The sequence below is a fragment of the Streptomyces sp. NPDC001492 genome, assembly GCF_053597275.1.
Window position 1 is genome coordinate 1 of record NZ_JBSFHW010000051.1, and the last position, 57,671, is coordinate 57,671.

The 57,671-nt window shown below is 70.6% G+C and carries 47 protein-coding genes (1 of these 47 running past the window's edge); 18 read left to right on the plus strand and 29 right to left on the minus strand.

The features are described 5' to 3' along the window. Positions 1–105: 105 nt before the first annotated feature. Genes ACWC1K_RS41925 through ACWC1K_RS41960 form a run of 8 tightly spaced genes read right to left on the minus strand, consistent with a single transcriptional unit; the run spans position 106 to position 8,544 of the window. On the minus strand, positions 106–705 hold the full coding sequence (locus ACWC1K_RS41925) for a DUF4913 domain-containing protein (protein ID WP_450838536.1): 600 nt from the start codon (positions 703–705) through the stop codon (positions 106–108). Beyond that, entirely contained in the window at positions 695–2,437 is a 1,743-nt protein-coding gene (locus ACWC1K_RS41930; RefSeq protein WP_450838538.1) for a type IV secretory system conjugative DNA transfer family protein, read from the minus strand. The genes ACWC1K_RS41925 and ACWC1K_RS41930 overlap by 11 nt, the downstream gene beginning before the upstream one ends. After that, positions 2,434–4,023 (minus strand): ATP-binding protein, encoded by a 1,590-nt coding sequence (locus ACWC1K_RS41935; RefSeq protein ID WP_450838540.1) that lies wholly within the window; start codon positions 4,021–4,023, stop codon positions 2,434–2,436. Before ACWC1K_RS41935 ends, ACWC1K_RS41930 begins: the two co-directional genes overlap by 4 nt. Continuing rightward, positions 4,023–5,474, minus strand: a complete 1,452-nt coding sequence (locus ACWC1K_RS41940; protein WP_450838542.1) for an SCO6880 family protein — start codon at positions 5,472–5,474, stop codon at positions 4,023–4,025. Before ACWC1K_RS41940 ends, ACWC1K_RS41935 begins: the two co-directional genes overlap by 1 nt. Beyond that, complete coding sequence (locus ACWC1K_RS41945; RefSeq protein ID WP_450838544.1) at positions 5,471–6,997, minus strand: hypothetical protein; 1,527 nt, start codon at positions 6,995–6,997, stop codon at positions 5,471–5,473. The genes ACWC1K_RS41940 and ACWC1K_RS41945 overlap by 4 nt, the downstream gene beginning before the upstream one ends. Further along, positions 6,970–7,767, minus strand: a complete 798-nt coding sequence (locus ACWC1K_RS41950; protein WP_450838546.1) for a hypothetical protein — start codon at positions 7,765–7,767, stop codon at positions 6,970–6,972. Before ACWC1K_RS41950 ends, ACWC1K_RS41945 begins: the two co-directional genes overlap by 28 nt. Positions 7,768–7,777: 10 nt before the next feature. Further along, on the minus strand, positions 7,778–8,074 hold the full coding sequence (locus ACWC1K_RS41955; RefSeq protein ID WP_450838548.1) for a hypothetical protein: 297 nt from the start codon (positions 8,072–8,074) through the stop codon (positions 7,778–7,780). Continuing rightward, positions 8,071–8,544 carry a hypothetical protein gene (locus ACWC1K_RS41960; RefSeq protein ID WP_450838550.1) on the minus strand — a complete coding sequence of 158 codons (474 nt, stop codon included), beginning with the start codon at positions 8,542–8,544 and terminating at the stop codon, positions 8,071–8,073. The genes ACWC1K_RS41955 and ACWC1K_RS41960 overlap by 4 nt, the downstream gene beginning before the upstream one ends. A 406-nt stretch (positions 8,545–8,950) precedes the next feature. On the opposite strand from ACWC1K_RS41960, the gene ACWC1K_RS41965 reads away from it, so the two are divergent. Continuing rightward, a complete protein-coding gene (locus tag ACWC1K_RS41965) occupies positions 8,951–10,009 on the plus strand; it encodes a C40 family peptidase (protein ID WP_450838552.1) in 1,059 nt (352 codons plus the stop codon). Between the two features lie 150 nt (positions 10,010–10,159). After that, positions 10,160–10,597, plus strand: coding sequence for a hypothetical protein (locus ACWC1K_RS41970; protein ID WP_450838554.1), 438 nt, complete (start codon positions 10,160–10,162; stop codon positions 10,595–10,597). Between the two features lie 227 nt (positions 10,598–10,824). On the opposite strand, the gene ACWC1K_RS41975 is transcribed toward ACWC1K_RS41970, so the two are convergent. The 3 genes from ACWC1K_RS41975 to mobC are packed head-to-tail and all read right to left on the minus strand — an operon-like array spanning position 10,825 to position 14,186. Then, positions 10,825–11,967 (minus strand): hypothetical protein, encoded by a 1,143-nt coding sequence (locus tag ACWC1K_RS41975; protein ID WP_450838556.1) that lies wholly within the window; start codon positions 11,965–11,967, stop codon positions 10,825–10,827. Positions 11,968–11,988: 21 nt separating this feature from the next. Next, complete coding sequence (locus tag ACWC1K_RS41980; RefSeq protein WP_450838558.1) at positions 11,989–13,755, minus strand: relaxase/mobilization nuclease domain-containing protein; 1,767 nt, start codon at positions 13,753–13,755, stop codon at positions 11,989–11,991. Continuing rightward, the gene (mobC, locus tag ACWC1K_RS41985; protein WP_450838560.1) at positions 13,752–14,186 is read right to left on the minus strand and encodes a plasmid mobilization relaxosome protein MobC; all 435 of its coding nucleotides are present in this window, start codon (positions 14,184–14,186) and stop codon (positions 13,752–13,754) included. The genes ACWC1K_RS41980 and mobC overlap by 4 nt, the downstream gene beginning before the upstream one ends. A 245-nt stretch (positions 14,187–14,431) precedes the next feature. On the opposite strand from mobC, the gene ACWC1K_RS41990 reads away from it, so the two are divergent. Next, positions 14,432–14,857 (plus strand): hypothetical protein, encoded by a 426-nt coding sequence (locus ACWC1K_RS41990; RefSeq protein WP_450838562.1) that lies wholly within the window; start codon positions 14,432–14,434, stop codon positions 14,855–14,857. Between the two features lie 322 nt (positions 14,858–15,179). Here the strand turns inward: ACWC1K_RS41990 and ACWC1K_RS41995 are convergent, their stop codons facing one another. Beyond that, complete coding sequence (locus ACWC1K_RS41995; protein WP_450838564.1) at positions 15,180–15,725, minus strand: flavoprotein; 546 nt, start codon at positions 15,723–15,725, stop codon at positions 15,180–15,182. Beyond that, positions 15,722–16,966 carry a helix-turn-helix domain-containing protein gene (locus ACWC1K_RS42000; protein ID WP_450838566.1) on the minus strand — a complete coding sequence of 415 codons (1,245 nt, stop codon included), beginning with the start codon at positions 16,964–16,966 and terminating at the stop codon, positions 15,722–15,724. The genes ACWC1K_RS41995 and ACWC1K_RS42000 overlap by 4 nt, the downstream gene beginning before the upstream one ends. A gap of 80 nt (positions 16,967–17,046) precedes the next feature. Between ACWC1K_RS42000 and ACWC1K_RS42005 the strand changes: the two genes are divergently transcribed. Both ACWC1K_RS42005 and ACWC1K_RS42010 read left to right on the plus strand, forming a co-directional pair. After that, positions 17,047–17,604, plus strand: coding sequence for a hypothetical protein (locus tag ACWC1K_RS42005; protein WP_450838568.1), 558 nt, complete (start codon positions 17,047–17,049; stop codon positions 17,602–17,604). After that, on the plus strand, positions 17,601–18,014 hold the full coding sequence (locus ACWC1K_RS42010; protein ID WP_450838570.1) for a DUF6415 family natural product biosynthesis protein: 414 nt from the start codon (positions 17,601–17,603) through the stop codon (positions 18,012–18,014). The genes ACWC1K_RS42005 and ACWC1K_RS42010 overlap by 4 nt, the downstream gene beginning before the upstream one ends. A 179-nt stretch (positions 18,015–18,193) precedes the next feature. Here the strand turns inward: ACWC1K_RS42010 and ACWC1K_RS42015 are convergent, their stop codons facing one another. The 14 genes from ACWC1K_RS42015 to ACWC1K_RS42080 all read right to left on the minus strand — a co-directional run bounded on the left by ACWC1K_RS42015 (position 18,194) and on the right by ACWC1K_RS42080 (position 33,345). Further along, a complete protein-coding gene (locus tag ACWC1K_RS42015) occupies positions 18,194–19,849 on the minus strand; it encodes a hypothetical protein (RefSeq protein ID WP_450838572.1) in 1,656 nt (551 codons plus the stop codon). A 568-nt stretch (positions 19,850–20,417) separates the two neighbouring features. After that, complete coding sequence (locus ACWC1K_RS42020; protein ID WP_450838574.1) at positions 20,418–21,056, minus strand: hypothetical protein; 639 nt, start codon at positions 21,054–21,056, stop codon at positions 20,418–20,420. Positions 21,057–21,200: 144 nt separating this feature from the next. Beyond that, on the minus strand, positions 21,201–22,073 hold the full coding sequence (locus tag ACWC1K_RS42025; RefSeq protein WP_450838576.1) for a phosphoadenosine phosphosulfate reductase domain-containing protein: 873 nt from the start codon (positions 22,071–22,073) through the stop codon (positions 21,201–21,203). Between the two features lie 104 nt (positions 22,074–22,177). Next, a complete protein-coding gene (locus ACWC1K_RS42030; RefSeq protein ID WP_450838577.1) occupies positions 22,178–23,530 on the minus strand; it encodes a hypothetical protein in 1,353 nt (450 codons plus the stop codon). A 254-nt stretch (positions 23,531–23,784) separates the two neighbouring features. Then, positions 23,785–24,576: a hypothetical protein gene (locus tag ACWC1K_RS42035; protein WP_450838579.1), complete on the minus strand. Its 792-nt coding sequence runs from the start codon at positions 24,574–24,576 to the stop codon at positions 23,785–23,787. Positions 24,577–24,682: 106 nt separating this feature from the next. After that, a complete protein-coding gene (locus ACWC1K_RS42040) occupies positions 24,683–25,252 on the minus strand; it encodes a hypothetical protein (protein WP_450838581.1) in 570 nt (189 codons plus the stop codon). A gap of 74 nt (positions 25,253–25,326) precedes the next feature. Further along, positions 25,327–25,938: a hypothetical protein gene (locus ACWC1K_RS42045; protein WP_450838583.1), complete on the minus strand. Its 612-nt coding sequence runs from the start codon at positions 25,936–25,938 to the stop codon at positions 25,327–25,329. 92 nt (positions 25,939–26,030) lie between these two features. Continuing rightward, positions 26,031–26,414: a hypothetical protein gene (locus ACWC1K_RS42050; RefSeq protein WP_450838584.1), complete on the minus strand. Its 384-nt coding sequence runs from the start codon at positions 26,412–26,414 to the stop codon at positions 26,031–26,033. A gap of 87 nt (positions 26,415–26,501) precedes the next feature. After that, positions 26,502–26,957 (minus strand): hypothetical protein, encoded by a 456-nt coding sequence (locus ACWC1K_RS42055; RefSeq protein WP_450838586.1) that lies wholly within the window; start codon positions 26,955–26,957, stop codon positions 26,502–26,504. 641 nt (positions 26,958–27,598) lie between these two features. Continuing rightward, positions 27,599–27,985, minus strand: a complete 387-nt coding sequence (locus ACWC1K_RS42060; RefSeq protein ID WP_450838588.1) for a hypothetical protein — start codon at positions 27,983–27,985, stop codon at positions 27,599–27,601. 43 nt (positions 27,986–28,028) lie between these two features. Further along, entirely contained in the window at positions 28,029–29,483 is a 1,455-nt protein-coding gene (locus ACWC1K_RS42065) for a replicative DNA helicase (protein WP_450838590.1), read from the minus strand. Positions 29,484–29,578: 95 nt separating this feature from the next. Then, on the minus strand, positions 29,579–30,862 hold the full coding sequence (locus tag ACWC1K_RS42070) for a hypothetical protein (RefSeq protein ID WP_450838592.1): 1,284 nt from the start codon (positions 30,860–30,862) through the stop codon (positions 29,579–29,581). A 724-nt stretch (positions 30,863–31,586) separates the two neighbouring features. Then, positions 31,587–32,420 (minus strand): hypothetical protein, encoded by an 834-nt coding sequence (locus ACWC1K_RS42075; protein ID WP_450838593.1) that lies wholly within the window; start codon positions 32,418–32,420, stop codon positions 31,587–31,589. Position 32,421: 1 nt separating this feature from the next. Further along, entirely contained in the window at positions 32,422–33,345 is a 924-nt protein-coding gene (locus ACWC1K_RS42080; RefSeq protein WP_450838595.1) for a sigma-70 family RNA polymerase sigma factor, read from the minus strand. A gap of 513 nt (positions 33,346–33,858) precedes the next feature. On the opposite strand from ACWC1K_RS42080, the gene ACWC1K_RS42085 reads away from it, so the two are divergent. From ACWC1K_RS42085 to ACWC1K_RS42135, 11 genes are all read left to right on the plus strand, one after another. Further along, on the plus strand, positions 33,859–34,245 hold the full coding sequence (locus ACWC1K_RS42085; RefSeq protein ID WP_450838596.1) for a hypothetical protein: 387 nt from the start codon (positions 33,859–33,861) through the stop codon (positions 34,243–34,245). 85 nt (positions 34,246–34,330) lie between these two features. Beyond that, entirely contained in the window at positions 34,331–34,762 is a 432-nt protein-coding gene (locus ACWC1K_RS42090) for a hypothetical protein (protein ID WP_450838597.1), read from the plus strand. Positions 34,763–34,817: 55 nt separating this feature from the next. Then, positions 34,818–36,545, plus strand: a complete 1,728-nt coding sequence (locus ACWC1K_RS42095; RefSeq protein ID WP_450838598.1) for a hypothetical protein — start codon at positions 34,818–34,820, stop codon at positions 36,543–36,545. 82 nt (positions 36,546–36,627) lie between these two features. Continuing rightward, entirely contained in the window at positions 36,628–37,170 is a 543-nt protein-coding gene (locus ACWC1K_RS42100) for a hypothetical protein (protein ID WP_450838600.1), read from the plus strand. Next, positions 37,170–37,592 (plus strand): hypothetical protein, encoded by a 423-nt coding sequence (locus ACWC1K_RS42105; protein WP_450838601.1) that lies wholly within the window; start codon positions 37,170–37,172, stop codon positions 37,590–37,592. Before ACWC1K_RS42100 ends, ACWC1K_RS42105 begins: the two co-directional genes overlap by 1 nt. A gap of 127 nt (positions 37,593–37,719) precedes the next feature. After that, a complete protein-coding gene (locus ACWC1K_RS42110; protein WP_450838602.1) occupies positions 37,720–39,978 on the plus strand; it encodes a hypothetical protein in 2,259 nt (752 codons plus the stop codon). A 5-nt stretch (positions 39,979–39,983) separates the two neighbouring features. Further along, entirely contained in the window at positions 39,984–40,418 is a 435-nt protein-coding gene (locus tag ACWC1K_RS42115) for a conjugal transfer protein TraB (RefSeq protein WP_450838604.1), read from the plus strand. A 141-nt stretch (positions 40,419–40,559) separates the two neighbouring features. Beyond that, entirely contained in the window at positions 40,560–42,902 is a 2,343-nt protein-coding gene (locus ACWC1K_RS42120; RefSeq protein ID WP_450838605.1) for a hypothetical protein, read from the plus strand. A gap of 119 nt (positions 42,903–43,021) precedes the next feature. Next, positions 43,022–43,498, plus strand: coding sequence for a hypothetical protein (locus tag ACWC1K_RS42125; RefSeq protein ID WP_450838607.1), 477 nt, complete (start codon positions 43,022–43,024; stop codon positions 43,496–43,498). A gap of 14 nt (positions 43,499–43,512) precedes the next feature. Continuing rightward, on the plus strand, positions 43,513–43,845 hold the full coding sequence (locus tag ACWC1K_RS42130; RefSeq protein ID WP_450838608.1) for a hypothetical protein: 333 nt from the start codon (positions 43,513–43,515) through the stop codon (positions 43,843–43,845). Beyond that, complete coding sequence (locus ACWC1K_RS42135) at positions 43,842–44,291, plus strand: Pycsar system effector family protein (RefSeq protein ID WP_450838610.1); 450 nt, start codon at positions 43,842–43,844, stop codon at positions 44,289–44,291. Before ACWC1K_RS42130 ends, ACWC1K_RS42135 begins: the two co-directional genes overlap by 4 nt. Positions 44,292–44,378: 87 nt before the next feature. On the opposite strand, the gene ACWC1K_RS42140 is transcribed toward ACWC1K_RS42135, so the two are convergent. Together ACWC1K_RS42140 and ACWC1K_RS42145 are read right to left on the minus strand one after the other, a co-directional pair. After that, the gene (locus ACWC1K_RS42140; RefSeq protein ID WP_450838611.1) at positions 44,379–45,248 is read right to left on the minus strand and encodes a hypothetical protein; all 870 of its coding nucleotides are present in this window, start codon (positions 45,246–45,248) and stop codon (positions 44,379–44,381) included. Beyond that, complete coding sequence (locus ACWC1K_RS42145; RefSeq protein ID WP_450838612.1) at positions 45,248–45,967, minus strand: ParA family protein; 720 nt, start codon at positions 45,965–45,967, stop codon at positions 45,248–45,250. Before ACWC1K_RS42145 ends, ACWC1K_RS42140 begins: the two co-directional genes overlap by 1 nt. A 564-nt stretch (positions 45,968–46,531) precedes the next feature. Here ACWC1K_RS42145 and ACWC1K_RS42150 point away from each other — a divergent pair. Both ACWC1K_RS42150 and ACWC1K_RS42155 read left to right on the plus strand, forming a co-directional pair. Next, the gene (locus ACWC1K_RS42150; protein WP_450838614.1) at positions 46,532–46,822 is read left to right on the plus strand and encodes a hypothetical protein; all 291 of its coding nucleotides are present in this window, start codon (positions 46,532–46,534) and stop codon (positions 46,820–46,822) included. Beyond that, positions 46,819–57,671, plus strand: the 5' portion of a protein-coding gene (locus ACWC1K_RS42155) for a DEAD/DEAH box helicase family protein (protein ID WP_450838615.1). It continues 1,888 nt past the right edge of the window; 10,853 of the gene's 12,741 nt are visible here — the first part of the coding sequence; its start codon is at positions 46,819–46,821; its stop codon lies off the right edge, out of view. The genes ACWC1K_RS42150 and ACWC1K_RS42155 overlap by 4 nt, the downstream gene beginning before the upstream one ends.

Consider the following 57,671-nt stretch of genomic DNA (forward strand, 5'->3'; position numbering starts at 1 on the left):
CCCCTCCAGCGCATCGGCGTGCTTCTTGAGCATCCGGTCGAGGAAGCGCCGGTTCTCCTTCGGCGCCACCCGAGGGATCAGCCCGGTCCGGCCCGGCGTGAGGGCTCAGCCCTCCTCCATCTTCCAGGCGCTGGGCACCAGCGACGGCAGCCGGTGGTCGATCTGGTGCTCGCCCTTGGTGCAGCCCTTGAACGGCCCGTTGGAGGCGCGCAGTTCACGCATGCAGGGCAGGTAGTGGTCGCGAAACCACACCGACGGGCCGGTGTAGCCGCAGGTGGCCGGGTCAGTCAGCTCCTGCCAGGCCAGCCACAACGCGTGCAGCGGGCCGATGACGCCGGTGTCGTGGTCGAACCACCTGTGGCACCAGCGGGCATCCGCCGACGGCTCCCCCAGGTAGCCGGGCACGAGGACGCCCTCCACCCATTCGATCAGGGCGCGCAGCTCCTCGTCGTAGGCGGGCGGGTCCAGCAACAGGATGAGCGGCGGGTACTGCCACTCGTCCCCCTCCTCGGCCTCCTCAGCGCCGTCCCCGCCGGCGTCTTCCTCGCCCTCCTCCAAGGCCTCGCCCGTCTCGTCGGCCGCGCCCTCGGTGAGTGCCTTCACCAGGGCTTCCAGGCGCTGCACGTGCGCCTTGAGGTCCTCCATGTCCTGGAACAGGCCCATCGGGACCTCGAAGTCCGGCTCCGGCCCGTCGTCATCCGCCACGGCGTGCCCTCTTCCTCTGCTCGTACGCCAGGACGGCCCGCCCGGTGATCTCCTTCTCCTCGGCGGCCATCTGCGGGCCGATGTACGCGAGCCTCTGCTCCGCGTACCAGGGCCGAAGGGCGATCTGCGCGACCGGCATGCCCGTGGACAGCAGCAGCGCCGTGCCCTTGCGCATGGCGCGGATCTGCGCGGCGTCCATGATCTCCTCGCGCTGCTCGCCGACGCTGTAGGAGTAGCCCTCCTTCGACTTGGAGTACGAGCTCCGGTCCACCCAGTGGGGGCCGATCAAGTTGGAGACGTCCCCGGCGAACTTGGCGTCGTCCATACCGACACCGATCAGTTTTTTCGTGGCCGCCGACCACATCGAGTCCATGCCGACCTCGCCCCACGCGCGTACGCCCTGGCGGAACGACTGAAGGATCACGAACGGCGTGATCCCCCGAGACCCGAGGTGGGAGTAGAGGTCGGGCAGGTCGGCGATGCGGCAGATGTTGGCGGCCTCGTCGAGCACCGCGCGCATCGGCTCGGGAAGACGGCCGCCGTTGCGCTCGCCCGCCTCCTGCCCGGCGGTGAACACGGCGTCGGCGACGGCTGCCACGACCGCGCTCGCCGGGCCGCCCTTCTTGCTCAGCAGGTAGAGGGTGTCCTTGCTGGTGGCGAAGTGCTCGGGGTCGAACTTCGGGCGGGACTTGTCCGGGGTGACCCACGCCAGCACCCGCTCGTCGCGCAACGCGCTGACGGCGGTCCTCGCGTTCTGAAAGATTCCGCTCTGGGTCTCCTCCGCGATGTTGACGGAGCTGTCGACCTGCTCGGCGAGCACCGGCTCGTTGGCGTAGAGAATGCGCATCGGCGCCTTCTCTTGGGGGTCCGACAGCCACTTCATGACGTCACGGACCGTGCCGCCCTCCCACCAGGCGGCCCTGAACAGGCCCACGAGCAAGTCGCCGGCGGCCTGGGACCAGAACGGATCCGCCTGCTCTGAGGTGATCTGGGTGACGAAGTGGCTGGCGAGGCGTTCGGCGCCCTCCAGCGTCTCCGCCTGGGCGATCATGTCCCACCACATCTCGCGCTCCGCCTGGGCGACGCCCTGGGTGTCGAGAATCCAGGCGTGGCCGATGCGGGAGCGGCTGGCCAAGGTGGCTGCGTACACGTCGGCTTTGTTGGACGTCATCAGCAGCGCGCCGGGGGCCTCCTCGGCCACCGGGATGGACAGGCTGGTCGACTTGCCCGCGCGGGGCGCCATGATGGCGACGTAGGTGTCCTCGTCCGAGCCGCGCAGCTCGACTCCGGACGGCATGTGGTCGCCGAGCAGGACACCCCGGTCGGCCGCCTTGATCTCCTTGGGCTTGACGCCCTTGAGGGAAGCGCGCAGCCGGGTCGCGGTGCGGGCCGCGTGCTTGGGCGTGAGCTCGCGCACCTGGTGCAGCGTGGCCAGACTGCTCGGGTTGCGGAACCACCTGAAGGCGACCCTCAGCCCCCACACCACGAGCGCGATGACCGTCAGGTCGAGCAGGCCCGCGCCGACGGCGGACGCGGTCTGGGAGTGCGGCCACACCGCCGCCCAGTTGCTGACCATGCGGTAGACGGTGAGCGGACTGGCGGGGGCGGCGTCCTCCCCGGTGACGACCGCGCCGGCCGCCGCGCCCGCCCAGCTGGAGGCGGACAGGAGGACCGTCCCGCCGATCAGGACGCCTCCGGCCGCCCATGCCTTGTCGTTCTCGGTCATCGTCATCGGCTGCCACCCCCCGTGGCCACCGGCCTGCGCCGGTTGTGGTCGGTCTTGTAGAGGCGTTGTTCCGTCGCGGTGAGTTCGAGCGCGCACGCGATGCCCGGCCGCGTCCCGATCTTGATGAGGTATTTGCCGCGGCCCGGGTGCCGGGCGCCTTCCTCCTCGACCGCCGGAACGCCCTCGTCCTCGTACGCGGTGGGGTCGATGTCCAGGCCGGTCGACGTCGCCGACGACCACGAGCCGATCATCATGCGTTCCTGCTCGGTCAAGCTGCGCTTGCCGGTGACGCGCCGCAGCTCCTCGTCGGTGGACGCGCCGATCACCCACGTGTCGCACCGGTCCATCAGGCCGCGTGCCTTGGCCCGGTCCATCTCGGTGGGCAGGGCCTCGACGTCGAGCAGGGAGTGCGTGACGTAGATCGTGACGTCGTCGGTCGTGCGGTTGAGGCGGGAGATCGCGTCCATCGCGTCGACCAGGCCCGGGCCGGAGCGCAGGGCCCTCCACATCTCGTCCATCGGCAGCACGAGCCGCCGGTCCATCAGGCCGATGCTGCGGGCGGAGTCGATGCTGGAGTACGTGTACGCCCACGTCGCGATCATCCCGGCGGAGACCACATCATTGCCGCGGGCCCGCAGGGCGGAGATGTCCACCGAGACGGCGGGCGCGTTGATGTCCAGGGGCACGGTGGTCGGCCCGTCGAAGAGGCCGCGCAGCGGGCCGCCGATCAGGTTGTCCAGCCCGGCAATCGCGCTGCGGGTCAGGTCCTGGTACCGGTCGCCCTCGGCGGCCAGCTTGACCCGCAGCTCCTCCGGGGCCGCCCGCAGTACGTCGACGACGTCCTTGACGATCGGGTCGCTGCCAGCGTCCTGCCCGGCGGAGGCGACCTGCACGGCCGTGTCGAGTGCCGAGCGTTCGATCTCGTTCGGGGTCCGGCCCAGCCCGTGCTTCGTCGACAGCAGGGCGACCAGAGTCTCGAGTCTGCGTCCGTTGAGGACGTCGAGCAGGGCCTGGCGCCGTTCGGCGGGCAGGGACTGCACGCGGCCCTTGAGCGGGCCGGAGTCGAGCGGGTTGATGCGGCCGATGCCGTCCCCGATCCGGACGACGCTGCCGCCCAGCTCGCCGATCAGTGTGCTGTACTCGCCCTTGACGTCGCCCGGCACGCACACCATGTGCCCGTACGCCGAGTAAACCAGGCAAATCCTTTTGACCAGGGCGGACTTGCCCGCGCCGGGCTGCGACATCACCCACACGCCGGGATTGGTGGTCAGCTTGCCCGTCCACCCGGACGGGTCCACACAGACGAGTTCGCCGGTGAGCACGTCCCGGCCGACCGGCACACCCCGCGGCGGCAGACCGCTCCCGAGCAGGAACGGATAGACAGTGCCCGCCTGGCTCGTCGGGCCGGTGTAGACGGTGCCCGCGTCCTCCACGGACGCGCGGCCGCCGAACCGGCCACCCCACCCCAGCCTGGGAGCGAACCGGCTCTTGAGCTTCCTCTCAGCCTTCCGCTCCTCGCGGGTGGGGCCTTCCTCGATCGCCCGGGTGACCCGCCTCGGCGTGGTCACCACCGGCTTCGGCTTGCGTGCCATCAGTCCCTCACCAACGGGGAGTAGCCGAGCGGCAGTCCGGCCGCGAAGACGGCGGCCTGGGCGCCGAACGCGGGCCGCATCCGGATGCCCCTGGTGGCCTTGACCGCGCGCTCCAGCTCCTGGCGCGCGGCGGGCAGATCGGCGGTCTTGCGGGCGGTGACCGTGACCATCAGCGTCCAGTCGACGACCTGGGAGCCTCCGGCGACCTGGGCGGCCGCCCGCTCGGCGCGCTCGGCGTCGGCCCGCTGCGACCATTTGGCGCGGCCCTTGACCTCGGCCGTGGCCTGCGCCCGCTGGTGGGCGTGGCTGATCTCCCGCTCCATCACGGCCTCGCCCTCGTACGGGTCCAGAACCCTGTAGCTGAGGGTGATGCGGCGCTGGAAGCGGCCCGGCGCAAGGAGGGGCAGCAGCACGCTGTAGGGGATCGGCCGGCGCGGCATCTCCCGCAGCACCCACGACATCGACACCCCACCGTCGTGGGCGTACTCCTCCCAACCGTCGTCGGCGGCCTGCGGTCCGCACTCGCCCCACTGGAGGTCGGCGAACTCGGCGTCGCGGGCGTTGAACACGTCCGGGTCGTAGGCGGACCTGACCAGGCGGCGCAGGTCGACGTCGGTCGCCCGCCGCTCGATGTCCGTACCGGTTCCACTGAGGTCGAGCGAGTCGACGACCTTCAGCGCCTCGGCGACCTGCTCCGCCAGGTCGACCGGAGGGTTCGCGCTCGCGTGCGGGTCGACGGTGACGCTCATCCACGGCGCCACGCTGGCGGTGGCGTGCGGGGTGGTGCGTACGAGCTCGTCGATCGTCTGCCGGGCCAGCAGCGGCGCGTTCGGGTCCTTGCGGACCTTGACGTCGTCGCCCAGCGCCTCCCCCGCCCCCGGCGTGATCTGGATCGTCACCGACGCGCCCTTGACCTGCTCGTCCGTGGACATCGCGTCCAGCACCGACGACCACGTACGCAAGTTGGACTGCACGGCTCCCGTCGGCGCCATCAGGCTGCCGCCTGGGGCCAGCAGGGTGGCGATGGTCATGTGCCCGGTCTGCCGGTCGTGCACCACCCCGACAGCCTTCCCGGTCGTCGGGTCATGCGCCTTGATCAGGGTGGAGGAGGCCCCCACCCCGGGCAGATCCAGCGCGTACGGATGCGGCAGCAACACCCTGCGGTAGGAGGTGACATCGCCTCGGGTGGCCTTCCGCCACGACACCTTGGCCCAGTAGTAGGCCAGCGCGGACATGCCATGGCGGCGGGCGGCGGCGAGTCCCAGCACGGCGAACGTCAGCGGCAGGGTGATCAGCAGGCTGGCGGGCAGCTGGACACCGATCAGCCCGTCCGCGACCAGTGCACCGGCACCGATCATGGTGGCGCCCTTGGACAGGCCGCCGAAGCCGAAGGACCGGCGGGCGCGGAAACCGTCGACCATCAACGCCTTCGGCACCTCGTGGGTCGTCACTGCTGGTTCCCCCCGTTTCCGATCGCGCCGCTCGCGCCCTGGACGGCGTCATTGACCCCGTCCAAGACCTGGATACCGATACCGACCCCGGTCGCCGCCGTCGCAGCGCCTGCCGTCCCGGCGGCCTGCGCGCCCTGGGTGGCGGTTCCGTTGGTGGCGGCCTGCGTGCCGGTGGTCGCCGCGTCGGTCCCGGCCTGGCCGGGCACGCGGGCATTGGCCTCGTTGCGGGCGGCCTGCGCCTGGGCGTCGCCGCCGGACTGGCCGTCGCCGCCCTCGCCGCCCTGGCCGTTCTGGCCTCCCATGGACTGCTCGACGTAGCGGGCATGGTCCACGGCGTTGGCGGGCTCGGCTCCCCCACCGCCGCCGCCCACTTCCTCGGCTCCCTTACCGGCGAGGTAGCCCGCGGCTCCGGCGAGGGCGCCGCCCATGCCGCCCGACGCCATCCCGGAACCGACCGCCTCTCCGAAGGGCGCAAAGATTTTCGTCAGCGGGCCCGGGGCGAGGATCGCGAGTACCAGGGTGGCGAAGCCGCGCAGCCACTCGGCCAGCGTCTTGGAGTGGCCGAACTCCGAGAAGCCGGTGCAGATGATGATGGCGAGCATGGGTTTGTAGGTGACGATCACGAGTCCGCTCGTGATCAGCCTCGGGGCCCACTTGCGGGTGGTGTCGCCGCCTGCCCGGCCGCCGCCGGCCACCGGTAGCAGCAGACAGATGATGGGGATGGCCGACTGCCGCAGGAACACCATGACCAGCTGGATGAACCCGACCAGCAGCAACACCGAGACGATGCACAGCATCGTGATGGGGTTGGAGACGGCGGCGGGCACCAGCACCGCAATGATCCGCTCGTAGGCCTTCCCGTCGTCGTTGAAGGTGGCATTCACCAGTCCGGAGGTCATCGCGTCCCCGGCGGTCAGCAGGACCGCGAACAGGCCGACGCCGCAGGCGCTGAGCAGGATGTTCTCTCCCCAGCCCAGCATGGCTCTTCCGGCATGCTTGGTCTGGCCGGTCACGGCCATCTTGGCGAGCTGCCAGATCATCCCGAAGGCGGCGATCACCAGGCCGAGCCAGGTGAGCATGCCCGCCAAGGTGGCTTTGCCGCTCCACAGGCCGGTGCCCTTCAGGTCGACGGACGGCCCCAGCAGGGCGACGGTCAAGACCTTCTTGATGACCCACTTCACGACGTCGGCGGCCGAGTTGACCACGTCGCCGAGGACGCTCTGCCAGACGTTCTTCCAGGCTTCCTTGATCTTCTTCTCGCCGACCTTGCCGACGGCGTCACACAGGCTGCCCGCGCCGGTGATGCTGCCCGCCTGGCCGGGGGGCGCCATCCCTCCGGTGCCCAGGATCGTGCCGAGGATGGGGCCCGTGGCGATCCGGCAACCGCCCTCGATGGCACCGCCGATGATCCCGTCGGCCCGCGCGGGCTGCGGCGCGGACACCGACACCCCGAACACCGCGACCAGCGCGAGGAGGACGGCCGCGATGCGGCGCATCATGACGCCTCCCGTATAGCCGTCCATCCGGCCGCATTGAAGGCGGCGTCACCGGGGGCGACCATCTTGGGCTGAGTCCCCTTCTGGGCGGCCGCCAGGGCGGTTTTCGTCGCCGCCCCGGACAACTTCCAGTCGCCGTTCTCCCACACCGCACCGTTCACGACGCGGGTGTAGGAGTCGGCCTCCTTGGCCGTCTCGCCGTCCTTCTGTGCCGCCCGGGACAGCAGCCACACGCTGACCTCGTTCGGCGACTCCTTGATGACCTTGTAGCCGACCACGTTGTTGCGGACGTACGCACCCGACGGCAGCGGCGACTTGGCGCTCACGCCCATCTCCTGGTGCAGGGTCTTGTCCGTCTGGAGCGCCTGGAGCTCGATCTGCTCCGCGTTGTTCGAGGACTGGTCCGCCTTGGCGAGGTAGCTGTAGTAGATGCGCAGCTGCTCGTCGACGTTGGACTTGTCCGCCTCGATGTCGGTGGTGTTGGCGGCCGCCATCATCGCGACCGCGCCCTCGGTGGTGTGCGGGAAGCCGACCTGACTGCCGCGGCTGTTGGTGCGCTGCCCCCGCGGAAGCGCCGCCCACCGTTCCGGCTCGGTCCAGCCCTCCGGCTCCTTGTAGGTGGCGCTGGGGCTGGCGGGGCCGGACACGCTCGGGCTCGCCGAGCCTCCCTTGCCCTGGTCGCTCGAACCACCGTCGCCGCTGAACAACGCGTAGCCGCTCAACGCGATCACGGCCGCGGCCGCGATGCCCGCACCCACTACGCCCTTGCTGTTCCATGTCCCCCTGGTACGTGCCACGTCACTTCACCTAGCCCGCGATGCCGTTGAGGATGGTGATCAGGGACCCGGCCAGGACGATGGCCACGATCCCGCCGCCCATCCACTTGAACGGCTCGCTGCCGCCGCCGTGGCGGCTCTTGTCGCTGACGGCGAGCTTGTAGACACCGAAGCCCGTGCCGCCGACTCCGGCGAGGACCAGGCCCCACAGGGCGTAGCCGAGCAGCTGGGAGACGGTGTCGTCCAGCCCTGGGATCTTCGTCGGCTTGGCATTGGGGATGATGCCGGCCAGCGTCACCAGCTGGGTGGCCATGCTCATCATGGTCATTTCCCTTCCATCGTGCGCCGCAGCTTCCCCGCCGCGGTCAGTACGTCCTTGTGCTCCAAGGCCTCCTCGGCCTTCTCCACTGCGCGCAGGACCGCCAGGTACGGCACGGTCGCGGTCCCGGCCAACCGCCCTGCGAGGGCGCGGAACCGGTAGCGGGCGCCCTCCGCCGGTCGCGCCGGGGCGTCCGAGATCAGCACCAGCCAGGGTTTGGGCAGAGACCCCCAGCTGCGCATCATTTCCTCGACGCGCGCGGCGCCCCATACCGTCGTCTGGGCCAGCAGCACCGGCTGCGCCCCGTAGGGGATGAGCTCGCCGGGCGCCAGGATGCGGGCCCTGCCCCTGCCCTCGGGGTCGAGCATCCGGGCAACGGTCGCCTCTGCAATGCCGTAGCCCTGCACGGCAATCAGCGCGTACCGGAGCGCGACCGGCGCCCCGCCCCCGGGTGTTGATGTCACAGATTGGGTGATCACGCCGCAACTCCCCCCTGTATGGCTGCGTTTGTCGGCCCCACGATCTTGGGCCTGTGGGACTACTGAGGCTAACGTGCATCACTGTCAAACCTGATCTGCGTTTCGCTCTCTCCGGCGCAGGCAGTGCCGCCGGCCATTTCGTCTCGCGAAATGGCCTCGTGCGGGCCCTGGCTGACGCCGCGTGAGGTGCACCACCGCCCCGGGCCGGGCCGATCCGGACCAACCTTCCGGCCCGGGGCTCTCGCCCCAGGTCAGGCCCGGTGCGACCGGAATCGCCCGCCGCCGCCCCGCCCTGGCCTGCGAGTCGAATGCGTGCACGAAACAGAGCGTCTCGTGATCTAGTACGGCAGAGGTCACAGCACAGACACGACAAGCGACGAAGGACGCACGTACGGGGGGATAGCGCGTGAAGGTGCTCGTCCAGGCTGCCCTGGCGGTCGTAGCCGCGTTCATCGCGGCCATCCTGACGATCGTGACCGTCGTGCTCGTCGACGAGGACAACGCCGCAGCCAAGGAAGTCACCGACGGCGGCGGAGGCCTGCGTGGGGTCCCCGCCGACTTCCGTCCCTGGATCCTCAAGGCCGACGAGGAGTGCAAGGAGCCGGAGATGACCCCGGCCCTGCTCGCCGCCCAGCTCTACCAGGAGTCCCATTTCAGCACCACGGCCGTCTCCGACGTCGGAGCCCAGGGGCCCGCCCAGTTCATGCCCGGCACCTGGGCGACGTGGGGGCGTGACTCCGACGGCAACGGCGAGGCGTCGCCCTTGGACATAGGCGACGCCGTCATGGCACAGGGCCGCATGATGTGCTCGCTGATCAAGCAGGCCAAGTCCTCCGGCTACGGCGGCGACGCCCGCGCGCTCGCCCTCGCCGGGTACAACGCGGGCTGGGGCGCCGTCGAGAAGTACCAGGGCGTCCCGCCGAAATCATTCGCAGGCGGTCAGACCTACAACTACGTGCAGATCATCCTGTCCACGATGACGAAGTTCGAGGGCCCCGGACTGCTCCAGATATCCGGCTCCGGCGACGGACCCAACGCCGTACGCCGGGCGTCCACCCAGCTCGGCACCCCCTACGCCTGGGGCGGCGGCGGACCGTCCGGACCGAGCACCGGATTCTGCGACGGGACCAACGGCTACCTCAACGGCAAGTGCTCCGCAGACAGCACCGTCGGCTTCGATTGCAGCAGCCTCGTCATGTACGCGTACTGGCCCTCACTGCACCTGCCCCGCACGGCGGCCGACCAGTACGGCGCCACCAGCGACCACGCCGTCTCGCGCCAGGATCTGAAGGTCGGTGACTTGCTCTTCTGGTCGCACGGCGGGTCCGCCGGCATCTATCACGTCGCCATTTACGCGGGTGATGGGAACGTGATCTCGGCGCCGCGCACAGGGCGCAACGTGGAGGTCGCTTCGATCAGCGCGGCCATGCCGGACCGGGACTACTTCGGCGCCACCCGGCCCTGATACCCGTCTGTAGGGCCGCTTTGGATCTGTCGGGTTCTCAGCGATCTGTCGGCGGTTTGTCGTCCGCGACAGATCGCTGAAAAGAAGAGGCGTACAGGGTCGTAACCCCTGGAAGACTGGAGCCAGTCGACGAGGCAACGAAGGAGCGCTATGGGTCTGACTGTCCGAGTGCGCGGCCGCCGCAAGAAGCTCACGCTGGAGGCGGGCAGGCTCTCGTCACGCACCCAGCCCCCCGAAGGAGTCACGCTCACGCCGCACACTGCCGAATTCGCCGCCCTGCTGACGAGAGGCCTGGGAACCGGCGTACGTCTTCGGCGCGTCGCGGAGAGCAATGCCACGGCCGTTCACGTGGTCCGGCCGGACGGCGACGTGCTGCGCAACCACGGCATCGTGCCGGAGTTCAAGGACGGGCCGTCCTGGGCCCCAATCACCGTCGCTCTGGTCAAAGACGACCCGGACCAGCCCATCGACATCTACCTCGAACCGGTGCCGGGCACATCTGTCGACTACGAGGGCAATCTCGCCCTGTTCCTCGCCGATGCCGCCGCTCGATTGATCCGCCACTACGCGCCGGCGCTGACGTCCTAAATCGGCCGCCCGTGATCCTCCGGCCGAGGAATTAGACCTGGCCGTGGGAAGTTCGCCCGGACACAGCGGTGAGAAGGTCCCGCAAAGCCCCGGCTCACAGTAGTCAGGCCGGACAAGAAGAGTTGAGAACCACAGGACGCCGGTCCGTGGGCCGACTCTCCGGCCTTGAAAACACGCGTGCCGCAGTCCCGGAAATCGGGTCTGCGGCACGCGCTGTTTGGCGGCGGCTACTTCGTCTTGCCGCTCTTGTGGGTCGGTCCGGTCGGCCGGTGCGCGGCCACCCCGGCCTCCGCAGGCGCCGCGCCCTTCGCCGCCTGCGCCTTAGTAGGGTCCATGCTCGTCGACGTGGCTCGCGCGGCCGTGGTGTTCACCCGCACACGCGACTCCGACGCCCCGTCGCCCAGTGGTCGGCGCAGGGCATCGTTGGCGGCCTGCACCAGTCGCGATCCGAGCTGCGGGCCCGGGCCCTGCTCCCACGAGACATCCTTGCCCAGCCGTACGAGGTGGTCGCGCACCGGCTTGCCCTCGCTCTCCATCTGGGCCATCCGGGCGGCCACGAGCGGCCATTGCTTGTGCGCCAGCAACAGCCCCGCCTCCCGCTCCCGACCGGGCATTGCCTCCTGCACCCACCGCGCGTACCGCTGGTGATCCTGGTCCGGGATGGCGAGCTGCTTCCACGCCCGCGCCCGGTCCGACAGGTCGAGATCCGCTGGGATGCTCAGCCCGATCGTCAGCGGCCCGGACGACAGTCGCGCGTCCTGGCTCATCCGGGGTGCCGCTTCCGCGCCGAGGACCTTCGCCACCGCCTGGTCGACGCCGAGGCCTTCGTCGTGTGCGGACGCGAGGAGGGCGCGCACATCCACGCCCTTCTCGTCCAGCCGGGCCATCGTCGCCGCGATGTCCGGCCATGCCGGGGACGACAGGATCGCCTCGCGAACTGGTCCCGCCGGCAGTGTCTCGCGCAGCATCCGGTCCCACTCCCCGGTGCGCTCCCGGGCCACCCGCGCCTCGTTCGCCGCGACCTGCTCCTGCACGCTCACCGCGATGTCGCCGACGCGCGGCAGGAACTGCCCCAGGTCCACGCCCGCGGTGCGCAGCGCCATCAGCTGCTGCGCCATCTGCGGCCAGTCCGCCTCCTTCATCAGGGCGGCGGAAATGTCCGACGGCAACAGGCTCTTGATGCCCTCGGCCGTCTCGTTCACCGCCTGGTCGGCGGGCGACAGATCCTCCTCCTTCCCCTTGTTCTTCTTCTGCTGGTGCCGTCGTACGGCGTCCGCGATGGCCAGGACCAGACGCGTCGCCATGACGGCGGTCTGCACCGCCTCGCCTGTCGCCTCGCTGAACGGCTCTCCCGGCGTGGGTGTCGCCATGGTGTGCTGTTCTCCCCTCCGTTAGCGGGTCCTCCTCGGACCCTTGCGCTGCTCGTCCCCGGGCGGTCGCCGTGTCGGCGAGGGCGCCCCGGTCTTGCGAGGCGCACCGGTGCGTCCGGTACCGCCCGCAGACGTCGCAGCCGTGCTCGTGCCGGTGGCGGCCGCCGTCGAACTGCGCTCGCGTCGCCATCCGTCCAACCGCCAGGTCAACACCTCGGCGATCGACTCCGCTGAGGTCAACTCCCGTCGGCGCGCGACCGTTCCCAGCACGTCCACCGTATCCTCGCCCGCCTTCTCGATCTCTGTCAGTTTCGCTCGCAGGGCGGGCCAGGCGGGATCCGCCAGGACCTCGGGTGCGTGCTCGGGGATCGCCTCCTGAACGACGCCCGCCATCGGCCTGCTGCTGGAGGCGGCGTTCGCCCGGCGTGCGGTGCCCGCCCGGACGGGGGCGCGCTTGGGCCGCGGCCGGTACTCGCGTGCCGCGTTCGCCCCGGTGGTGACCTCAACCGCCTCCCGCAGCAGTCGCCCGGCACGCCCGGCGGCCTGTGCGTGGGCGCGGTGCTCCTGTGCCTCGTGCCAGCGCCGGGACGCCTCGACCGCGGTCACCAGGGCCAGCAGAAATCCGAGGGCCGCCGCCGCATCGTTGCGTCCGACCGACGCGACGGACTGCGAGAGAACCTGTGTCGACTCTCGGTACAGCTCGCGCGCCTGACCCTCCAGATTCCGGGCGGTGGGTGCACGGGAGGCTCGCTCGAATTCGGTCGCGGCCTCCCGGATCTGATCACGCACCAGGCGCGGGGAAATCACTGCGGCCACCACGATCAGGTCACCGAGAGCGGCGACGTCTCCGGCTCCCTGGTGCAGTCCTCCGGCTCCCAGCTGGTCGGCGGCCGCGCGGACCTTTTGCTCTGCCACGCGCCACATTCCCGCCGGCGCCGAAGCCGGTCGCAGCGCCGGTCCGTTCCAGCGCTCGCGGACGCGCGGCAGCGACAGATCCGGGGCGAGCCGGGAGCCGGAGAACCACACCGGTTCCTGCCTCCGGTTGCGATCACCCGGCATGGCGACGGAGTAGCCGGTCAGGTTGCCGTCCGGGGCGATCCGCTGCTGCACTCGCACGCCCGCGGCCCCGAGCCGGGCGAAGAAATCGGCGTCGCTCGTGGCGGCGGCTGCGGCCTCCCTGACCGTGCGCTGAAGGGTCTGGCGGGCCGACTCCTTAAGGCCGCGCCGCTCCGCCTTCTCGGCCTCTCCGCTCTTCACCCACGATCGCGCTGTCTTGTCGCCGCGCCCCACTTGGCGCAGCCCGAACTCCACCTCGAAGCGGGCGGCGACCCGGTGCATCTTCACGATGTCCTGGCGCAGGTTCGGCTGTCGGCCGTCCTCTCGCGCTTTGGTCGCGACGATGTGAATGTGGTCGTCGGCGTGCCGGATCGCCACCCACCGGCAGCCCTGGTCACTGTCGTGCGGAGCGATACCGGCGGCGTCCATCAACTCGTAGGCGACCCGGGCCCATTCCGCGTCCGACAGGATGCGGTCCTCGGGCGCGTTGCGCACCGCCACGTGGTACACGTGCAGCTTCGGCTTCTTGCCGATCAGGGCGTACACCGGGGCATCCATGATCAGCGCGAGATCCGCGATGGTCATGTCCGGCGACCGCGCCGGGTCGTCGATGTACGGATCCCACGCCGCGACCATGTGCGGGTCCACGTGTTCGTCGCGTCGGCCCGGACCGTACAGGTAGTGCAGCAGGCCGTAGGTGTCGTTTCCCTCGTCGAGCTTCTCCGGGATCACGACCGCGGTTGCCTCTCGCGCATCAGCTGGAGGGTGGCCGCATCCACACGCCGGATCGCCTTCTCAAGCACGCGGTAGACCGAGCTCATCTGCTCGTCGACCACAGTGCCGTCGCTGTTCAGTACCTTCGCTATCTGGTTGTGGTTGACGCCCACGCGGCGCAGCTGATTGCGGGACTCGATCAGCTCCTTGACCACTTCCTTGGCGTCGGCCGATACCGGCACGAGAGTCTCCTTGGCAACAGCCAGGGCAGCGTCGGCGACCCACGCCGCAAGCGCTGTGTTGTCGCGCGCGGCAGCCTCACGCAAGAGCGTCATCTCGTCGTCGTTGAAGGACACCAGGAAGCGATGGTTGCGAGCGCCGCCGGCCTCGCGGGCACGACGGCGCACGGTGCGTCGACGCTTGCCGTCCGCTGCTGATGGCTCGGCCACAACAGGCTCCTCCCCATCGTCCCCCGGTCCGTGCTCGGACCCATGATCCCCGGCGAACCCACCCTAGTGGATCTCCGCCGGGACGACCGCTTACTGATATCAGTAAGCACTACCTTGCTACCGGTGCTTACTGCCGTCAGTTATGGCGCACGTGACGCGTGAGTGGCGGTCAGAAAACCTCTGACCTGCGGCTATTGGGCACCCGGTCCGCCGGTCTGGGGCGGAAGGCGGCTACCATTCCCGGCATGTCGAGTGCAGAAGAGTTCTTGCAGCGGATGGAGAAGCTCCAGGCTGCCAAGGGGGAGGCCTTCAAGCCCCTGGCGGAGATCCTGGGGCAGCGTGCGGCGATCCAGGAGGAGAGGGATGCCGCCCTCGCCGAGTTCGAGGAACGGCTGGCGGCCCTGAACGAGCCGTACGGCAAGGCGTACGCGGCGGCGGAGAAGGCTGGGTGGACTCCGACGGAGCTCGCCGAGCTCGGCGTCGAAGAGCCGGTCAAGCGCCCCCGTGGACGGCGGCCGGGCCGGAGTACGGCGGCGAAGAAGACGGCCCCGAGGACGGAGGCCGCTCCGGAGACGACGGCGCCGGAGACCGTCTCCCCACCGCGGGTACCTGCTCCGGCACAGGAGAGCGCCGGGGACGCCGTGGCGGCCGCCGGATTCCCGTCCTCGTGACGGGACGGATCAGCAAGAGGGGCCCCGCACTGCGGGGCTCCTCTTCGTGTGTGGTCACTTCCCTCCCCGGCCGATCAAGTGTCCGGCCGGACTCCTCCGCGTCAAGGGTCGTACGTCCGCTCCTCGCCGCGTCGCTCGTGCCTCCCGACGCGCCTGCGGTGCGGGCGCTCCACCCCTGACGCTCCGTCCCCCGACCTGCGATGAGGCCTTGCGGGGAGGGGAGGAAAAAGGGTCGGCGCCCGGGGCCTCCGGGGGTCCGGGCCGTCGCGCGAGTACGGCCCGGTGGGCTGTTCCAGAATTCTGGAACGGCCGGCGGGCCCGCTTACGGCAGCTCGGGAAGCGCGTCCAGGGCGGCCTGCCACGGGTAGGCGTGCACGTTTCCGTGGCGCGGCCGGTGTGGGACGAACCCGCCCTCGCCGAGCAGCACCTTGACCCCGGACTCCCGCAGCGTGGCGACGTTGCGGTGCACCGCCGGGTGGGCGTCCTGGGCGTCGTTCCAGTGCGGCAGAGCGACGATGGGCTTCTGCAATCCGATGCCCTCGGTGATCAACCCGAGCGCAAGGGTGTCGGAGATCCCGGCCGCCCACTTGTTCAGGCTGTTGGTGGTCAGCGGGGCCACCAACATGGCGTCCGCGTCGGGCAGCACATCCGGCTGCGACGGCAGCTTGTACTCGTGGCGCACCGGGTGGCCGGTCAGCTTCTCCAGCTCCTCGACGGTGCCCGGCGCGTCCTCCGCGGCCCACCGGTACGCCTTCGGCGTCAGGATCACGCACACCTCCCACCCGGCCGCCTTGGCGGCGCGGATGGGCACGGGCAAGTGCTGGGCAGGCGGGGCGGCACAGGAGATCAGGTACAGGGTTTGGGTCACCCGGGCAGTCCACAACGATCAGCTAGCAGACGCAACCGTCCCTGGACAGACGGCGGGACACCGAGCAGACGCAGGTCCTCGACGAGGGCGCGGGTGCGCGGTCGGCACCGCACTTCCTCCGGGGCCAGCTCCTCGGCCTCCAGCAGCGTGGCCACGGCGTCCTCGCGCAGGCCCGCCTGCGTCTCGGCGCGGGCCCGGTCGGCGAGCAGGTGCGCGCGGCGCTCGCGCGGCAGGGCGTGGAACGCGGGGGCGGGGATGCCCGCCGCCACGGCGACGGCGTCGGCGCCCTCGCTCAGCTGGACGTGCGCGGCCACCCGGTACAGCGCCACGTTGGTCGGGCCGAATGCGGTGTAGAGGTGGTTGGCGTCGCCGCCGAGTCGGTCCGCGTGGTCGTCGGCCTCGCCGAGGAAGTCGGGCACGCAGCTGGCGTGCCGTTCGGGGTGGCGGTCGTCTGCCTCGGCGGCGGCCGCGGCCGCCATCGCTGCCTTCAACCACAGCATGCCCAGTACCGAGTAGCCCTCGGGTCCGCTGCGCAGGAGGTCATCGTGGAGTCGGCCGGCTGCGGTCAGGATGAACTGGGTGGCGGCCGCGGCCTGGCCGTGCATCGTCATCGCGTCGCCTAAATGGCGCGCGGCGCTGGCCATGATGACCGGGTTCTGGCTGCGTTCGGCGGCCGCGACGGCGCGGTGCCCGGCGAGCACGGCAAGCTCGGTGTCGGCCCATTTGATGGCGGCCGCCTCGGTCAGTTCCAGGGTGAGGCTGAGGACCTCGAACGCGGTCAGCTGGTCGTCGCCCTCGTGCCGGTGGGCGGCGCGCGTAGCGTCCACCAGGAGGGCGGGAATGTCGCTGCCGAGCTGCTGGAAATGACCGGCCTGAAAGGCTGTCCGGGAGTAGTCCAGGGAGCGGCGTAAGGTCGCGACAGGGACCGGATCGTCGTTCGATTCGTCGCACGTTCCGGTGATGACGTCATGGCGCTGGAGCGCGGCGCGTACGGCCTCGATCTCGCTCTCGCCCGCGCACTCGACGTCTATCGAGTCGCCGATCAGCCGTTCCAGAGGAATCCCCAGACGGAGCGCGGCGAGCCGTGCCACCGAGAGGTTCGGGTCGGCCTGCCGCTTGCCTGCTTCCAGCGCCTCGACCCACGGCAGAGACTTGTTCATCAGGGCCGCGAACTCGCGCTGGGAAATACGCCGCCGGGTGCGCCAATACTGCACGCGGCGGCCGAACGAAGCATCGTCCATGGGGAGCTCCGAGACTCGGAGTCGACGACCCATACACATCGTATGGGTTGACTCTGTTGTACCGCCTTTAGCGTCCCGATATGGCCAAGTCCCGGAAGACTCCCCCGCATCCGACCTGGGCCGCGCTGGCGGTGCCCAGTGGCGAGTTCCTCGACGCGCTCAACCAGTCGTCAACGTGGTCGTCCCGGCTGCGACGCGTCGGCCCGCAGCACGACGTGTTGGTGCTCCCGCTGGAGCGGGGGCTGGCCGCGCTGGACGCACAGAAGGTGCCCGTCGAACACGGCTTGAGCCTCATCGCGGACTACGCAAGCGGCAAGCTGATCGCGCTCGTGGAACGCGGCTGGGCGAACCTGTGGACGGATGTTGACGGGGTGCGGGTGCTGCCAGTCGGGTCGTGGGTTTTAGTGCCCGCGGATGTGACGACGTCTCCGGGTTCGTGGGCGGCGGCCTGGCTGAGTCGGCCGCCGCTCCCCTCGATCGACCTGGACACCGAAAGCGGTGTCGACGAGTGCCCTGTCGAGCGGGATCCGGAGTCGCTGGAAGGGGTTCCCGCCGGCCGCCTCGCCCCGCAGACGCTGCACGACGGACTGGCCGTCCTCGACGGCTGGCAGGCCTCCCCCGCCGGGGCCGCGTCATGACCGCGCGGGTGGCCTACGACCCGCACGGCGCCATCTACGCGAGGCTGCCGCTCGACCGCAAGCCGTACCTGCTGCTGGCCAAGACGGTGCTCGCTCTGGACGCGTCGGCCGACCTGCCGCCGGACGACTGCGCACAGATCGCACTTCAGCTCACCGGGCATGCGAACCTCGTCGCCATCGACGTCCGGCGCCTGTGCGACCGGCTCCCCGAAAACAGCCGCTCCCGCGCGCTGACCGAGACCGTCCTCACGGACGCCACCTGTCGACTGGGCACCCCCGCTGAGCCGACCGTCGACGCGATAAAGGAGCGGGCGCAGGTGCTGCGCGGACTGTACGAGCGGCTGGACCGGCTCACATTGGACCGGCCGCCCGCCGTCTCCCCGGCGGAGCGTTCCCGCGCGCCCGCATGAGACCACTCCCCCCTGGGTCGCACCCGCCCGCCACCCCCCGTTGGCGCGGGTGCACGAGGCCCCCGGCAGGCTGCCGTTTACCCCGGCCTGCCGGGGGCTTCCCCATGTCGGCGGTGCTCGCAGAATTGCCCCGGCGGACCGCGTTGTGTGCGGTCCGCCGGGGCTTCGTTTCGGTGCGGCTATGCCGCCTGGGAGTCGGCTTCGTCCGGCTCCGGGAACAAGCTCAGCTGCTCGTCCATCCGGTGCACCACGGCCGTGGTGATGCCGTACAGCTCGTGCACGTACGTCCTGACCTTCATCTCCCATTCTGCGTCTCCGAGGATGCGCCCGAAGACCGCGGCGGAGACCATCGGGCAGACCGCGTCCGCTGGCTGCTGGGCGAGTTCGCGCTTGCCTTCCCCGCGGTTTCGCTGCGGGTCGCGCGTCCACGGATAGTCGGCGGGGAAGCCCACGAGCCTGCCGATGTCGGACTGGCTGATGGTCTCGCCGGTCTCCGAATCGGCCCACCCGTAGACAGTGGCGGTGACGCAGGTGGAGGGGAGATCCGCGCTGCGCGAACCGCCGCCCTTGGCCCGGCCGGTGGTCGGGTCGACGGGCCGGTGACCGCGCGTCAGGTAGACGCGGCCGGTGGGCCAGCCGACGACTTCGGCGAACGTCGGGGCGGGGATCGGCTCGGCCGGAGTGACGTCCACGAACGGCGTCGCCTCGCCCCGGTAGGCGGCCATGAACCGGCGCTTGCGGTGGGAGGCGCCGTAGGTGACCGCGTCGAGCGTGAAGGCCTCCGTGGTGTGCCAACCGGCCTGCGTCAGCTGCTCGAAAAGCCCGTCCTCGATCTGCTGGGGCAGTCGGCTGGACTGCTCGACCATGACCCACTCCAGCGTCTCGTTCCAGCGGGCGAGCATCCCCAGCGGCCAGATGACGACCTCCGCCATGAGCCCGGCGCGCGGGTCCTCCAGCTTCGCGAGAGGGGCGCGGACCTCGTCCCAGGTGTCGCCGGAGCGGGGGGCGTAGCCGGTCGGCGAGTGCTCCCAGGGCAGGAACCCGGCGGCCGCGCCCGCCTCCCAGATGACGCGGCAGATGATGTCGATGGCGTCGGCGTAGCGGCCCTTGCCCAGACCGCTGGGGGTGAAGGCCTGGCAGGGCGGCGTGAGGGCGATTCCGCTGACGAACCTGAGTGCCGGGTTCTCCGGGCTGACCTTCGTGACGTCGGCGTGGATGACGCGGAACCCGGCGGCGGTGGAGGTGGCGACGGCCCCGCCGTCCAGGTCGATGCCGACTATGTCGACGTCGGCGCCGAGGATGTCGCGCAGCCCCAGGGAGAGGCCTCCGGGGCCGTGGAAGAGAACGAGCACCCGCTTGCGCAGGATCCGGCCGAAGGTGTCGCGCACCGGGGCGAACAGCCACTCGATCGGGAACGGACCCGCGTACCACTCCAGGAGCTGGCGGGTCTCTTCGTCCAGAGCGGCGATCCGCTCGGCGGTGACCGGGCCCTGGTCCTCGATCCGGCCCGCGGCGTAGGCGGCTCGCTCCCCGCGGGCCTCCCGGGCCAGTTCCTCGACCCGCTCGTCGTAGCCCTCGACTATGGCGTACGCGCACTCCGTGATCCGCTCGGTGGCCTCGTACCGCCACAGCTCCACCTGGTCGTCGCCGGGGTTCTCGTCGGCGTAGCCGGTGAGCAGTGCGGCCGCCTTCCAGCACTCGGCGAGCGCCGGGTGCCCGGAGGCCTTCGCGATGGCGGCCGCGTCCTCCGCCTCCTGCTCCGCCGAGAAGGCGTCGTGCAGCAGGTTCAGCCTGCCGCCGGCCGGAGCGCCGTTCGAGGCATGGGTGTCCCCCATGAAGACCATCCCTTGATCGTTGAGGCTTTTCGGTGGGTGGCCGATCGGGGATTCCCGCCCCCTTTCGACGTATCTAATACTCTCACGTTTTGGGGTGTGGGTCAAACCTAAATGCGCAGGTCAGAGCCCTTTTTCAAGGGATCTTGCGTGCCCAATTCCGGCCCACAGAGGGGCGCTTGGCCACGACGATGCGGGCACGGCTGAACAGCTCGACGGCCCCCGCCCCAGCGCGGCAGCTGCCGCTCCCCTCGGCCCCTCCCCGGGCGGCCGGTCTGCTCACGCTCCCCCGCCCCGGGACGGCGGCAGTACGGCGCCCGGCCCAACTCCGGCCCGCCACACGGCGCTCCGGACCCCGCCGGACTCCCCTCCCCTCCCCGCCAGCCTCTTGGTACGCGCACAACGAAGCACCCGCTCGCCGGGAGCGCGCCCGCCATGTAAACCCCGGCGGGATGCCGTCTCACCTCTTAAGAGGTGAGTTCCGCGCGGGTGAGTCCCCGCGGCCCGAACACGCCGATGGCCAGCGCCCGCCCGTGCTGGGCTCGGCGCTGGCCATCGCTTCGGGGGCGGCTCAGCTGTCCTTCTGGCCCGGCTCCTTGCGGGCCTGGGTGATGATGCGCTTCCAGGTGTGGACGGATCCGCCGTGCTCCGCGGCGAGGTCGGCCGCGAGCTCGCCGGCCTTTCGGCCGGGCTGCGCGGCGAGCGCCTGGGCGGCCTGGTCGACGCGCGGGTCCGGCTCGGTCCGGGCGGGACGGCCCGACTTGCCCGCCCGGTGCGTCGAGTCGTGCCAGTCCCACAGCTGCCGCCGGGTGCGGTACTCGCGCTCTCCCCCGGCGGGCAGCTGCTCGATCCGTACCGGGTCGGGCCATCCGGGCGGGGGCGTCTTCTTGTAGTGGCGCACGGCGCTGCCGTCCAGCCCGAGGACGCGCGCCTGCTCGGCGGGGGTGAGCTCCTCGTCGGGGTCGCCGCTGCGGTCGATGACCCGGCCGCCCTGCGGGCGGTCCTGGTTGCGCCGTTCCTTGTTGAACTCGGCGAACCAGCCGTCCCACACGTCGACGTCCCAGTGCATGACCCCCTCGACCTTCTCCGGCTCGGGGTGACCGTTGGCCGCACGGTCGCGCCACAGGTTGCTGAGCGTGGCCTTGCTGTAGCCGCTGTGCGCTGCGAGCTCCTCGCGGTTGGCGAGGCGGCGGCCGCCGATGGTCTTCATGACGCGTGCTCCTGGTGGGTCGGGACGTGGATACGATGGTGCCGGTTCGGTTTACGGGTCTGTTGAGGGCCCTCGGTGGCCGGACCGCGCGGCCCGGCGGGATTCCCAATGCATTGCTCCGCCGGGCCGTTTGGTTGCCCGGCGTCAGCTCCGGGCGAGTTCGATGATCCGCTTCAGGGTGAGGTTCTTCTTGAACGGCTTGCCCATGGCCTCCTCCGCCTCGGCCCACTCGGCGAAGATCCCGGGGTTCATCCGGGCGGACTCGATCAGGTCCTCCCGCTTCGCCAGCGGACAGGCCCGGCAGCTGAGCCGTCCCATCCGCTCGTAGGCGGGGTGCCAGGGGATGCCGTTGTCACGGTGGACCTTCCAGACCTCATCGGTCTTGAGGTGGTGGACCGGCAGCCAGGTCGTGACAATGCGCAGCGTCTTCGCGGTCATCCGGTGCTGCTCGATGACCGGCTTGGCCGCCCTCGCGCGGGATTCCTCGGCCCGCATCCCCATGGCGTACCCGGCCCGGATCGGGCGGCCGAGCCTCAGCCCGTCGGCGACCTCGTCGACGTAGTCGCGCCCGACCGCGGTCTTCGTGTCGCTCGTGCAGAAGCGCGCGAAGTACCCGGGCCAGTTGCCGTGGTCCAGGATCCGGTGCCACAGGGACGGCCACCGCTTGCTGCGCCGGACGACGAACGGCACGTCGTACAGGGCGGCGTGGCGGCGGGCGACGTCTTCCGCGCCCGGCCACTCGATCAGGTGCCCGCCCGGCGTCTTGCCGAGGTCGCAGTGCAGCACGCGCACCTTGTGCAGGGCGCCCGCCTTGTCGGCCTGCGTGCACACCTCGTGCACGAGGACACCGGAGTCCTTGCCGCCGCTGTCGCCGACGACCACGACGTCGTTGGCATCCCAGTCGAACTCGGCGGCCGCCGCGGACGCGGCCGGCGCGGCGGCCGGCGCGAACAGTTCGAGCTGCGCGGCGGCGCACCCGGTGCCGCACGGCGGCGTGGGCCTGGGGTTCTTCGTCACAGAGTCTCTCCCGGTTGAGGTGGTCGGTGTGCTCGGGCCGGGCCCGGCGGGGAAGCGGGATTCCCGCCCCGCTCCCCCGCCGGACGTCCGGCCGGTGGTGCTGGTCAGTGCCGGTGCGCGGTGAGCCAGTCGGAGATGTACGCGGCGCACAGCACGGAATCGGCAGTGCAGTCGACCGGCTGTTCACCGTCCCCGGCGATGTAGCGCGGGTCACCGATGGGCGTGCCGTCCTCGTCATGCACGAACACCGTCCAGCCGGTGTGAAAGGCCGGGTCGTGCTCGATGGACGGGTTGCGGTCGGCCACCGACAGGTGCGCCCGGCTGAAGGCCTCCGCCGCGGGGGTGGCCGGGTCCACCGGGATCGCATAGCTCAGGCCGATATCGGTGTGCGCCGCGATCCCGTACTTGGCCAGTTCGGCGAGCAGCACGGAGCCCGCCGTGGGCAGAGGGGTAGTCACCCACTCGGCGATGCGCTCGATGCAGTCGGCGAGCCCCTCGGCGGGACGGGCCATCAGACCCTTCTCGATGCCGCCGCCGTCGCCGATGTCCACGAGCCACTCGTCACCGCGGCGGACCGGCGGTCGCCGGTCCATGGGCCACTCGTCGTCGTCGCCGTTGTAGAGGGCGAGCACCATGTACGGTCCCTCGCTCATCTGGCCCGCGGCCTGGTCGCGGGGGATGACCAGCCAGGTGTTGCGGCCCCCGTCGAGCAGCGGCTCGTCGTCCAGGTACGCGGTGATGCCCCACTCGGCGAGGGCCTTGCTGGCGATCTGCTCGGCGGTCTCGCCCGCGCCCTCCTCCGGCGCGCTGCCGCCGCAGCGGCGGGCCTGCTCCACGATGGAGCCGACGAGGGCGGCGGTGTCGTCCACGTACGGGCGGTGCTGACCGGCGGAGTGGTAGACGCTGCTGCGGATGTCGCTGCCGGGCTCGCCCCAACTGGCGGTCCACCAGCCGTGTTCTGCGATGGGGTAGCGGGTGGTGACGTCCGGGAAGGTCTCGCTGCTGCGGGCGGAGAACCCCTCGAAGACGATGTCCGTGCCGTCGGCGAGCGGCACCCGCACGCGGTGCCAGTCGGCGCTGAGCGCGTAGTTGTCCTCGACGCAGCGCAGGCCCGCCGCGCGCAGCATGGCGAGCGGGGCCGCGCCCGCCGGGTCGTCGTCTCCGGTCGGGGCCTCGCCGCCGTGCTGCTCGATCAGGTCGCGCAGCGCAGCCACGGGCACGTCCAGGAACTGGCTGACGTCGGCGTCGCCGCCGGTCAGGAAGCTCTCCCAGGGGTCCTCGTTCTCCCAGGCCTCGCCGTCGGGGGCGTCGAGACCGGGCCACAGGACGACGGCGGCCGCCTGGTCCTCCCCGGCCTTGATGTTGACGCTGAAGGCGTGGCCGTCGGCCAGCAGGACCGGCCGGAGGATGCGGTCGGTGCCTTCGGCAATGAGGCGGTCGAGACGTGCAGTGATCACAGAGTTCTCCTGTTGAGGTTGCCGGTGCGGACCCGGGGGTCCTGGTGCCGAGCGGGGATTCCCGTCCCTCTCGACGCATCTAATACTCTCACGCTTTCGGGGTGGAGTCAAACCGGATTCCGCAGGTCAGAAACCCTTCACCCCGCCTCATCTCCGGGGAGGTGAGGCGGGGTGAAGAGGTACGGGGGCGGACGGGGATTCCCGTCCCGTCCGCCCCCTGGCGGTTCCCGCCGGCCACTGGGCGGCGCTCTGGGTCAGTCCTGGGGCAGGGCGAGCCACTGGGAGATGAGTTCGACGGGCGCGGGCTCCAACTGGGTGATGGGCCTGGCCTCCTCGACGGGGTCGGCGCCGGGCTCGGCGGCCTCCCACATCACGCGGCCGTGCTCGACGCCGTGGCCGCCGGGCCGGTAGATCTCCAGCAGGACCCCGGTCCCCGGGCCGCCGCCGCGTACGCGGTCGCCGGGCGTGACGCCGTACGTGCGCCGGTCGTGGGTGATGGTGTCCGGATCGACGGGCCTGATCAGGTCCCGGGTGGTGCGGAAGACCTCGGTGTCGCCGTCCCAGTGAACGGTGAGCGTGCCGTCGGCGTCGTCGACCGTGCGGACGGTGCCGCGTTGTTCCCACTGGCGGGGGTGCGTGTAGCGGCCGCCGTACGGGTGGTTGAAGGCCTCGAAGTGCACGCTGATGCGTTCCACGCGGTCCCCGGGCCGGTAGGCGGCCGGGTACAGGGCGGCGGGGACGATCAGGACCTCGTCGTCGATGTCGACGCAGGCCGTGAGGATGCCGATCAGGCTGACGGCCCGGGCGTGGGCGGGGTGGCGTTGGGGCAGTGCCCGGTAGCAGACCTCGCCCGGGGCGGCCTTCCATGCCCAGCGGCGGCGGTCGGAGCCGTCGAAGTAGCCGACGACCAGGTCTCCCGGGCGCACGTCCTTGGCGTACGCGGGCCGGGCCAGTGCGGGGTCAAGATCTTCGGGGAGCGGGCCGAGCTGCCGGTCCTCGATCAGGACGTGACAGAACTCGACGTGGGGATCAGCGGGCCTGATCATGCGCGGTGCTTCTCCTGGGAGTTGAGGGTTCTCGGGGTGCGGGGGCGGGCGGGGATTCCCGTCCCGTCCGCCCCCTGGCGGTTCCCGGCGGGCCGCCCCGGCGGGGCTACTGCTGGTAGGCGGGGATCAGTTCGCGCACCTTCTCCTCGCCGATGCATCCACCCTCGTGGCGGTAGATGCTCGGCGGCTGGCCGTTGCGCCCACGGTGGTGGCTCCAGTAGCGGACGCCGGACCAGCCGCACAGCTCGCACAGCAGGTACCAGGGGTTGTCCGACCCCGGGAAGCCACGGAGGACGGCCCGCCAGTGGTGCTCGGTCAGTCCGGCGAACGCGGTGTGGGCGCCGTCGATGTTGCGCTTGCTGGCGGGCATCCGGGGGTGCAGCAGGGGCACCGGGCCGTCCAGCGGCTTCGGGGCCTCGGCGCGGATCTGCTCCAGGGCGACGGCGCTGATGCGACCGGCGGCGTACTCCTCGGCGAGGTACGCGGCGGCCATGTCGATGCCCTTGGTGCCGGTCGGCGGGCGGCGGAGGTTGTGCTCGCCCTCGGTGGTGACGACCAGCCAGTCACGGTGCCAGCGGTAGGCCTGCCCGATGACCCGGTCCTCGCCGATGATCACGGGGTAGCGACACTCGATGTCCGGCTCTCCGATGCGGGTCTTCAGGGTGGTGGCGCTCATGGATGTGCTCCTGGTTCGTGGGAGGGGGCCCGGCGGGGCGGTTGCGCTCTCCGCCGGGCGGCCTGTGGCTGGGGTCAGACCTGCGGGGTGGGCAGGGGCGCGTGCCAGCAGACGGGGACGCCGAGGACCATGCAGCCGTGGCGCAGGTGGGTCACGAAGTCGAGGTGCTCCAGGCACCGGTCGACGGTCCATGACTCCGGGTCCGCGGGCAGCACGACGGTGGTGTAGGCCTCGGGGTCGTCCTGGGCGGCCTCGGCGGTCTCCCGGTCGGGGTAGAGCTGTCCGTCGGTGCTGCCGTCCTCGATGCGGAAGGCGACGAAGCCCCACTTGTCCTCGGGCAGGCGGGCCATGAGCTTCTGGATCTCGTCGTGCATGAGCATGGCCGCCTGGTCCTGCGGCTCGGCGAGTGCCAGCACGCACTGGGCGTAGAAGAGATTGCCGGTGGCGGTGAGCAGCCGGGCGTACAGGTCGGTGCGCTCCGGGCCGGTCAGGCGGCGGATGCCCCGCCGGGCAAGGAAGTCGTCGGCGGTCTCGACGACGTCGCCCGCGTACGGGAAGGGCCCGTGCTCGTCGCTGAGCTGGCCGTTCTCCCACAGCTGGAGGGAGTAGCCCCGGCGGGCGTCGTAGACCGGGTGGAGCTTGGTCGGGGCGCCGCCGCGCTGGCCGAGGTCGAAGGTGAGGTCCATGGCTGGGTCTCCGGGTTGAGGTGGGTCGGTGTGGTGGGGCCCGGCGGGCGGACAGAGATTCCCGTCCCGTCCGCCCGCCGGGTGTACGGCGCTCAGCTGGAGCTGTCGCCGAATCCGGCGCCGGTGAAGGCGAGTTCGTCGGCGAAGAACACGTCCGTCAGTTCCTCGAACGCCATCTGCTCGGCGAACTCGCGCCGGGCGAGCGCGGCGGCGTGGCCGTGGCTTACGGCCTTGTAGGTGAGGAACTTCAGCGGCGACTGGGAGCTCTCGCACGCGACGTCGAGGTCCTCGCGCTGCACGTACTGCTCGACCTCGTCGTCGGAGGCGCGCTGCACCTCGACGACGTACCGCTTCAGCTCGTCGCTCTTCCAGACCTTCGCGTCGTAGACACCTTCGTCGTCGGCGATGACGAAGTAGGTCCCGGGCTCCTTGGTGAGGTTCACGCGCTGCTCGGCGCGGTCCATCTCGGCGTTCATGGCCTTTCCTTCGGTTGAGGTGGTTCGGTGGTGGGTGCCGGGGGCGGACAGGGATTCCCGTCCCGTCCGCCCCCGGGCGATGCCGGGTCAGCCCCGGTGGGCGGCGACCGCGAAGGCGCGGAACTCGGTGCCGTTCTCCGCCGTCAGGACCTCGCCCCGGACGATGTCGTCGATGTGCAGGGGGATTTCGCCGGTGCGGAAGCCGTGCTTCTGGAGCTGCGGCCACAGGACGTTGGCGACGTCCCGCAGGCCGACCGTGTCGTCGCCCTCGCCGATGGTGATCCAGTCCCCGCCCTTGGGGCGCATCTGTGCGACGTAGACCACCGGCTTGGGCCAGGCCGGGCCCTCGTCCATGTAGTCGACGACGGCCCGGCGTGCGGCGTGCCCGCCTCCGCCGGTGTGCTCGTCGACGTCGGCGAGGTGCATCAGGTCGGCGATCATGTCGCTGAGCTCCGCGCCGGGGTACGCGCCCTGGTAGAGGTCCCAGGCGAGGCGGACGCGGTCTGCGCGGTCCGGGGTGGTCGGGTCGATCTCGGCGTTCATGCCGTGCCCTTCGTTGAGGTTCTTCGGTGTGGACCCGGGGGTCCTGGCGTCGGCCGGGGATTCCCGCCCCCTTTCGACGTATCTAATACTCTCACGTTCCTAGTGCTGGGTCAAATCCAAAAGCCAAGGTCAGAGCCGATTTTCGGCAAGATCGGGAGAGATTTCCGGCCCGCAGACGGACGCTCGGCCACGACGATGCGGGCACGGCTGGACAGCTCGACGGCCCGAGCCCCAGCGCGGCAGCAGCCGCTCCCCCCTCAGCCTCACTCCGGGCGGCCGGTCTGCTCGTGCTCGCGCGCCCCGCGACGGCGGCAGTACGGCGAACGGCCCAACTCCGGCCCGCCGCACGGGATGCCGGACGCCCGCCAGGCACCCCTCCCCTCCCCGCCAGCCCCTTGGTGCGCGCACAACAGCGATGCCCGCCGGCCGGGCGACGGCTGGCCATGTAAACCCCGGCGGGATGCCGCGACCCCGTACGCCGCAGGTCCCCGCCGCCCGTTCCCCGTCGGGTCTTTCCACCACGGCCGCCTCCGCCGGCACCCGCCCTCCGGCCTCCGCCGTTCCCGCCCGTGGCCGGGAACGGCACAGGGGCTCGGCGAGACGCGCATCTCGCCGAGCCCCTGCGGGTGTTGCTGTCCGGCCTACGCCGAGCGGGCCGCCTCCCGTTCGGCCGCGAACCGGCGGGCGGACTGCGCGCTGGCGTCGGCCAGCAGCGCGGCGAGCCGGTACATGTCGCCGAGTTCCGGGACGTTGACGGAGGTCACCTCCAGCACCTCGCGCACGTTGCTGAGTGAGCCGAAGAGACTGAAGGCAGCCGGGCTGCGGGTGCAGCCGCGGTAGGTGCCCCGGTCGAGCTGCCCGAGCTCGCGGCGGGCGCGTTCGAGCCGGGGCAGGTCGACCGTGCGGCGCTCCGCCCCGCGCTGGGCCTTGATGACGGCGTCCAGGACCCGGCGCATGGCCGGGTAGACGCCGTTCCAGGCCACGGCGATCTCCTGGGCCTGCTCTACCGGGATGTAACGGCTGGTCACGCTGTCGGCATTAAGCACGATGTTCGATTCCCTTCCGGCAGACCTAGATGCCCATGTCCTCGATCTTGCTGAACTGCCCCCTGAAGCCACAGGTCACTTTGCCCGTCGATCCCTCACGGTTCTTGGCCACGATCAGGTCGATCTCCCCGGCCCGCGCGGACTCCGGCTCGTAGTAGTCCTCGCGGTGCAGCAGCACGACGGCGTCGGCGGCCTGCTCGATTTCGCCGGACTCGCGCAGGTCCGACAGCTGCGGCACCTTGCTCTCGCGGCCCGTGGTCTGGCGGGAGAGCTGGGCGGCCGCGAACACCGGGATGTCGAACTCCAGGGCCAGTTCCTTCAGCCCGCGGGCGATGGCGTCGACTTCGTTGGTCCGGTTGCCTCCCCGGCTCTGCCCATCCGGCTTGATGATCTGGAGGTAGTCGATCGCGAGGGCGGCCGGAAGTCGGTCCTCGATCTGCCAACGGCGCAGGTTCGAGCGGATCTGGGGCACGGTGATGCCGCCCGGCGGGACGATCAGCCGCAGCGGCGAGTCCACGATGCGCTGGCGGACCTTGTCGTACTTCTTCCACTGCTCCTTGTCCATGGAGCGGGTGCGCACGGCGTTCTGCACGATCTCCGCCTCGGCGGCAATCAGCCGGTTCATGATCTGGCGGCGGGCCATCTCCAGCGACACGAACGCGGCCGGTCGCCCGTGGACGATCGCCAGGTGGCGCATCAGGTCCAGCAGGGTGACCGACTTGCCCATGCCCGGACGGCCCGCGAACACCACCAGGTGGCCGGGCACGGTGGCGAGCTTCTCCTGAAGGTCGGCGTACGGCATCGGCAGGCCGGGGTTCACGCCGGCCGCCTGGTCGTCCTCCCACTCCTCAACGAGCTCCTCCATCGGGGTGTCCCACCCGGCGGGGTCCTTGCCCGTGTCGAACTGCGCCTGCATCGCGAGGAGTTCGCTGGCCGCGCCCTCGATGACCTCTTCGGGTTCGAGCGTCGGGTCGTAGCCCATCGCCGCGACCCGGGTGCCCGCCTCAACGGCCATCCGCAGCTTCCACTTGCCGCGCACGATCTCGGCGTAGTACTCGGCGTTCGCCGCCGTCGGCACCACCTGCACGAGGGTGTGCAGGTAGGACGCGCCGCCGACCTTGTTGATCTCACCGCTCACGGTGAGCGCTGCGGCAACCGTGATCGGGTCGGCGGGCTCGCCCTTGCCGTACAGCTCGACGATGACCCGGAAGATCGTCACGTGCGCGGGCTTGTAGAGCTCCCGGCCGCTGAGCACCTCGACCACATCGGTGATCGCCTGGCGGGACAGCAGCATCCCGCCCAGGACAGCCTGCTCCGCCGCCACGTCCTGCGGCGGCAGCCGGTCGAAGAACTTGTCACCGGCCGGGCCCTCGCCACGGAAGGTCTCGGGCACCTCCGGACGCTGCTGCGCCGGAAGCACCGGCTCGCCCTCGAACAGGCTGACTTCGCCGTTCGGGTCCTGTGGTGTCATGCTGGACATACGGATCTCTTCCTTCGTCGGTTGGGGTCTCAACGGCGGCCGGTTCTTCGCGGGAGCGGCCGCCGTTTGCGTGCGTCGGGATCAGGGAGCGGGAGTCAGACCGCGGCGGGCTGACGGGCGCCGGGGTGGCACTCGGGGCACCGCACCAGGCGGCCGTCGACCTTGCGGAACCGCTCGGCAGCAGTGGCGGGGCGGGCACCGTCGTTGCACTCGCCGCACCAGTCCGGCACCGAGGGGCGCTGGCCGGGCAGCGTCGCACCACGCGGCGCCGGGCACTTCGGGTGGGTCTTCGCCCGGCCGAGGTCGAGCCAGCCACTGGCAACCATGAACGGGAGCACCGACTCCGTCAGCCACTCCGCCGAGTCGCCATCCTCGAGGGCCTCCGCAGCGTCGGCAGCCACGGCAGCCAACTGGCGGCGGTTGGGCCGCGTACCGCGAGCCTGCTTCCACAGCACGGCGAAGGCCTCCGCCACAGCCCGGGCCGGAACGTCCTTCCCCGACTCCGCAGCAGCGGCAGGGGCGGGGGTGGCCTTTTCCGGCGAAGCCGACATCTCTCTCTCCTCCGTCACCTCCTCAGCTGCGTCGGACGGTGCCGCTGGGGCACCTGGGACGGGAGAGAGAGAGTCTTCTGAGAGAGAGCTTCTTAGAGGGGTGCCGTTTCCGCTGGTCAGAGCCAAATCCGTTCCAGAATTCTGGACCACTGTTCCAGAATTCTGGAAAGCTGTTCCAGTTTTCTGGAACAGAGGGGCCTGAGCGCCCTCCGTCAGCGCTGTTCCAGTTTTCTGGAACGGCTCCCCGTCGGGACCGAGCAGCCGCACCCGGGCCAGGACCTGACCGTTCGGCTCCGTCGTCGTCTCGGTGAGGTGGGTCGGCGGCTGCGGCGGGTTCTCACGCCAGTCGGGCCGGTAGGCGTCGAGCTTGTCCCATGCGTTGCGCCAGCCCGTGTAACGAGCCGACGGCGGGAGGTCCATGACCCTCATGCCCCGGGCGATGGCCATGGCGGCCTTCGCCTTGCCCTTGAGCTTCGACGCACCCTCCAGTTCGAGCGTGTCGCCGGGCAGGACCAGGTTGAGCTCTTCCAGGGTCTTCAGCACGTCGTACATCGCCGAGACGGACAACGGCTTGTCGTTCGGCCCCGGGAGCAGCCAGCACATCTGGTCGATCGTCATGCGCCGCATACCGCTGCGCGGTCGCCGTCCGGCCTCGATCATCATCGAGCGCAGGATCGAGTAGAACCGGTACGCGGTGTGCGTGATCCCGGGCATCAGCATCACGTAGTCGCGGACCTGGGTGTAGCTCCAGTAGTCGGTGATGTCGCCGGAGAACTCGAACACGGCCTCGCCGGCGGGGTCGTCCTCGGCGCGCAGCTGCCTCGTCATCGGGCCACCGCCTCGGCGGCCTGGACGACGGCGGCGTCGACGCTCGCAACCGACCGAGTCGGTGCGGCGACGCTTCGTGTCGCGGGGCGGATGTGGAACATGGTGCGGGGTCTCCCCTACGAGTGGTTTGGGGAGCCGCAGATCGGCAAGTGACGGAAAAGGATGAGCCGACCTGGGGCACGCTGCTGCGTGCCGGCCAGTGCTCGCTCTATCCTGGGGTTGGTGACCTCGGGCCTGGCAGGGCTCGGGCCCCGGCGTCACGCCGACCTACGACTCGGGCTTGTGGAGGCTGAGAGTCGTCGACCGAGATGGCCGTTCTGCTGGCAGGCAGGGCGGCCATCGTCTTTTCATGGAGCGCGCGCTGGCTGCGGAGTGCTGCTCAGACCGCCATCGCTGACGGTGTTCGCGGACGGGAAGTGCCATCCTGCGATCTTGCAACGCATCCGACGCAGAGGCGAAAGCGTTTTCGGGCGTGGCGCCCGCTTGTTTACTGGTGCGTTCTGGCTGCTGGCCATGTTGTGGTGCCTCTCTGGTTCCGTTGGTTTCACCGCTGTTGCGGCTACTCGGATCAGCGCGGTACCGACCACCACAATCGGCGACCGCTTGGTGCAGTGCTTCCTGAAGTTGCTGAGGAGAAGCCTGCGCCGTGGCGCATTCTCCTCCTTCGGCGAGGGCTTCGTGGCCACACTCTCTATCTCGGAGTGTCGCTGGACATCTTCGCGGCTCACGGCAGCTCCGACTGCCCGATCGAGACGTATGCGGCGGTGGCGTCGTCAGAGCGCTTGAACCGGGGCCATCGCTCGCCGGTGGGGTCGGATAGTTCAGCCTCGCGGGTCCGAGCGATCAACGTTGCGGGGCCCTCTGTACGCAAAAGCGTGAGGAGGTCGGCCCAGGTGAGGATCCCGAAGGAGTCGACGAGACGGCTAGCTCCGTCAGTGAGCAGCGCGGCTTGCCGTACGCGGGCGAGTTCAACGGATCCGGTGATCGCCTCATCCGCTGCTGCCGGATTGGTGGCTGCGACCCAGTAGCCACCCGGTGTGTTGCGAAGGTGCCGCTGGACAGAGACGAGCTTGGACACACGGGCCGCGTGCTCGGGGGTGCCGGTCGGCCCCTGAAGAGCTGCCTGCATCTCTTCGGCTGCGGTCTCCTCCACGCGCTTGTCGACGATCGTCTCGATGCCGGCGGTTCCAAGGTCGAGCACCAGGACGTTGTCGGAGAGCACCAGATAGTCAAGGAAGCGGCCCCGCTCACGGATCATCACCACGGTAGAGGCGGGCACGGCCTCCTGGTCCAGGGCGCAAGTGTCTCGGTGCAGGTCATTAACAACGGCGATAGCACGGCGTAGAGCTTCCCGGAGGGAAACCTCCTCGTCGCCGATCAGGTTGATCAGGTTGGTCCCGAGTTGCCGGACGAACCATGGGGTGCCGTGCACGCATCCCATGGGCAGATCCTTCGGGGCGGACAGGCCGTCCAGCACGACGACCCCGGTCGGGCTCACGTGGACCATGTCCTCGTTCGCGGCTCCCGCACCTGGGGTCGATGCCACGGATACCTGCACGTCAGGCCCCTTCCGGGCGGTAGAACGGCGTAATGCGCTTGCTGGAGGTGATCTCTAGCGTGGCAGGGTCGAACGTACTGGAGATGAGGGTCGAGAACCGCTTCGCCTTCAGCTCCCTGTGTACGTTGACCAGCTCGTTGTTGAGCCAGTGAACGACCCCGCCGGAACCGCGGGCGTGGATACCGGCGATGTAGAGGAACGTGCCTTGACCGTCGGGGCGCGGGAGCCGACCGAAGTATGCGACGTCACTGTTCCCGCCATGGTCCATCGGTGACCGGTAGACCTCGCCGGTCTTGCGGTCCGTCAAGTACCAACCGTCGTCGTCCTTGTCGAACCGCAGGTGAGGGTCACCTTCGAGGATCTGCTCGATCAGCGGCGACAGCCGAGGGCCGCAGATGACGACGAGGTTGTTGCGGTTGAGTCGCACATTGCCCCCGAGCGGGATGCGCTCGAAGGTGATCTCCAGGCCGACTTCCTCGGCCAGCTCCCGCAGATGCTCGTAGGTTTGGAAGTCCTCCGTGGCGATCACGGGGCCCTGAACCCGCTTGTCGCGGCCGTCATCCAGTTTGCCGTGCTCCAACTTCTCGGCGAGTGCCACGATGACCTTGCCCGAGCCGAGGAACAGGCGCTCTGGAGGGGCACCCTTCGCGAGTTGACTCACTCGTCCCTTGCTGATGCCGAGCTCTGCCGCCAGTTGGGTGCTGTTCAGCTTCCCTACTCGCAGGGTCTCGTTCATCGCTTCGTTGCGCACTGCCTGGAACTCGTCGCCGTAGTCCTGCACCCGGCCGATGAGTCCGTGGGCGATTTTGGCCCTCTGTAGAGGGTCTGCCAGCTCCTTGAGCTGCGACAAGGCGACGTCGAACGCTGCGTCGAGCTGTTCCTGTAGCTCGGGCAGCGGAGCAGTGTCGCGCTGTGCCTTCTCCATCAGTGCCTCCCTTCGTGACTCATGTTTACCGCACTAAACGGCATCTGTTCAAGGTGGTTGACTCCTTGCGGAATGACGTCCTATGGTTTCGGTACGCGATCGGTTTAGGGCGCTAAATCGTGGCGTTGCGTTGGCTATACCTGCACTTCAAGCGCCCATTTGGCGGCGTCAGAACCAGGTCCCCCGGGGCTCAGGCTGGCTGGCTGCTCGTTCCTTGAGAACTCAACAGTGGACTGAAATTCGGGCGCGGCGCCCCTGCCGTCATTACGACGAGACGAACCCTCTCACCAGCACTTTTGGTTGGTGAGGTCTTGAGCGGGGGGCTGGCCGCATGGCACCCGAGAGCGGATCTGAGCAGGGCCCCAGGGGTGGGGTCGGGGCTGGCGTCGAGCCAGCGTGTGCAACTCCCCATCCGCTCACCGCGCCGCCCAGACGGCGCGACCCCCGGCACGGCGCTGGAACGCCATGTGTGCCGGGGGTCCACGGATCCATCCCAGCTAGGAGCTGATCCGCATGACCATCATGCCCTCCGACCTGCCGCTGAAGTCGACCGGTGTCGCCGAGGAGCTCGGGGACGCCGTCGGTGAGGCGATCCTGCTGTTCCAGTCGGTCCAGGCACTGGCCCGACTCGGCGTCTCCGTCGAGTTCACGGTGGCGCCCTCGAAGATCGTTGCCACGATCACCGTCACCCCGGAGGCGGTGAAGGTGCTGCCGGCGCTTCTGGAGACGCTCGACGGCGCCCGTCCCGCGAAGCTGCCCACGGGCCAGCTCGCGGTGAAGGGCTCGATGTTCCAGCGCACGGTGACCCTGACCGTGCTCATCCCGTTCGGCTGGGTCACCCCGGCGGAGCTCGCGATGCTGACCGGCACCGGCGACGCCGACCCCTCCGGCCTGCTGTGAGCCCGTTCCCTCTCGGGGACGTCGCTCCCCGGCAGATCCGACTCGTACGAGACGCCCTGCTGATGGGCGGAGAGGTGGTCAACGCATGAGCACGAACACGCTGGTCAGGAACAAGGCCCACTCCCTCGACGTCTTCCGGCGTCAGGTCGACGTCGTTAAGTGGAACGTCGCCGCCTGGGAGTCGTACGAGACCCACGCCGAGATCGCCCGGGCCCACGGGCCGATCGGCGGCTTCACGGACAAGGCCCGCCGCCGCACCGAGGTGGTCGCGCTCCTCGCCTACGGCTTCGCGCTGTACGCGGCGATCGAACTGCTGGAGGTCCTGGGGTTCTCGGAGGTCGCTGACCTCGACGAGCGCCTGGGCGAACTGGTCACTGGTCCGCTCGCCAAGGCTGAAGCCCGTCTTGGCCGGGAGGGTGACCTGCTCTTCCGGCTGAAGGCAGAACGCGTGAGCCGGTCGGTCGTCACCTGGTTCGACCGCTTCGCCGGGCGACTTCCCCGCCTGACCCGGGGCTGACGGACCGCCCGGTGGCCACTCCCCCGGTGGCCACCTGAGTACGAAAGGAGTTGACGTGGCGGGCCGTGGAACAGCCACCCGCAGTAAGCCGAGGTCGTCGACGCCCCGGGGAAGGACCCGGAAGCCGACCGCCCAGACCCCGCCCGCGCAGCGCACTCCGGAGACGGCGGCCGCCAAGGTGGCCGCTCCGCTGGTGCACGACGAGGCGGACCCCCGCATCGCAGACCTGCACGACCGGGCTGCCGATATGCGGGATCTGGCGGCCGACATCCTCGGTGCGGCCCGGAAGACGGCGGCCGCCGAGGCCGCGGCACTGATCCGGACCGCTGAGGAACAGGCCGAGGCCATCCGCCATGCGGCGGCCGTCGACCGTCGCACAGCTCAGGAGGACGCGGACAACGTCCGCGCCCAAGCAGCCCGATCGGCCCAGGACACCGCGAAAACGGCCGAGGAACGGGCGCAGGCCCTGCTCGCCGATGCGGAACAGCGAGCGAACAAGCTCGCGGAACTGCGCCAGGCATCGGCAGAGGCCGCCTACCGCAACGCGCTGGCGGACGCGGCCCGGATCCTGGGCGAGGCCCAGGAGCAGGCGAGTGAGGTCAAGGCGGCCCGCGCGGCCGTCGAGACCGAGACGGACCTTCACCGCCGGCGTGCCCTGCTCGAACTCGACGAGGAACTCGCCGCACGGCGAGGGGAGATCGAGGGCGAGTTGGCGGAGCTGAAGGAGAAGGTCCGCCGCGAAGCCGAGGACGAAGCCGATGCGATCCGGGCTCAGGCAGAGCGGGAGGCCGGACAGCTCGGCGAACGGGCGGCCGCCGAGGCCCTGCGCGTGCGCCGGGAGGAGGAGGACCGGGCCCGGGCGGCGGTCGCGGACATCCGCCGCGAGGCCGACCGGACCCTGACGGAGGCCAAGGAGACTCGTGCGGAGGTCGGCCGCGAGCTGGCGACCGCGCGGGAACAGCGCCAACTCGCCGAGGAACGTGCGGCGAAGCTGGACCGCAGCCGCAGCCGGGGCGAGGTCGTCAAGGAGGCCAGTATCTGGGTCGCCTTGACGGCGGTGATCCTGCTGACGGCGTCGGGAGAGTGGCAGTTCGCCCGGCTCGTCGGACTGGGCGACACTCCGATCGGAGACGCGGCCTGGGCCCTGCCCGTGGGCCTGGACGTGTACGCCATCACCGCGTTCCGCACGAAGCGCGACGTGCCGTTCGCCCTCGGGCTCATGGCGGCCACGAACATCACGTACCACGTGGCCGACATGACCGGCGCCGGGATGAACGTCGTCCACGGCAAGGCACACCCGAGCGTCTGGCTCATCGTCGTCGCGGTGATCGTCGTCATCGCCATCGTGTGGCGCGTCCACCGCCTCCTGGAGGACGGCCACGACGAGCCCGCCCCCGCACCCGCCGCGTCCGGTAACCCGGCCGGTGGCTCCCCCGCCGGGGCGTCCGCAGGCGGCACCGGTAACGGCTCTACCGGTAGCGGTAGGCCGACCGGTAACCGGACTTCTACCGGTACCGGTAAGCCGACCGGTAAAGCCGGGTCTACCGGTAGCGGTAACTCGGGTTCTACCGGTGGCACTTCCCGCACCGGTAGCGGCGGCCGCCCCCGTGGCGGTAAGGGCCCCGGCGACCGCCCTACAGCCGCGCAGCGGCAGGCCGTACGGGACCGCGCTACCGCGATCATCGCGGCGGGCGAGAAGCCCTCGCCTACCGCTCTCGCCGCCGAGTTCGGCGGCCTCGACCCCGAGTGGGTTCGCAACCAGATCCGCGCCGTCAGCGCCTGACGGCGCGGTCCGTACCGCCGCGGGCCGAGCCCGCTTTCTGCCCCCGACAGACGGCGGGCTCCACCCCGAGAAGGAGTCACTCGTGACCGAGATCAACACCGTGGGATCCCAGGACCTCACGCCCCTGCTGAACCTGAAAGTGCTGAGCACCTGGACGCTCGACCGGCAGGGCGTGCACAACATCGACCTGTCCACGTACGAGCGGGGGCTGGCCACCTTCCAGACGGCACTGCGCTCGCAGCACGTTGAGGGCGACCGCACGGGGATGCTGGGCTCCTGGCAGCGCGCCAGCCGGGCCCGGAAGGTCCTCAAGCCCTGGAAGAAGCTGGTCAAGACGCAGAGGGACGCGGCCGCGGCCGCCGAGGAACTGCGCGTCGCCTACGCCGACCACGTCGCCCTGGTCGCCGCGCTGCCCCAGCAGCGCCGGGACAAGGCGCTGGCCAAGCAGAACCGCAGGCAGGCCGCCGGCGCCCTGGCCTCCAAGTCGCTGCACAAGACGGCGGCGAACATGGCGCCGAGCGGCTCCGAGGACGAGGACAGTGGCGAAACTGCTGGTCAGGGGCCTGCTCCGGCCCAGTCCGGACAGATCCGGGGCATCAACGACCTGTTCCGTAAGGCCGGTTGATGCTCTCCTCCGCTGAACGCAGCCGGGCCAACCAGACCTCGCACTGGTCGGCCCGGCAGGCGGACCAGGTCGCTCGCGGCACTCGGGGGCTGGCCGCCTCCTGGTGGGAAAGCGCCAAGAGAACCGCAACTGACCAGGCACAACGCGGAAATGCGGAGGCCTGGGAGGGGTTGGTTCAGTACCTGGAGAGCTACTGCCAGCAGCACGGCCCGCGGCCCGACGAGAACAGCCGCAGCCTGGCCAACCACAACAAGCACTTCGGCGACCGGGTGGCGGCCGCCCGCACCCCGGGCGCCCGGGCCTCGATCTGGTGGGACCGGGCGCGCTCGATCGCCGCGAAAGCCGAACGGCAGGGCGACGAAGAGGCCTGGAACATCCTGTGCCGCTTCCTGGAGAACTACGCCCAGCACTACGCGCAGTAACCATCACCATCACCATCACCGCGACGGGCGGCCCGGATGGGGCCCCCAAGGCGGGCGTGCGGGCGCACGGGCGCGCGGGCGCGCGAGGATCCCCCATCCGGTCACTGTCTGTCAAGTAGGAGATTCCGTGGACGACGACAGGAATGTGCTCACATTCCGGCCCCGGAGCGGCGCTCCCCCCGGCCTGCCCCCGCTCCCCGGAGGCGCCCCGCCGCCTCCTCCGGCCCCACCCTCAACCCCCGGCGGAGCCACCCCGGCACCGCCCACCGCCCCGCCGCCCCCGGCCACCGCGCCGGACGGCGGGGCGGACCTCTTCCCGGCCCGCACACGCCGGTCGGCGGCCGACTCGCTGGCCGCCGCGACGGCCGGTCCCCCGGCGTTGCCCCCGGTCCCCGGCTCCGCCCCGGCCGGGACGGTCGCCCTCCGCTCGGAGGGAGGCGACGACGCCGAGGAGGACCCGCAGACCCCGGGCCTGGGAGCGCTGGGTCTGGCGGCCACGCTCGCCATCGCTCTGGCGGCGCTGCGCGGGACCGTGACGTTCGTGCAGGACTGGAACACCCGGCGCCTGGCCCGGGAGGCGGAGACCGCGCCGCTGCGCGAGGCCCGCCTCAAGCGGCAGGTAGCCGCCGAGGAAGCGGCCGCCAAGCTGGAGGGCATCAGCGGCAAGGCCGCCCAGCAGCGGGCCAAGCAGGTTCCCTCCAGCCAGGACTTCGGCCGCAAGTCCCTCAGCGGCGGCCGCGGTTCGCTCCTGGGCGGCGGCGGCCGCGGTGGCGGTGCCGGGTCCACCGGACCCGGCCGGAGTAACAAGTCCGGCTCAGGGGCTGGCTCGACGGGCCCCGGCGGCAACAAGGGACCCTCGGGCAAGTCGTCCTCGACGACACCGTCCCGCTCGACTTCCGGCAGCAGCAAGCCCGCCGGCGGATCCGGCAAGGGCGGGCCAGGCTCGAAGCCCGGCTCTTCCGGGCCGGGCTCGAAGGGCTCCGGCAAGGGCATCAAGTCCCCGAAGGACGGCAAGTCCCCCAGCTCGAACCCCTCCAGCCCTTCGCTGGAGCGGGCGCGCGGGCGGCAGCAGCGGGCCGCCGACCGGCAGGCAGCCCGCCTGGAGCGGCGCAAGGCCCGGCACGCCGCCGCCCTGGAAGACCGCTCCCGGGACCGCGCCGCCGGCCGTGACCGCAAGAACGCAGTGAAAGAGGCCCGGAGGGAGGCCAGGGCGAAGCGGGCGGAGGACCGTGCGAAGGAGAAGGAGGCCAAGAAGGAGGCCCGGGCCGCCGAGGACGCCGACCGCACCAAGCTCGGCGACGCCGTGGCCAAGACGGTCCGCAAGCGCCTCAAGAAGCGGCGCCGCAAGCTGGCCCCTCCGATCCTGACCACCGTCCCGCGCAAGAAGCGCAGGAAGAAGAAGTCCAAGCCCGGTAACCCTGCGGGCGCAGGCTCGAGTTCGGGAGCTGCCACCGGCTCGGCGAAGACACCGAAGGCGCCAACGGCCAAGAAGGGCCCGGGCTCGAAGAAGCCCCGGGTGAAGGTCAAGACCAGGAAGACCGGCAAGACCCGCCCCGGCAAGGGCACGGGCTCCTCCACCGGCCCGGGCACCGGCTCGACGAAGGCGCCGACCGGCAAGAAGGGCCCGGGCTCGAAGAAGCGGCCCCGCGTGAAGCTCAAGAAGCCCAAGACCAAGAAGACCTCGACCGGGACCGGTACGACGTCGTCGACCGGAAGCGGAACGGGGTCTCCTGGCAGCGGCTGGGAGTTCTGGACGCCCCCGCCCCGGGGCGAGCGCAAGAGCGCCGAGGACTCCATGCGCGACGCCGACCCCAACAGCCAGACGGTAGTGACCGCGGAACAGGTCTTCCCCTCGGGCTACCAGGCTCCCGCCCGGGAGCCGCTGACCACCGGTGCCCGGGGGCTCCCCTCGGGCACCAGCACCAGCACCAGGATCAAGAAGGAGGCGTCAGTGAGCGCATCCGGATCGTCCCTGCCCACCCTGCGCTCCATGGCGTCGTCCGAGCACATGACGGAGGTGACCCTCGACGACGTCCTCGGCAAGCTCGCCCAGTCCAAGACGCAGTGCCTGAAGACGTACGACGAGTGCGCCAGCCTCGCCGACAAGGCGGTGAAGCTGCGTGACCGGTTCCTCAAGCTCTCCGAGGAGCTCGCGCAGCGGCACAACGTGATCGGGCGCCTCACCTCCCGCGCGATGGCGCGGCTGGCGGAGTCCATGGACCTCATCAAGAAGAAGGCCCTGGAGATGCGCAAGAAGTCGCTCGTGGCCGCCGAGGCCGTCGAGACCGCGCACGACGAGATGCACGACGCCTACAAGCCCGTGCAGCAGGCCACCGCCGACGCGGGCCTGGTCATGCCGTCCGCCCGCATCCACAACGAGGACTGAGGACCATGAGCGAAATCGAGCCCTACAGGGCCCCCGCCGTGCCCGCCATCAGCACCGGCGGCGGGGTGCTGGGCTTCATGCGGCTCCTGGGCAGCATGGTCACCCTCGCCGGACAGGCCGTCGCCCTGAAGGAAATGACCCACCTCCTGAAGAGGCGCATGGAGAAGGACGCCGACGACCACGACAAGATCTCCGACATGTGCGCGGAGGCCGAGGTCGAGCCGTATTTCACGGGGCTGATCACCGACGCCGGAACGGCACTTCGGGAGGTGGCCAATGCCTCCGGTGAACTGGAGGACGCTGCCGACCAGTTGGTGACCAACGTCAAGGGCTTCAGCAGCGCCCACAAGACCGAATACCAAGGCATCTACGAAGCAGTCCAGGCGGCCAGGCGCCGCGGAATCCGGCAGGCAAAGCCCGGTTTCTACCGCACACGCTGACCGCTCCGCCACCAGGAAAAGCGCAGCACGACACCCGTCGGCCCTGACGATTCCCGCAGGGCCGACGGGCGCGAGGGGTCCGGCATTCCAGCCGGGCCCCTCCCCCTTTCCCCTCATTCCGCCCCGGCCACGGAGAACGAATTGACCACGACCGAGATCGAAAAGACTGACGCCGCCCCCGCGGCTGACGGGCGGCTGACCAAGAAAGGCGCCCGTCGCCTCGCCATCGTCGAGCGCCTCGCCTACGGCGCCGCCGGTACCTGGGCGGCCGCGGGCCCCATCATGGAAGTCCCCTGGTGGGCTCACGGTGCGACCGTCGCCGCCGGCGCTTTGACCGGCTGGCGGCTGTGGCGGCGCACCCGCGTCGGCGACGGACCGGGCCTGCTGGTCTCCACCTACCGGTCCCTGCCGGTGCTCGGCTGGTCCGGCAGCTACACCGCGGGCCTGCTCGCCCCGCATCTCCACTACCCCAACGGCTGGCCGATGCTGGCCGCCGCGACCTGGACGTCGGCGATGGCTTGGGCCGTCCCGCTCACCCGGTCGCTCGGCCTGCGCCGCGTCGTCGAGCAGCTGCCGGAGCAGGGCGCGGCCCTCGGTACCGTCCAGGGGCAGGTCGAGCCCGTGCCGAGCACGTACATCGGCCACCTCAAGCAGATGTGGGCCCTGTCGTCCGAGACCGGCGACACGACGCTGGAGAAGATCCACCAGTTCCAGCCCGACGAGCCCGACTTCGAGTGCTACATCCTCGCCCCGCCCGGGCAGGCCGTCCCCGGCTCGGTCTCCAAGCGCAACGTCGCGGCCGTCTTCGACGTCCCGGAGGCCGCCGTGGACATCACCCCGGTCGACGGCTACGGGCCAGGCCGCCTCTACCTCCGCGTCGCCCCCAACAAGGCGAAGCGGGAAGCCGAGACGCGCTCCGCACAGGAAGGCCTCGTCCAGCTCTGGGCAGACCGGGTCTCCGGCCCGGGCGGCGCGGCCCCCGGGATGAACCTGATCGACTTCAAGGTCAGCGACGAACGAGACCGCGTCCGCATCCTCGTCGAAGCCGAGGACGGCGAGCTGATCAACCTGCCCCGCCTCAAGCTCGCCCGGGCCCTCCAGATGGACGACCCCGAACTCCTCATGATCGAGACCGACGGCCTCAGCCGCGGCGTGGTCACCATCTACAAGGAACACCCGCTCATCAACATCCGCGAGGCCACCGCCGAGGACCTCACGATGGGCCCGGACGGACTGGTCACCGTCGGCCTGCGGCACGACGGACGCCCGTTCAAGATGCCGCTGTACGACCCGGAGATGGGAGCCCTCACCGACCTCGCGGTCGGCGCCATGGGCTCGGGCAAGAGCGTCTTCCTGCTCACCGTCCTCATCGCCGAGCGCCTGAGCGGCGTGATCTCCCTCGTGGCCGACGCCCAATCCGGCATGTCGCTCCCCGAAGCGAAGGGCAGGGTCTACCACTTCGGGGCGGGCGTCGCCGCCATGGGCGCCACGCTCGCCGCCGCCTGCGCCGTGGCCGACTACCGCGAGCAGGTCAGCTCCGCCAAGGGCTGGGGCTCCTTCAAGCTCAACGAACCCTGGCGCCTGGCGAACGTCACCCTCGACGAGATCAACATGGTGCTCGGCGAACAGGCCCTGGTCCCGCCGGAGTTCCGCAAGTGGATCACGGGCATGATCGCCCGACTCCAGCAGACCGGCCGGAAGTTCGGCTTCGGCATCCGATTCGCGGGCCAGTCGATCCACGTCACCGACCTCGGCGACGCCGAGAAGATCCGCGCGAATGCAAAGCAGGGCACGGTCTGGATGGGCCGGGTCAACTCCACCATGACGCAGTCGATGGCCGCCGACATGGTCACCGACGGCACCGAGATCACCCCGATCCGCCGGTTCTTCGGCTCGATCTCCGAAGAACTGGAAGCAGCCTGGGACGGCCGGGACGTCCCGCCCGGACCGATCACGGCGGGCATGGCCTGGGGCCTCCAGGGCGGCCGGGCCATCCTGATGCGGGTCTTCAAGGCCCTCAAGAAGGACCGGACTTACCCGCACCTCATCAAGCTGTTCGAGACGCAGCCGGTCATCCCCGGCTTCACTCCCGAGGAAGACCGCATCTTCCAGGCCGCCTACGCCCAGGCCCTCGCCGACGCCGAGCGCTTCCTTGCCGGTGAAGAGGACAGCGACGACGAGGACGAAGAGGGCGGCAGCCGCCGGCGCAAGAAGAAGACGAAGAAGGCCATCACTTCGGGGCCCACGGTCACCGCCGCCCCCAAGACGCTGCGAGACAAGATCCTCGACGCCCTCGACGACGGCGAAGTCCGCCTCACCAGGGACATCCGCCGAGCCGTCGGAGTCGGCACCGAGGACGGCCCGGCCGCCGGATCCGTCGACACCGCCCTTGGCCGCCTCGCCGCCGAAGGCCTGATCGTCAGCACCGGCCACGGCAAATGGCAGCTCATCCCGGACCAGCCCGACGAGGACCCCGAGTCCTGACCCGCCATGGGGCGGCCGCACCCGGCCGCCCCTCCTCCCCGAACACCCACGCAGGGCCGACCGCGCCCATCACGACCGGTCGGCCCCGCCACTCCCCCAGACACGAAGGAGCACAACAAGTGGAGCACAGCGACACCCAGCGCACCGTCAAGACCGCCAACTGGCAGCCGATGAGCGACGAACTCGCCGAGGCGACAGCCCGAGAGATCATCCGCAACGCACTCCACGGAGAAGAGCGCGTGTCGACCGCGCCCGTCCGCCAGCCCGACCACCGCATCGTCCCGGCCTGGGCCCTCGGCGTCGCCGTCGCCTCCATCGGCGTTGGCGCCGGCATCACGGGCCTCGGCTGCGGCGTCTGGCTGGCCTGCAAGGGCTTCGCCGCCGTCTCCCTGATGTCCGTCCTCTTCGTGACGCTGCCCATCGCCGCGGTGGCCGCCGTGGTCGTCGCCGTCAGCTCCGCAATCCGCGCCGCCAAGGCCACGCACACCGAGCACCACCACAACTACAACGGCGACGTCTACCAGGACAACAGCCAGCACAGCAGCAAGAACAACGGGCTGATCGCCCACACCAAGAACGACCAGCGACGCGGCTGAAGAGGGGATCTGCTGTGACCAAGCCCTTGAACGTCTTAACGGCCGTCCTTGAGGCGCACGGAAAGAGCTGCGCCTGCCGCGGAAGCTGCGGCACCGAACACAGCGGCCTACGGTGCGACGCCACCCACAGCGGCAAGGGCAAGCCACTGCTCGCCGCTCCGCAGTACCCGAACGCAAGCGATACCCAGAACGCGGCCGCGCCGTTCACGGACCTACGCCCGTGGTGCTGGAAGTGCTGGAACAACGCCCTCGCGCGTGAGCGGGAGCGCGCCGCCGACCTGCGACGCCGCCAACTGGAAGAGGGACAGGTCAGTCTCTTCGATGTTGACCGGGAGTCCGCCGCGTGACCGACATCAACCGCCGCCTGGACGCGGCCACCGCCAACGTCCTCGCGGAGATCTCCCGTACGGACGCGAAAAGCGGAGTCCTGCTCACGGCCTTCTCGCTCCCCCTGGCCGCACTGGTCGCCGCGATCCCCGGCCGGACCCTGCCCGGGGCTTCCGGCCTCCTGGTCGGCGCCGGCACCGTCGGCCTCCTCGTGGCGATGCTCGTCGTCCTCTCCGTGGTTCGGCCACGCCTCGCCGGGGCCGCCCGCGGCTCATACCTCTACTGGTCGCTGTGCACCGCCGAAGAGCTGGTGGCGGACCTGGAGGTGCCGAAGAATCAAGCCGAACACGTCATCCACCTATCGAGGATCGCCAAGCGCAAGTACCTCGGACTTCGGGTCGCTGGCGACATCACCGGCGTCTCACTGGTGGTCCTCGCGGCTGCACTGCTGGTCGCCCTGCTGTAACACCGCTACTTCATCGGCACGCGGGACACATACAAAGGCGGGCCCCATCCTTCGGGATGGGGCCCGCCTTTGTGCTTTCCGAGAGGGCTACGCGACCGATACCTCGTCCTCGCCCTGCGGCGCTCCTTCCGTCGACGCTTCGATCGCGGCCGGGGCGTCGAATGCAACCGGGATACCGGCAGCCGAAGAGAGGACTTCGATCAACGACTTCACCGCGCTGCGTGCCCGTTCAGGGTCATGCTGCACGGCGGCCTCCACGGTCTGCGCGTCGAAGGTCTTGGCCGCCTTGGTGAGTGCCTTCAGTATCTTCACGGGGTCGGTTCCCGGCACCGAAGGCGTGGTGTCTTCCAGGGAAGCGAGGTAGGCGAGCACGGCCTCCTCGGTCTTCCCCTTGTGTCCGGCGGCGGCCTTGGGGAGTGCCTCCACGGCGCCCTGGACGAGTGCGGCCGTTACCTCCGCACCCTTGACCTTCAGCAGCCCCAGGTACAGGTAGACCGCCGCTTGTACGTTGTGTTCCTCGACCAGCGGGACCAGCGCCCAGGCCTGCCCGTACCCGAGCTTCCTGGAAACAATTGTTTCCAAACCCCCGCCCGGCTTCGCCTGGAACAGCGCCTCGGCCACACGCCAGGTGCGGATCAGCTTGCCCGCGTACTGCGGCGTGATGTCCCACTTGGCCTGCGTGTACTCCTCGAAGGTCTCGAACTGCGCCCGGTACAGCCGGGCATCTCGCACCACCTGGAGTGCCTTGCCCGCAGCCCAAAAGGCGAAGCGCAGGTTCTCGATCGCGCTCTCGCACTTGAGCAGCATGTCCTGCTCCTGGGCGATGAGCGCCGGGGTATCGGTGAGTTGCTTGGTAGGGAGCTTCGTAGAGTCGCCGAGCGCGCGCGCCAGCTCGACCGCGTTGTCCGGGCGCCCGGGGGCTGTGGGCGCCCCGCCTGTGCTGATAGCCCTGCCCATCAGAGCATCTGCTCCATCGTCAGGGCCACGCGCATGAAGTCCTCCCGCGCGTTCAGGGCCGTGCCGGACATCTTGTACTCGGTCACCAGAGTGCCGTTCTCGTAGGCATGCTCGTGGATCGTGTAACGGCGGATCGGGTCGGCGACGCGCGGGTAGTTCCGCTCGTCGATCCACTCCTTCACCTTGTCCAGCTGCTTCTCAGCCTTGTCCTTGCCGGGGTCGTGCATGTTGATCACGACCAGGAAGGGGATGTTCCTCGGCTTGAGGACGCGTTCGATGGTGAACTCGCACTCATCCCAAGTGATCTTCGACGGGGTGATCGGGACGATAGCGAGGTCCGCCACGTCGAGCACTTCGCGCAGCGCGTCGGCTGTCCGACTTTCGCCCAACGGGTCTGCACCCCACTCGGCATCGGGGTCGACATCCAGGAAGCCGGGGGTGTCAACGATGATGCGGCGTCGCGCTGGGTCCTCCATGACGCTCGGCAGGATGTCGAGCTTGCTCTTGGTGACGACGTAGTCGAAGGGCAAGGCCTCCTCGCGAACGCCTGCGCACCACTTCTCCAGGGAGCCCTGAACGTCGATGCCCGCTGCGACGATGGGGGCGGACGCGGACTCGTCTCCGTTGGACAGCACTGCCGATCGGCCGGCGCATGCGGCGGTGTTGACCGCGATGGTGGTCTTGCCTGCGCCACCCTTCTGCTGAATGACGACGATCACCTTCGCCGTCCTGCCAACTGCTCTGGCGGCTGTGTCAGTGGCCGCTTGGAGCGTTGCGGATGTGCTCATTCCATGCCTTCCGTTTCCGTGGTTTCACCGCGGGTGCGGCTACTCGGATCGCGCACAGCTTGCCAGACATTCGCGGGGGTGGGAGTCACCCCGGGGTTACGTGTGCATGAGGGCCTGAGTGTTCGACGTGTAATCGAACGGAGTGGAAACTATTGTTTCGGCTTCGCCTGGCGTTGCCGCAGTGTCGCACGTCGAGCATTGAGGGCAGCGTCGGGCGTTCGCGTGTGGCCATTGCGTCACGCGAAAAGAGCTGGCAACTCGCGGGGTGCACGCGAAATCTGTTGTGGATGAGTCGTTAGGGTCGATGAGGATGGATCATGTCCGGCCGCCGTTGACCACTGACGGAGGGATTGGGGGCAGGGTCCCTGATCCCGTCGGTGGGACCGGCGTGCCGGGACAGGTCGGCACCTTGAGCCCTGGCACCACCACGGGGGAGGACGCTCTTGAGTACTGGGGGAGTGGAGCAGCCGCTTCACGCGGACGAGGGGAATCGCGATGACGCAACTGAGCAGGCACGGGAAGACGGCGCTCGAATACTGGCAGACGTACCGGCCGACGGCCCTGGCGGAGCTGGGGAACGAGAAGCAGCAGACGGAGTTCTTCCACGCCTTGGATCTGCGGGTGACGGAGCAGATCGGGACCTTGACGCAGGACCTGCTCCAGCAGCTTCCGGCGGACGAGCGGGCGGCGGCACGGCGGGCGACGCGCTCGCGGGCGCAGGAGATGGTGTACGCCGAGCTGATCTGGCTGGAGAAGGAGCCGGGGACCGAGCACCGGGAGATGTGAGCCCGCCCCCGCGGTTCGAGCCGCGGGGACAGCGGGACCTCGCCCCGTCAGGGCAGGGGGAGCGGGCCCGCGCGAACCTGGCGGCCCTGGAGCTGCTGCGGGCCCTGGAGGAGGAGCAGCGCCCGGCGGCTGCCGAGGAACAGCGGGTGCTGGCCCGGTGGTCGGGCTGGGGTGCGCTGCCGCTCATCTTCGAGCCGCGGCCGGCGCGTGCGGCCTACGATGACGACGCCGCTCACGAGCGGGCGGTGAACCGCTGGGACGCCCTCGGTGACGTCCGTGAGAAGGTGCGGGCGCTGCTCTCGGACAGCGAGTGGGGGGACGCCCGCCGCAACACCCTCAACGCCCACTACACCGACGGCGACCTGGTGCAGGCCGTGTGGGGTGCGGTGCGCAAGCTCGGCTTCCAGGGCGGTCAGGTCCTCGAACCGGGCTCCGGTAGCGGCAACTTCATCGGCCTCGCCCCCACGCTGCTGCGCGGGGTGCGGATGACCGGCGTGGAGGTCGAGCGGAACACCGCCGCCATCTCCCGCTACCTGTACCCGGATGCCGACATCATCACCAGCGGCCTGGAAGAGGTGCCGCTCGCCGACGGCGGGTTCGACGCCGTGGTCGGCAACGTCCCCTACGGCCGCTACAAGCGGTTCGACAAGGTCCACAACCCCGACCTGAAGCTGTCGATCCACGACCACTTCGTCCTCAAGTCGCTGTACGCCACCCGCCCCGGCGGCATCGTCGCCCTGATCACCAGCCGGTACACGCTGGACGCCGAGGACTCCTCCGCCCGTGAGCGGATGTACGAGCTCGGCGACCTGGTGGGCGCGGTGCGTCTGCCCGCCCGCGCCCACCAGGCGGCCGCCGGGACCGGAGTGGTCACCGACGTGCTGTTCCTGCGGCGGCGCGCCGAGGGGGAGGAGCCGGGCGATGACACCTGGCTGACCTCCCGCAAACAGGTACTGCCCGGTCGGCCCGAAGAGCTGGCCGTCAACGCCTACTTCGGCGCCCACCCCGAGTACGTGCTGGGCGACCTGCACGCGAAGATCGGGCAGTTCGGTCCCGAGGTCACGGTCACCGACCGGGGGGAGAACTCCCCGGCCGCCGAACTGGAGGCGGCCGCGGCCGCCATCGCCGTGGAGGCGGAGGCCGCCGGCCTGACGGCCGCGGCCGCCACCGCGACGCAGACGCGGAACGTACAGACGGTGGTCTACGGCGGCACGGAAGGCGCGCTGGGCCTGGACGAGGCGGGCAACCCGACCATCGTCGACGACGGCCGCGCCGTCCCGCTGGAGGTCCACCCCGACCAGCGCGACAAGCTCGTCCAGCTGATCCGCCTGAAGGGCATGACACAGGCCCTGTACGAGGCGGAGGCCGCCACCGCCGAGCCCGGCGAGACGCCCGAACTGGCCCGGCTGCGCGCCGAACTGCGCATGGCCTACCGGGACTACCGCAAGAGCAACCCGCCGCTGTCCAAGCCGCGCCAGCCCTTCATCTTCACCCCGAAGGAGGCCAAGGAACGGGCCGAACGGGAGGGCCTGGCGGCCGTCCCGGAAGTCTGGAAGCAGCGCACCGCCTACGCCTGGATCGACGACGACCCCGACGCCTCCTTCCTGTTCGGCCTGGAGGAGTGGGACGACAAGACCAACACGGCCACCGAGCAGCAGGTGCTGCTCTCCCGTGTCCTGGAGCCCCGCCGCCTGCCGACCCGCGCGAAGACGGCCGAGGACGCCATCGCGCTGGCCATGGAGTGGGACGGCGGCCGCCTCGACATGTGGCGCGTGGCCAGCCTCCTCGGCATCGACCAGGAGGAGGCGGCCGCCCAGTGCGCGGACGCCGGGCTCGCCTTCCGTGACCCGGGCCAGTCCACGGACCAGGGCGACGTCTGGGAGCCGCGCCACCGCTACCTGTCCGGCAACGTCCGCACCAAGCTCGCCGAGGCCACGGCCCGGGCCAAGACCGACCCGTCGTACGCGGGCAACGTCGCCGCCCTGGAACGGGTGCAGCCCGAGGACCTGGCGCCGTCCGAGATCAAAGCGAAGATCGGTGCGCCGTGGATCCCGGTCGACGTCTACGACGAGTTCCTGCGCCATCTCGGCTTCGACGACGCGAAGGTGTTGCACGCGGGCGGCACCATCTGGGAGGTCCGCGGCGCCAAGATCGGGGACCTGGCCCGCACCGAGTGGGGGACACCGGCCCGGCCTACGCAGGCGCTGTTCGAGGCCCTGCTGCGGCAGACGGACTCCACGATCCGGGTGACGTGGACCGACCGCGAGGGCAAGACCTACGTCGACCAGGACGCCACCGACGCCGCACAGGAGAAGGCCCGGCTGATCGCCGAGACCTTCGAGGACTGGGTGTGGGCGGACAAGGGTCGCGCCGAACAGCTCGCCAAGCTCTACAACGAGCAGTTCAACAACCTGGTCCTGCCTGACTACTCCGACCTGCCGCTCACCCTGCCCGGCCTGATCTCCGACTGGGAGATGCGGCCGCACCAGAACGCGGCGATCCGCCGGATCGTCAACGAGCCGACCGCGATGCTCGCCCACGTCGTCGGCGCGGGCAAGACGGCCACCATGGCGGCCGGCGCGATGGAGCTGCGCCGTACCGGGCTGGCCAAGAAGCCCGCGTTCGTGGTGCCCAACCACATGCTCAAGCAGTGGAGCAGGGAGTTCCGCGAGCTCTACCCGAACGCCCGCATTCTGGCGATCAGCGCGAGCGACCTGAGCAAGAAGCGCCGCGGCAAGTTCATGGCCCGCATCGCCGGTGGCGAGTGGGACGCGGTGGTCCTCACCCATGAGGCCTTCAACCGGGTCCCGCTGCGGCCCGAGACGCAGCGCGCCTACCTAGATCAGGAAATGGCGTCCCTGCGCGAGCAGCTGGACCGGGCGGCCGAGGCGGGGATGGACTCCCGCACGGTCAAGCAGATCGAGAACACCCTCGCCAACGCCGAGGCGAACCTCCAGCAGCAGATCGAGTCGATGTCCGACGAGATCGGCGTCTTCCTCGAAGACACCGGCATCGACTACCTGTTCGTCGACGAGGCGCATGAGTACAAGAACCTGCGCACCGTCTCGGCGATCCCCGGCGCCGCCATCGAGGGCTCGGCGAAGGCCACCAAGTTGCACATGGTGGTGTCCTGGCTGCGCGACACCACCGAGTCCGACCGCGTGGCCTGCTTCGCCACCGGCACCTGGCCCGCCAACAGCGTCACGGAGATGTACGTCCTCCAGCGCTTCCTGGCCCCGAGCCTGCTCAATGAGCTGAACTTGCACGCCTTCGACAACTGGGCGGCCACCTTCGGTGAGGTCGTCGCCCAGCTGGAGCCCGACCCGAAGGGCAACGGCTACAAGTACAAGGCCCGGTTCTCCCGGTTCTTCAACGTGCCCGAGCTGCTGGCCGGTTACCGCACCTTCGCCGACGTGCAGCTCGCCGAGGACCTGAACCTGCCCACCCCGCCGGTCCGGGAGGTCGAGGGCCAGCGAGGGGAGCGGATTCTCATACCGCCCGCCCCGGCGCAGCGGGAGTTCATCAAGCGGCTGCCTCACCAGCCGTGGGTGAACAAGCCCGGCGGCGTACTGAAGGCGCTCGGCGAGGGACTGCGCGCCTCCCTCGACCTCAGCCTGGTCGACGCCTCCGACATCCTGCGTGAGCTCGGTGAACAGGGCAACGCCGGGAGCAAGGACCTCGGCAGCAAGCTGCCGTACGCGGCGGAGAAGATCGTCGAGATCTGGCAGGAGACGAAGGACACCGTCTACCCGGTCTCCAAGGACGACCCGACCCCGCAGCCTTTGCCCGGCGGCCTTCAGCTCGTGTTCCTCGACGAGGGCACCCCCGGCAGCACCGCCAAGCACGGCGCCGACCTGTACGCGGACTTGCGGGACGAACTGGTCGAGCGGGGCATGCCGAGGGAGTCCATCCGCTTCGTCCACGAGGCGAACACCGACCGCAAGAAGGAGAAGCTGTTCGCCGACTGCCGGTCCGGACGGGTCTCCGTCTTGATCGGGTCCACGGCCAAGATGGGCACCGGGACCAACATCCAGGACCGGGCGGTGGCCCTGCACCACCTGTCCTATCCGTGGCGGCCGGCGGACATGGCGCAGCGCGACGGCCGTATCGAGCGGCGTGGCAACCTCAACGTGCCGTGGGTCGACGGCACTGCGGACGACGTCCGGATCCTCTACTACATCACCGAGCGCACCTTCGACGAGTTCCGGCTGACCACGCTGGCCCGCAAGGCCCGCTTCATCGGTCAGATCCAGCGCCGCGACTTCAACCTGCGCGAGATCGAGGACATCGGCGCCGAGGCCATCAACCTCGGCATGCTTTCCGCCCTGGCCTCCGGTGACCCGGCCATCCTCCAGCTCGCCGAGGCGACCGCCGAACGCGCTCGCCTTCAGGGCCTGGCCCGCAGCTGGGACCGGCAGCAGGACGCGAGGGCCGAACAGCTCAAGGATCTCGACGACTTCCTGAGCAAGGCGAGCACCGCCGTGGAGGGGATGCGCGCGGCGCTGCCCCAGCGGCGCCCCACCAACGGCGACGCCTTCAAGATGACCGTGGAGGACGCGACCTACCGCAGCCGCGAGGAGGCCGCCAACGCCCTGGGCGCCTGCATGGTCAAGGTCGCCCGTGACCAGTCTCTGCGGCCCGGGCAGCGCGTCCCGATCGGCACCCTGGGCAACCTCGACTTCCACGGCGAGATCGCCTTCGACCACGCAGGCCGCCGCCAACTGCGCCTGCGCTTCGACTGGGGGCACGTCCCCCCGCTCGGACAGCGCGACGACCGGGCCCAATGGCAGGCCTCCAGCGTGACGCAGGCCAACGGCCGTGGCGCCATCCAGTCCCTGGAAACCTTCCTCAACCGCCTTGCCGAGGACCTCGACAAGCTCGACAAGTCACGTTCCGCGCAGACCGGCAACCGCGACAAGATTGCCGCCAACCTGCGCGACAAGGACGCGAACCCCTACCGGATGCACGCACGGTCCAAGGAGCGCGAGGAACGCGCCCTGGGCAAGCTGGTCGTCCTCAACGAGAAGCACGCCGCCCTCGTCGAGCGGGCGGAGCGCGTCGTCGGCGTGAACGAGGAGAAGGAAGCCGAGCTCAACGAGGAACTGGTCGCCCTGCGCGAGGAGATCGCCGGGCTGCGCCAGATCATCGCCGACGAGCACGTCGTACAGGACGAGGCCCGGGCCCTGGCGCGCGGTGAGGTCCGCACGGACTCCGACACGGGCACAGCGACCCTCGAGGAAGCGGCCACGGCCGCCGAGGACAACGAGAGTGAGGCGCAGGCCGCCACCGGGCAGGCGGACACGCCCGCTCCGGCGCCGGCCACCGGGCCGCCGCCCGCCCCAGGAGAGGCGGCCGCCGCTGCGGCAGCGGCACCCGACGGCGCGACGGACACCAACGACGGGCAGACAGACGGGCAGGCCGACCAGGACCCCGTGCCCGTCCAGCCCACCGAGGCAGCGCCGGAGCCGCCCGCCCCGTCCCTGACCGATCCGGGCGTGTGGGAGGAGGCCGTACAGGCCTACACCGCGGCGGCCCTCGCCGATCCGCAGATAGCCCAGGCTGCACAGGCCAACGCCGCACGGGCCTCCACCGCGGCGGCCCTCGCCGATCCGCAGATCGCCCAGGCCAACGCCGTCAACGACTTCACGGTGGCCATGGCCTCCTGGTTCCGGGGCTATGTCACCGAGCAGTGGGACAACGTGCCCGTCGGCGAGTGGCCGACCTGGGTGCTCGCCTACCGGCGCGAGGGTGACGACGCCGTACGGGCGAGGAACGCCCTGCACGCCGAGGTCGCAGGCCCGGTGTACGCGCAGCTGCGGCAACCGGTGCAGGAGGAAGCCCCGGAGGCGCCCGCGGCCACCGCCACCGATGCGGAGACCTCAGCACCGGCTGCGGCCGAAGAACAGGCGCCCGCAGCAGAATCGGCTCCCGCAACCGAGGGGGAGACCCCCGAGCCTGCCCCGGCAGAGACTGAGCCGGAGACCACGGGCGCCGAGCAGACGACCTTGCAGGGCCTCCTCGACGGCTTCGGCGGCCGCGTGACGGTCGGGCACGTCGGCGGCCCGCAGCCGACGCCCCGCACCGACCACCCCGCAGGGTGGGCGATCATGGCACTGCTGAACGAGCAGCAGGTCAAGGAACTGGCCAGCGCATACGCCGTGGACAGGCAACCGCCCTCCCCGGAACCGGGCTGGGAGCCGACCGAGCGGGTACGCGAGTGGATCGCCGAACAGCGGCAGAACCCCACGACCGCCTGGTACGCCTCACCCAGCCTCGACCTGCCGCCGCGCCTGCGGGGCAACGGCGACGTGCGCCTGTCGACCGGAGCCGACGGCATCACCATCGAGCAGGGCAGTGAGACGACCGCACTGATCCAGTGGGCGGAGCTCCCCGCTTGGATTGAGGCTGCCGTCGCGTACGACGAGGCCAACCGGCCCGCCACTGCACCCCGTTGGGAGCACGGGCGTCTGGACCGCGAGCTCCACTTCGTCAGTGAAGGTACTGGTGCCTTCCGCACGGCACTCGCGCACCTGCGCGTAGCCCTGTGGAAGATGGAGCCGCCGAGCGAGGACCAACTCGCCGCCGCTCGTGAGCGGTTCGGGCCCCAGCCGGAGGCGGCGGAGGCGGAGCAGCACACGGCGCCCTCTCCTGAGATGGCCCGGTGCGCGGCGGTTCTGCGGTACTACGAACCGCTGCTGCGGCGCCACAAGCTGTCCGGCAAGGACGTCGTGGCCTACATCGACCAGCCCGGCGTCGGCTACTCCTACGACCCGAACAACCCGCTCCTTGACCTGGTGCACGAGATCGGCAAGGTAGGGGAGCGCGTCGGCGGCAGCTTCCGCCGCAGCTACCACGAGTGGGTCCACTACCAGGTCGGCGAACGGCGCCAGCAGCAGAGCGACCAGCTGACCCACCTGAGCATCGACCTGCTGACGCTCCACGGCGGCAATACGGAGCCGCTGTTCACGGTCGACCTGGAGGCGATCCTCGCCGCCCCGCCCGGCACCGTCATCGAGCTGGAGCCCGAGGCGCAGATCGAGGCCGCCGAAGCGGCAGCCGCCCGCATCAGGATCCTCCACGACGCCGAGGGCACCGAGGTCCGCAACACCCCTCGCGGGGGAGACCAGCGCATCCGCGACGCGCTGCACGACATGGACTTCAGGTGGTCGCGCAAGCAGCAGAAGTGGTACCAGCAGCGCGACACTCCCTTCGAGGACCGCGAGGCCGCCGTACAGGGCCTGCGCGCGGCCTTCGACGAGATCGGCGTCCCCTACACCTACGACGGGCCCGAACCCGAGACGGAGCCGGAGGAGCCCGGCAGCAGCCCGCAGGAAACCCCGAGCGAATCCCCGGCAGGCACGGCGGCCGCCGAGCCCGACCAGCCAGCGCAGGACGAACAGGCCCCGCCGCAGGAACAGCCGGACGACGTCCCGCCGGCCGACGACACGGCCGAGGAAGACGAATCCGCCGACCAGCTCGACCTGTTCGGCGCCGAGACCGCCACGGACACCTCCGAGGACGAGCCGCCCGGCGGGCAGGGGGAGACGGCGGCGGACACCCCGCCGCCCGCCCCCGAACCGGCGCAGGAGACCGGGACGGACGAGCCGGAGACGGCCGCCGAGGACGAGGAGACGGAGGAGGAAGAGCAGACCGACGCCCCGGCCGAGGGCGCCGTCGACGAGGTGGCCGTCCAGACACCGCACGGGCCCGGCATCGTCATCGGCAGCGACGACAACGGCCTGGTGCTTGTCACCACCGCGGCGGGCACCCGGGTCTACGAGGACAGCGAGATCGAGTGGCCCGACGACGTCGCCAAGCCGGAGGGGAACCCGGAGCACGCGGCCAAGGCACGGCAGAACGAAGCCGACGCCGAACAAGCGGCCACCAGCGACGGCATCGAGCTGCGCCACACCAACGGCACCCGGCTGGTCGACCTCGACGTGGAGGCCGGACACGGCACCATCGTCGACACCGACGGCGCAGTCGTCGGCTGGGTCCGCGCGAGGATCGGCGACGACCACCGACGCTACTGGTGGGGCCAGGACTCGCGCGGCGGGACGCCCACCGGCCCGTTCCACGAATCCCTGCCGGTCACCGCGGGCGTCCCGGCCATCCGCGCCGCCGAACTCGTGCGCACCACGATGCCGTTGGCGACCCGGCCGGAGAACCCCGTCCCCATCCCGGCCGAATCGGCAGCCCGCGAAGTACGGCTGACCACGGCGCAGGTCCGGGAGCTGTCGGAGCTCCCCCTCACCGGCACCTACTCGGACGGCAGCCCGATCGAGCCTCCCGAGTGGGTCAGCAGCCACCGCAGGTACGTCCTCACGGTCGCCCAGATGCAGGCGCTCGGGGAGGCGGCCCAGGAAGCCGCCGATGCCCTGCCCGGCGCCACAGGCGCGGAGCGGCGCACCCTCCGGGTGCTGCGCAACGCGGTTGAGCGCTTCGACTTCGAGGCGTACGACACCGCCCGGTGTGAGGCCAGCCTGTTGCCGATCGGTGAAGTCGACCCGTACGTCGGGCCGTACCAGCCGCCGACACGCACGCAGGCGGCACCGCAGGAGGAGACCGGCCCGGCCGAGCAGGAGACCGCCACCGAGCAGACGGCGATCGACGACCCGGAGATGTCCGCCGCCGAGAACACCGACGTCCCGCAGGATCCGGCGCCCGCCGCCGACGCCCCGGCCGAAGAGGAGGAACAGCCGCAGGAGACCGTGGCCGCCGAGCCGGAGACCGGCACGGCCAGCCCGCCGGATCCTGCACCCCAGACGGCTCCGGCACCCGCCCCGGCGGCCGCCGCTGAGCCGGACGTGGAGTCTGCCCCAGCGGACGACGGCCAGCTTGGTCTGTTCCCCGAGGAGACACCGGACCCGGCGCCCACGACACGGCGGCGCGGCCGCAGCCGCAGCCGTCGGGCCGAGGGGGAACCCGCGGCCCCGCCCGGCACGGAGGGGGCGCCGGACCGCGGCCGCCTGGGCGTGTACGGCCATGCCGGGCACGGCGACTGCGACCGCTGCGGCACCCCCGCCGACCGGTACACCGTGGTCTGGCACTGGCTCAGCTCGGAGGAGACCCACGGCTCCATGGCCGCCGAGTGCGGGTCCTGCGTCGAACTGACCGTGGGCGTCTCCGCCTCGCAGGCCTCCCACCTCGCCGACGTCGCCGAAGCTCGCCGCGGCGGCCGGCGCATCCTGCCGCGCCGCTTCGAGCCGAGGCACGACGTCGTCAGCCACCGCACCGCCGACAACGAGTGGACGGCCGTCCACCTGCCCACCAACAAGCGGTACCGCATGGCGAAGGAGGCCGAGAGCGGCTACCGCGGGTTCGTGCTGCGCGACCTGTTCGGCGTCTCCTACGGCACCGGCATCGGGTCGACGGACGCGGACGAACTCGCCGAGCGGGCGGCGCTGGGCCGCACGGCGGAGACCCATCCGAACTCCAGCGACGACTGGGTGCTGTTCAGCTACCGCTCGAACGCGAGCAAGGTCGCCCTGCACTGGGGCGAGACGCTCACGTCCCGCGGGGACGGCCCGCGGATGAGCGGCCCGTACGAGCACGGCCCGCGCTGGGACCTGACCATCGGGGAGGCCGCGTACGTCGTCGAGATGGTCTACCAGCCGGGCCAGCCCGGCGACGACGGTCACCGCCTCCTCGTCACCGGCCCGGACCAGGCGCAGGCCCGCTACGAACACTGGGACGGCGTGCTGGAGTGGGCCCGCGAACACGCCCGCGAGACCGAGGCACTCGCACCCGCCCCGCAGGCCCTGGCGGAACCGGTGCAGACCGAACAGCAGCAGGAACCGACCGTGGACAAGGGGGAGACGGTCATGGCGCAGGAGACGGCTGAGCCCGCCGCACCCGCAGACAGCAGCGAACCGGCCGCGCAGAACGGCGACGACACGACGGAGACGGAGGACGCCGTAGAGATCGAGGACCCGCCGGAGCCCCAGCCCTACAGCGTGGTCGCACCGCTCGCCGCGGACGAGGCCTACCAGCTGCACATGTTCGGCATGGACGGCCGGGCACCGGACCGAGGCGAACTCCGGTACGGCGACGGCACGGTGGCCACCGTGCAGCAGTCCGCCGGCGGACAGTGGTTCGGCCGTATCACCCTGGACGGCCAGCCCGCCGACGTCACGAACCTCGCCAACAGCCCGCAGGAGGCGGCGGACCGGGCCGCGATCCTGTTCTCCACGCTCACCGGCACGGCGTACGGGGCACCGCCCGCCGCTGCCCTCGGCGAGGGTGCCCTGGCCCGGGCCGAAGTGCTGCGGGGCGAGCTCCAGGTCAGCGCCCGCTGGCATATCGGCGCGCTCACCTCTGCGGCCGCCCGCGTCTGGCCGCAGGATCCCGCACACCCCCAACTACGGGCGATGACCGACGCCCTCCGCGGCATGACGGAGGCCCCGTCGGCACGGCACAACTCCCGGCAGATGACTGCGGCGTTGGACGCCGTTGAGCAGCAGGCCGCGGCCTGGCGCCACGCGCTCCCCGACGACGTCGGAAGCGCCGAGCGGCAGCTGCTCGCCTACCCGCTCGCCCTCCTCGTTCACGACGTCCGCCGTCTCCAGACCCGTCTTCAGCGCACCCTGGAGGCGGTCCGTGCCGAGCGGGCCGCGGCCGCGGAACCGGCTCCCGCACCGCAGGCCGAGCAGACACCCGAGGCTCCGGTCGACGAGAGCACCCCGGCCTCGGGGCCCGCGGCCGCATCGCCGGAGCCCCCCGCAGCGGCTGCCGAGCCCTCGGCCCCGGCGGAGCCCGCCCCTGCGGCGGAGCCGGTGCGCGGCCCCCGCGTCGGCATTTCACTGTGGGGCGACACGGAAGGGCAGGTGGTTGCCCGGGTCGATGTCGG

Excerpts from the sequence above, each read along its gene's own strand:
- ACWC1K_RS42005 (WP_450838568.1), top strand. The coding sequence starts at position 17,047 with ATGGCCAAGTCCCGGAAGACTCCCCCGCATCCGACCTGGGCCGCGCTG.
- ACWC1K_RS42070 (WP_450838592.1), bottom strand. The coding sequence starts at position 30,862 with ATGACGAGGCAGCTGCGCGCCGAGGACGACCCCGCCGGCGAGGCCGTG.
- ACWC1K_RS42065 (WP_450838590.1), bottom strand. The coding sequence starts at position 29,483 with ATGTCCAGCATGACACCACAGGACCCGAACGGCGAAGTCAGCCTGTTC.
- ACWC1K_RS42150 (WP_450838614.1), top strand. The coding sequence starts at position 46,532 with ATGACGCAACTGAGCAGGCACGGGAAGACGGCGCTCGAATACTGGCAG.
- ACWC1K_RS42000 (WP_450838566.1), bottom strand. The coding sequence starts at position 16,966 with ATGGACGATGCTTCGTTCGGCCGCCGCGTGCAGTATTGGCGCACCCGG.
- ACWC1K_RS41930 (WP_450838538.1), bottom strand. The coding sequence starts at position 2,437 with ATGACGATGACCGAGAACGACAAGGCATGGGCGGCCGGAGGCGTCCTG.
- ACWC1K_RS42090 (WP_450838597.1), top strand. The coding sequence starts at position 34,331 with ATGAGCACGAACACGCTGGTCAGGAACAAGGCCCACTCCCTCGACGTC.
- ACWC1K_RS42115 (WP_450838604.1), top strand. The coding sequence starts at position 39,984 with ATGAGCGAAATCGAGCCCTACAGGGCCCCCGCCGTGCCCGCCATCAGC.
- ACWC1K_RS41990 (WP_450838562.1), top strand. The coding sequence starts at position 14,432 with ATGTCGAGTGCAGAAGAGTTCTTGCAGCGGATGGAGAAGCTCCAGGCT.
- ACWC1K_RS42015 (WP_450838572.1), bottom strand. The coding sequence starts at position 19,849 with ATGGGGGACACCCATGCCTCGAACGGCGCTCCGGCCGGCGGCAGGCTG.
- ACWC1K_RS42055 (WP_450838586.1), bottom strand. The coding sequence starts at position 26,957 with ATGAACGCCGAGATCGACCCGACCACCCCGGACCGCGCAGACCGCGTC.
- ACWC1K_RS42020 (WP_450838574.1), bottom strand. The coding sequence starts at position 21,056 with ATGAAGACCATCGGCGGCCGCCGCCTCGCCAACCGCGAGGAGCTCGCA.
- ACWC1K_RS41955 (WP_450838548.1), bottom strand. The coding sequence starts at position 8,074 with ATGACCATGATGAGCATGGCCACCCAGCTGGTGACGCTGGCCGGCATC.
- ACWC1K_RS42050 (WP_450838584.1), bottom strand. The coding sequence starts at position 26,414 with ATGAACGCCGAGATGGACCGCGCCGAGCAGCGCGTGAACCTCACCAAG.
- ACWC1K_RS42140 (WP_450838611.1), bottom strand. The coding sequence starts at position 45,248 with ATGGGCAGGGCTATCAGCACAGGCGGGGCGCCCACAGCCCCCGGGCGC.
- ACWC1K_RS41945 (WP_450838544.1), bottom strand. The coding sequence starts at position 6,997 with ATGGACGGCTATACGGGAGGCGTCATGATGCGCCGCATCGCGGCCGTC.
- ACWC1K_RS42010 (WP_450838570.1), top strand. The coding sequence starts at position 17,601 with ATGACCGCGCGGGTGGCCTACGACCCGCACGGCGCCATCTACGCGAGG.
- ACWC1K_RS42045 (WP_450838583.1), bottom strand. The coding sequence starts at position 25,938 with ATGGACCTCACCTTCGACCTCGGCCAGCGCGGCGGCGCCCCGACCAAG.
- ACWC1K_RS42105 (WP_450838601.1), top strand. The coding sequence starts at position 37,170 with ATGCTCTCCTCCGCTGAACGCAGCCGGGCCAACCAGACCTCGCACTGG.
- ACWC1K_RS41975 (WP_450838556.1), bottom strand. The coding sequence starts at position 11,967 with ATGGCGACACCCACGCCGGGAGAGCCGTTCAGCGAGGCGACAGGCGAG.
- ACWC1K_RS41970 (WP_450838554.1), top strand. The coding sequence starts at position 10,160 with ATGGGTCTGACTGTCCGAGTGCGCGGCCGCCGCAAGAAGCTCACGCTG.
- ACWC1K_RS42040 (WP_450838581.1), bottom strand. The coding sequence starts at position 25,252 with ATGAGCGCCACCACCCTGAAGACCCGCATCGGAGAGCCGGACATCGAG.
- ACWC1K_RS42035 (WP_450838579.1), bottom strand. The coding sequence starts at position 24,576 with ATGATCAGGCCCGCTGATCCCCACGTCGAGTTCTGTCACGTCCTGATC.
- ACWC1K_RS41935 (WP_450838540.1), bottom strand. The coding sequence starts at position 4,023 with ATGGCACGCAAGCCGAAGCCGGTGGTGACCACGCCGAGGCGGGTCACC.
- ACWC1K_RS42085 (WP_450838596.1), top strand. The coding sequence starts at position 33,859 with ATGACCATCATGCCCTCCGACCTGCCGCTGAAGTCGACCGGTGTCGCC.
- ACWC1K_RS42080 (WP_450838595.1), bottom strand. The coding sequence starts at position 33,345 with ATGGAGAAGGCACAGCGCGACACTGCTCCGCTGCCCGAGCTACAGGAA.